The sequence below is a fragment of the Sphingomonas gellani genome, from assembly GCF_900110035.1.
Lineage (GTDB): Bacteria > Pseudomonadota > Alphaproteobacteria > Sphingomonadales > Sphingomonadaceae > Sphingomonas > Sphingomonas gellani.
The window spans coordinates 57,672-109,365 of the sequence record NZ_FOCF01000010.1 but is presented as its reverse complement, the minus strand read 5'-3'; the positions used below and the strand labels follow the sequence as shown (position 1 = coordinate 109,365).

The 51,694-nt window shown below is 64.8% G+C and carries 46 protein-coding genes and 1 pseudogene (1 of these 47 running past the window's edge); 25 read left to right on the top strand and 22 right to left on the bottom strand.

All coding sequences use genetic code 11. The features are described 5' to 3' along the window. The 4 genes from BMX37_RS16465 to BMX37_RS16450 all read left to right on the top strand — a co-directional run. Positions 1–307: Rossmann-fold NAD(P)-binding domain-containing protein (locus tag BMX37_RS16465; protein WP_093666868.1), on the top strand; the 307-nt coding region annotated here is incomplete at its 5' end. Positions 308–533: 226 nt separating this feature from the next. Further along, positions 534–1,187, top strand: coding sequence for a lysozyme inhibitor LprI family protein (locus tag BMX37_RS19470; protein ID WP_093666867.1), 654 nt, complete (start codon positions 534–536; stop codon positions 1,185–1,187). 267 nt (positions 1,188–1,454) lie between these two features. After that, entirely contained in the window at positions 1,455–1,781 is a 327-nt protein-coding gene (locus tag BMX37_RS16455) for a type II toxin-antitoxin system PrlF family antitoxin (RefSeq protein ID WP_093666866.1), read from the top strand. A 3-nt stretch (positions 1,782–1,784) separates the two neighbouring features. Further along, positions 1,785–2,321 (top strand): type II toxin-antitoxin system YhaV family toxin, encoded by a 537-nt coding sequence (locus tag BMX37_RS16450; RefSeq protein ID WP_093666865.1) that lies wholly within the window; start codon positions 1,785–1,787, stop codon positions 2,319–2,321. 353 nt (positions 2,322–2,674) lie between these two features. Here BMX37_RS16450 and BMX37_RS16445 read toward each other — a convergent pair whose 3' ends face one another. After that, positions 2,675–3,415, bottom strand: a complete 741-nt coding sequence (locus BMX37_RS16445) for a toll/interleukin-1 receptor domain-containing protein (RefSeq protein WP_093666864.1) — start codon at positions 3,413–3,415, stop codon at positions 2,675–2,677. 389 nt (positions 3,416–3,804) lie between these two features. On the opposite strand from BMX37_RS16445, the gene BMX37_RS16440 reads away from it, so the two are divergent. After that, positions 3,805–4,650: a toll/interleukin-1 receptor domain-containing protein gene (locus tag BMX37_RS16440; protein ID WP_093666863.1), complete on the top strand. Its 846-nt coding sequence runs from the start codon at positions 3,805–3,807 to the stop codon at positions 4,648–4,650. A gap of 21 nt (positions 4,651–4,671) precedes the next feature. On the opposite strand, the gene BMX37_RS16435 is transcribed toward BMX37_RS16440, so the two are convergent. From BMX37_RS16435 to BMX37_RS16425, 3 genes are read right to left on the bottom strand one after another with little or no spacing between them, the layout of a single operon-like run. After that, positions 4,672–5,733 carry a BsuBI/PstI family type II restriction endonuclease gene (locus BMX37_RS16435; protein WP_093666862.1) on the bottom strand — a complete coding sequence of 354 codons (1,062 nt, stop codon included), beginning with the start codon at positions 5,731–5,733 and terminating at the stop codon, positions 4,672–4,674. Continuing rightward, entirely contained in the window at positions 5,730–7,511 is a 1,782-nt protein-coding gene (locus tag BMX37_RS16430; protein ID WP_093666861.1) for an Eco57I restriction-modification methylase domain-containing protein, read from the bottom strand. Before BMX37_RS16430 ends, BMX37_RS16435 begins: the two co-directional genes overlap by 4 nt. Then, the gene (locus tag BMX37_RS16425) at positions 7,508–8,254 is read right to left on the bottom strand and encodes a recombinase family protein (protein ID WP_244501650.1); all 747 of its coding nucleotides are present in this window, start codon (positions 8,252–8,254) and stop codon (positions 7,508–7,510) included. The genes BMX37_RS16430 and BMX37_RS16425 overlap by 4 nt, the downstream gene beginning before the upstream one ends. 37 nt (positions 8,255–8,291) lie before the next feature. On the opposite strand from BMX37_RS16425, the gene BMX37_RS16420 reads away from it, so the two are divergent. The 3 genes from BMX37_RS16420 (at position 8,292) to BMX37_RS16410 (ending at position 9,833) form a co-directional block, all read left to right on the top strand. Then, positions 8,292–8,696 carry a hypothetical protein gene (locus BMX37_RS16420; protein WP_093666859.1) on the top strand — a complete coding sequence of 135 codons (405 nt, stop codon included), beginning with the start codon at positions 8,292–8,294 and terminating at the stop codon, positions 8,694–8,696. Next, entirely contained in the window at positions 8,693–8,896 is a 204-nt protein-coding gene (locus BMX37_RS16415) for a helix-turn-helix transcriptional regulator (RefSeq protein WP_093666858.1), read from the top strand. Before BMX37_RS16420 ends, BMX37_RS16415 begins: the two co-directional genes overlap by 4 nt. 109 nt (positions 8,897–9,005) lie before the next feature. Beyond that, complete coding sequence (locus tag BMX37_RS16410) at positions 9,006–9,833, top strand: alpha/beta fold hydrolase (RefSeq protein WP_244501649.1); 828 nt, start codon at positions 9,006–9,008, stop codon at positions 9,831–9,833. Positions 9,834–9,962: 129 nt separating this feature from the next. Here the strand turns inward: BMX37_RS16410 and BMX37_RS16405 are convergent, their stop codons facing one another. Then, complete coding sequence (locus BMX37_RS16405; protein ID WP_093666857.1) at positions 9,963–10,934, bottom strand: hypothetical protein; 972 nt, start codon at positions 10,932–10,934, stop codon at positions 9,963–9,965. A 65-nt stretch (positions 10,935–10,999) separates the two neighbouring features. Here BMX37_RS16405 and BMX37_RS16400 point away from each other — a divergent pair, with 65 nt between their 5' ends. Genes BMX37_RS16400 through BMX37_RS16390 form a run of 3 tightly spaced genes read left to right on the top strand, consistent with a single transcriptional unit; the run spans position 11,000 to position 13,191 of the window. Further along, positions 11,000–12,382: a hypothetical protein gene (locus BMX37_RS16400; RefSeq protein WP_212611477.1), complete on the top strand. Its 1,383-nt coding sequence runs from the start codon at positions 11,000–11,002 to the stop codon at positions 12,380–12,382. Between the two features lie 9 nt (positions 12,383–12,391). Next, positions 12,392–12,778 (top strand): hypothetical protein, encoded by a 387-nt coding sequence (locus tag BMX37_RS16395; protein ID WP_093666856.1) that lies wholly within the window; start codon positions 12,392–12,394, stop codon positions 12,776–12,778. Beyond that, positions 12,775–13,191 (top strand): hypothetical protein, encoded by a 417-nt coding sequence (locus BMX37_RS16390; protein WP_093666855.1) that lies wholly within the window; start codon positions 12,775–12,777, stop codon positions 13,189–13,191. The genes BMX37_RS16395 and BMX37_RS16390 overlap by 4 nt, the downstream gene beginning before the upstream one ends. 190 nt (positions 13,192–13,381) lie before the next feature. On the opposite strand, the gene BMX37_RS19345 is transcribed toward BMX37_RS16390, so the two are convergent. Both BMX37_RS19345 and BMX37_RS16385 read right to left on the bottom strand, forming a co-directional pair. Then, positions 13,382–13,507 (bottom strand): hypothetical protein, encoded by a 126-nt coding sequence (locus BMX37_RS19345; protein ID WP_280139267.1) that lies wholly within the window; start codon positions 13,505–13,507, stop codon positions 13,382–13,384. Positions 13,508–13,611: 104 nt separating this feature from the next. Next, positions 13,612–13,971, bottom strand: coding sequence for a hypothetical protein (locus BMX37_RS16385; RefSeq protein WP_093666854.1), 360 nt, complete (start codon positions 13,969–13,971; stop codon positions 13,612–13,614). Positions 13,972–14,223: 252 nt separating this feature from the next. Between BMX37_RS16385 and BMX37_RS16375 the strand changes: the two genes are divergently transcribed. Beyond that, positions 14,224–15,264 (top strand): hypothetical protein, encoded by a 1,041-nt coding sequence (locus tag BMX37_RS16375; protein ID WP_139198132.1) that lies wholly within the window; start codon positions 14,224–14,226, stop codon positions 15,262–15,264. Then, positions 15,240–15,908, top strand: coding sequence for a DUF805 domain-containing protein (locus BMX37_RS16370; protein ID WP_342027880.1), 669 nt, complete (start codon positions 15,240–15,242; stop codon positions 15,906–15,908). Before BMX37_RS16375 ends, BMX37_RS16370 begins: the two co-directional genes overlap by 25 nt. 16 nt (positions 15,909–15,924) lie before the next feature. On the opposite strand, the gene BMX37_RS16365 is transcribed toward BMX37_RS16370, so the two are convergent. Both BMX37_RS16365 and BMX37_RS16360 read right to left on the bottom strand, forming a co-directional pair. Continuing rightward, the gene (locus tag BMX37_RS16365) at positions 15,925–16,740 is read right to left on the bottom strand and encodes an SHOCT domain-containing protein (RefSeq protein WP_139198131.1); all 816 of its coding nucleotides are present in this window, start codon (positions 16,738–16,740) and stop codon (positions 15,925–15,927) included. Between the two features lie 34 nt (positions 16,741–16,774). After that, the gene (locus BMX37_RS16360; protein ID WP_093666849.1) at positions 16,775–17,200 is read right to left on the bottom strand and encodes a hypothetical protein; all 426 of its coding nucleotides are present in this window, start codon (positions 17,198–17,200) and stop codon (positions 16,775–16,777) included. An 85-nt stretch (positions 17,201–17,285) separates the two neighbouring features. On the opposite strand from BMX37_RS16360, the gene BMX37_RS16355 reads away from it, so the two are divergent. Continuing rightward, positions 17,286–17,618, top strand: a complete 333-nt coding sequence (locus tag BMX37_RS16355; RefSeq protein WP_139198129.1) for a hypothetical protein — start codon at positions 17,286–17,288, stop codon at positions 17,616–17,618. Positions 17,619–17,665: 47 nt separating this feature from the next. On the opposite strand, the gene BMX37_RS16350 is transcribed toward BMX37_RS16355, so the two are convergent. Continuing rightward, entirely contained in the window at positions 17,666–19,783 is a 2,118-nt protein-coding gene (locus BMX37_RS16350) for a TonB-dependent siderophore receptor (protein WP_093666847.1), read from the bottom strand. Between the two features lie 421 nt (positions 19,784–20,204). Here BMX37_RS16350 and BMX37_RS16340 point away from each other — a divergent pair, with 421 nt between their 5' ends. After that, positions 20,205–20,669: a hypothetical protein gene (locus tag BMX37_RS16340; RefSeq protein WP_093666846.1), complete on the top strand. Its 465-nt coding sequence runs from the start codon at positions 20,205–20,207 to the stop codon at positions 20,667–20,669. Between the two features lie 12 nt (positions 20,670–20,681). Then, a complete protein-coding gene (locus BMX37_RS16335; protein WP_139198128.1) occupies positions 20,682–21,089 on the top strand; it encodes a hypothetical protein in 408 nt (135 codons plus the stop codon). 496 nt (positions 21,090–21,585) lie between these two features. On the opposite strand, the gene BMX37_RS16330 is transcribed toward BMX37_RS16335, so the two are convergent. The 3 genes from BMX37_RS16330 to BMX37_RS16320 are packed head-to-tail and all read right to left on the bottom strand — an operon-like array spanning position 21,586 to position 24,892. Next, complete coding sequence (locus BMX37_RS16330) at positions 21,586–22,557, bottom strand: ExeA family protein (RefSeq protein WP_093666878.1); 972 nt, start codon at positions 22,555–22,557, stop codon at positions 21,586–21,588. Continuing rightward, a complete protein-coding gene (locus BMX37_RS16325) occupies positions 22,557–24,218 on the bottom strand; it encodes an IS481 family transposase (RefSeq protein WP_093666844.1) in 1,662 nt (553 codons plus the stop codon). Before BMX37_RS16325 ends, BMX37_RS16330 begins: the two co-directional genes overlap by 1 nt. After that, entirely contained in the window at positions 24,218–24,892 is a 675-nt protein-coding gene (locus tag BMX37_RS16320; protein WP_244501648.1) for a recombinase family protein, read from the bottom strand. Before BMX37_RS16320 ends, BMX37_RS16325 begins: the two co-directional genes overlap by 1 nt. A gap of 1,272 nt (positions 24,893–26,164) precedes the next feature. Here BMX37_RS16320 and BMX37_RS16315 point away from each other — a divergent pair. Further along, a complete protein-coding gene (locus BMX37_RS16315; protein WP_342027878.1) occupies positions 26,165–26,758 on the top strand; it encodes a paraquat-inducible protein A in 594 nt (197 codons plus the stop codon). Then, the gene (locus tag BMX37_RS16310; protein WP_093666842.1) at positions 26,740–26,889 is read left to right on the top strand and encodes a paraquat-inducible protein A; all 150 of its coding nucleotides are present in this window, start codon (positions 26,740–26,742) and stop codon (positions 26,887–26,889) included. The genes BMX37_RS16315 and BMX37_RS16310 overlap by 19 nt, the downstream gene beginning before the upstream one ends. Positions 26,890–26,975: 86 nt before the next feature. On the opposite strand, the pseudogene BMX37_RS16305 reads toward BMX37_RS16310, so the two are convergent. Together BMX37_RS16305 and BMX37_RS16300 are read right to left on the bottom strand one after the other, a co-directional pair. Beyond that, positions 26,976–28,001: pseudogene (locus BMX37_RS16305) on the bottom strand (IS110 family RNA-guided transposase). Positions 28,002–28,225: 224 nt separating this feature from the next. Beyond that, positions 28,226–30,313, bottom strand: coding sequence for an alpha-glucuronidase family glycosyl hydrolase (locus tag BMX37_RS16300; RefSeq protein WP_425288469.1), 2,088 nt, complete (start codon positions 30,311–30,313; stop codon positions 28,226–28,228). Between the two features lie 549 nt (positions 30,314–30,862). Between BMX37_RS16300 and manD the strand changes: the two genes are divergently transcribed. From manD to BMX37_RS16280, 4 genes are read left to right on the top strand one after another with little or no spacing between them, the layout of a single operon-like run. Beyond that, positions 30,863–32,074 (top strand): D-mannonate dehydratase ManD, encoded by a 1,212-nt coding sequence (manD, locus tag BMX37_RS16295; protein ID WP_093666840.1) that lies wholly within the window; start codon positions 30,863–30,865, stop codon positions 32,072–32,074. Position 32,075: 1 nt separating this feature from the next. Next, positions 32,076–33,386 carry an MFS transporter gene (locus tag BMX37_RS16290; protein ID WP_244501647.1) on the top strand — a complete coding sequence of 437 codons (1,311 nt, stop codon included), beginning with the start codon at positions 32,076–32,078 and terminating at the stop codon, positions 33,384–33,386. Then, complete coding sequence (gene uxaC, locus BMX37_RS16285) at positions 33,383–34,798, top strand: glucuronate isomerase (RefSeq protein ID WP_093666839.1); 1,416 nt, start codon at positions 33,383–33,385, stop codon at positions 34,796–34,798. Before BMX37_RS16290 ends, uxaC begins: the two co-directional genes overlap by 4 nt. Then, a complete protein-coding gene (locus BMX37_RS16280) occupies positions 34,795–36,255 on the top strand; it encodes a mannitol dehydrogenase family protein (RefSeq protein ID WP_093666838.1) in 1,461 nt (486 codons plus the stop codon). The genes uxaC and BMX37_RS16280 overlap by 4 nt, the downstream gene beginning before the upstream one ends. A 79-nt stretch (positions 36,256–36,334) precedes the next feature. Here BMX37_RS16280 and BMX37_RS16275 read toward each other — a convergent pair whose 3' ends face one another. Beyond that, entirely contained in the window at positions 36,335–37,573 is a 1,239-nt protein-coding gene (locus tag BMX37_RS16275; protein ID WP_093666837.1) for an SGNH/GDSL hydrolase family protein, read from the bottom strand. A 311-nt stretch (positions 37,574–37,884) separates the two neighbouring features. Between BMX37_RS16275 and BMX37_RS16270 the strand changes: the two genes are divergently transcribed. Beyond that, complete coding sequence (locus tag BMX37_RS16270) at positions 37,885–40,482, top strand: glycosyl hydrolase 115 family protein (RefSeq protein WP_244501646.1); 2,598 nt, start codon at positions 37,885–37,887, stop codon at positions 40,480–40,482. A gap of 119 nt (positions 40,483–40,601) precedes the next feature. Here BMX37_RS16270 and BMX37_RS16265 read toward each other — a convergent pair whose 3' ends face one another. Then, entirely contained in the window at positions 40,602–43,850 is a 3,249-nt protein-coding gene (locus BMX37_RS16265) for a TonB-dependent receptor (protein WP_244501645.1), read from the bottom strand. Positions 43,851–44,059: 209 nt separating this feature from the next. On the opposite strand from BMX37_RS16265, the gene BMX37_RS16260 reads away from it, so the two are divergent. Both BMX37_RS16260 and BMX37_RS16255 read left to right on the top strand, forming a co-directional pair. Continuing rightward, on the top strand, positions 44,060–45,130 hold the full coding sequence (locus BMX37_RS16260; protein ID WP_093666835.1) for a LacI family DNA-binding transcriptional regulator: 1,071 nt from the start codon (positions 44,060–44,062) through the stop codon (positions 45,128–45,130). 183 nt (positions 45,131–45,313) lie between these two features. Continuing rightward, positions 45,314–46,348 carry an IS110 family RNA-guided transposase gene (locus BMX37_RS16255; protein WP_093666834.1) on the top strand — a complete coding sequence of 345 codons (1,035 nt, stop codon included), beginning with the start codon at positions 45,314–45,316 and terminating at the stop codon, positions 46,346–46,348. Between the two features lie 477 nt (positions 46,349–46,825). Here BMX37_RS16255 and BMX37_RS16250 read toward each other — a convergent pair whose 3' ends face one another. The 5 genes in view from BMX37_RS16250 to BMX37_RS16230 are tightly spaced (at most 5 nt apart) and all read right to left on the bottom strand, a layout consistent with a single transcriptional unit that may run on beyond the window. Then, on the bottom strand, positions 46,826–48,406 hold the full coding sequence (locus BMX37_RS16250) for a PepSY-associated TM helix domain-containing protein (RefSeq protein WP_093666833.1): 1,581 nt from the start codon (positions 48,404–48,406) through the stop codon (positions 46,826–46,828). A gap of 5 nt (positions 48,407–48,411) precedes the next feature. Further along, entirely contained in the window at positions 48,412–48,696 is a 285-nt protein-coding gene (locus BMX37_RS16245; RefSeq protein WP_093666832.1) for a hypothetical protein, read from the bottom strand. A 2-nt stretch (positions 48,697–48,698) separates the two neighbouring features. Continuing rightward, on the bottom strand, positions 48,699–48,974 hold the full coding sequence (locus BMX37_RS16240) for a hypothetical protein (RefSeq protein ID WP_093666831.1): 276 nt from the start codon (positions 48,972–48,974) through the stop codon (positions 48,699–48,701). Beyond that, a complete protein-coding gene (locus BMX37_RS16235) occupies positions 48,971–49,786 on the bottom strand; it encodes an alpha/beta hydrolase (protein ID WP_170842037.1) in 816 nt (271 codons plus the stop codon). Before BMX37_RS16235 ends, BMX37_RS16240 begins: the two co-directional genes overlap by 4 nt. Beyond that, a protein-coding gene (locus BMX37_RS16230; protein WP_093666829.1) for a TonB-dependent siderophore receptor crosses the window boundary here: on the bottom strand, positions 49,783–51,694 show its 3' portion. Its footprint extends 362 nt past the window's final position; 1,912 of the gene's 2,274 nt are visible here — the last part of the coding sequence; its start codon lies beyond the right edge, outside the window; it ends in the stop codon at positions 49,783–49,785. The genes BMX37_RS16235 and BMX37_RS16230 overlap by 4 nt, the downstream gene beginning before the upstream one ends.

The following is a 51,694-nucleotide window of genomic DNA, read 5'->3' as shown; positions in this document are numbered from 1 at the left end:
CAAGCTCCCGATCGAGACGATCAACCTGGTCGGCCCCGATACGCTGACCGGCGCTGACGTGGCAGCGATCTGGTCCGACGTGCTGGGGCGCCCGGTCGTCTATGGCGGCGACGATCCCAGCGGCTTCGAGGCCAACATGGCGACGTTCATGCCACGCTGGACGGCATACGAGATGCGACTGATGGCCGAACGCTATGTCAGCGACGGCATGATCCCCGAGGACGGCGACCGCGAACGCCTGGTCGGCATCCTGGGCCGCCCGCTGCACGGCTATAGCGAAACGGCCCGCGCGCTCGCCGCTGCCTGAACGCCACCCAGACATTCACCAATGAGGCAGGCGCCGACGGACACCCCGTCGGCGCCCATGTTGTCGCACAATCCCCGAGTTTCGGACGTCGCTTATTTGGTCCCTTTTGCGACAACGGAAAGCAGATATTGCGCACAGGTGTGTATTCGCGCCCGTTATAGCATACTCGGTCGGTGACCTGACTTCGCCTAACGGCGGCTCGGTTTAGTGCGGAGGGAACGTCGACATGGTCTTGTATCGCTTGGAGGCGCAATCGTGGCGCGGGTCTGGTGCGCTGGTCCTCGGCACCATGGTTAGGCTCTCAACGGCCTTTTTCGCCATCGCCGCCACGGCGCAGGAGCCGCCGCCTCCGTCCGGTCCAGGCCCATCAGACGTTCCGTCACATGTCTCCGCCTCCCGGCCTGCGTCGCATGTCCCGGCTTCACCTGCGAACTACCGGTCGTCGTTAAGCGAGGTTCCTGCCGGCGAGCTAGCAGCGTACCTGAAGGCAAACGACGTCCAGCGGGTACCCTTCGACAGCACGCTCGCGACCATTCGAACCTGCCTGCGCCGGTCAGAAGACGCCATCCAGCCGTGTTTAGAGTCGCGTGACCAGGCCTGTGAGACGGACACCTCGCAATGCACCCACGCGGCCGAGGACGCGTGGCAGCTGTATATCGCCCGTTACCTTCGGCTGCTCCATACCGCACTTCCAGCCGAGACGTCCGCAGCGAGCCAGAAAGCTTGGACAGCCTATGTCGACGCCGAATGTGAGTTCGAAACGGCGCCGTACCCGGACGATCCCCCGATGCGTCACAATGTTGATTCCAGCTGCCGAGCCGGGAAGGCGCAAGACCGAGCACTCGAACTGCGCGCTATTCTCATCGATGCGGAAAGCTGAAAGGCGCGGTCACAGTCATCCCGTATCATTTGAGCAGCCGACATTCCATGTCCGCTTGTGGGCGATCGCAAATCAGCCGCCTTCAGGCGTAAAGGTGATCGTGTCGCGCAAATGCTAAATTTCGCGACAGGCCGATCGGCAGCCTTCTGCCCCGTGACGGGACGTCACAAAAGTCGATCTCAAAAGCCAAGCCCGCAGCTCGGCCACTCATACTCCTTGTTGATAAGGTAAGGATTGTTCCTTACATCCAGTGGCACGGAGGATGTGATGGCGACCATCGTTCAAGAACGCAGCAGGATCACGGCCAAGGGACAGACCACCGTACCAAAGGCCGTGCGCCAAGCACTTGGGGTCAGCTATGGCGGCGAGATCGCCTTTGTGGTCGATGAAAACGGCGTCAGCGTCCGGCGTGTCGAGAACGAGGAAGCCGATCCGGTGATCGGGACGTTCCTCGGCTTCCTGGAACAGGACATGCTGCGCAATCCGCAGAATGTCATCGCCTTCCCGCCTAGCCTGGCCGACCGCATGGCAGCTCTGACCGAGCAGGTCCGGATCGATCCGGATGAGGTAATCGACGGACCGGTCGCGCTCTGACCCATGATCGTCATCAACGGTTGGACCATCTATGCGCACCCGCTGCTGCTCGATCAGCTTGAGAAGCTGACCGCGGCCGTCGAGAAGGCGAAGGCAAAAGACCCGCAGGGCTGGACCCGGGCTGCTAACGCCAAGGTCCTAGCCGCGGTGCACTCCCTGATGTTCAAGACGGTTCCCAGCGACCCCACCCGATCCGAGTATCGGCAGGGCAGCACGCTCGGCGCCAGCCGCAAGCACTGGTTCCGGGCGAAGTTCGGTAAGGGGCGTTTTCGCCTGTTCTTCCGCTTCGACAGCCGCTCCAAGATCATCATCTTTGTCTGGGTGAACGACGAGACGACGCTGCGAACCTACGGCTCCAAGAGCGACGCCTATGCCGTGTTCAAGGGGATGCTCGACAAGGGCGTTCCTCCTGACAATTGGGCTGCTCTGCTCCAAGCTTCATCTCCCGATGCGGCTCGACGGGATGCCCTTCAGCGGATGGCGGACCTAGATCAGGAAGCCGGCATCTTCGACAATCACGCCCCCCTCGATCGTTCCTGATGCTGGGATGCTCGCCTAATCCACCACCGCTATAGCCTTCGTGACAGGGGTCAGAGGCTTAGATGGACCGGACCCAACGACTACTTTCCACACGAGGATAAGGAGGCCAATAATATCTCCAAAGAACGCAGCGCTAGCGGCCTTGACCACAAACTCTGGAAATGCATTATTAAAATAGAATATGTAGCAACAAACAGCCATTACTACACAGAGAAGCGCGACAGATATTGAGCATATTACTAGTCTAAGTGTAAACCATTTGGCGTCCTGAGATTTTTGCTGGTTAAATGCCTCCGCCTCCTGTCTTATTTGCTCTTGACCTCGGGCGAAGGCGATCGGGTCATACTCGCCGCTCACGCCGAACGGTCCTTTTGCGCAGCATCTTTATCCGGAGCCTTGGTTGAGCGAGATGCCCAGCCCAGCGCAAATCCGACGATTGCCGTAATGGCTGGTGCAATAAAGCTAAGTCCGAAAGGTAGGCGTAGATGATCTATCTCTGCTGCTAGCGGAACTATGGAGATCAAAGCAGCAGTGAGCCCACCTGCAAACGCAAAGCCAATCGACTTCTGATTTCCTGATTTGGTGGCCTCCCACTCGAGCTTTGCAGCCTGCAGCGCCTGTGATTGTGCTCGCATAGTCATTTCTTTGGCGGCTTGCTGGACTGAATCAGGAGAACTTTGCCGATCCAAAAGGACTGCTCTTCCGAGCGCTTCCACACCGGCCGCGAATTTTTCCGGTGTTCGTATATCGACGTATAGTCGATCAGAGATTAACTGGGGAACAGCACCGTTTCCGGTGACGACAGGAAGTAGTTTAAAATTTGGGTCTTTTTGCGCCTTAGCTAATGCGAAAGCCATCTCAGCCTGGAGCCATAATCCCTGGGGATTGCTCGGCAGAACCAATAGGACTCCTTGACTGTTGAAAATCCTTGTAGCGACGCTTTCGGATATGCTCTCGCCGGCCTCTAGAAACTGCTCATCAAGAACGTAGTCGACAGCGTCGCCTGTCCTCGCACGTAGTGCTTCCACCAGCCGCTCAACCAAGGGCTTGTCGTCGTATGCATAGCTGACGAAGATGGAGATGCGGCCAGCCATATGCGCAAATAGGCGTCAATTTTCTTTAAGTTGCAAGGCACGGCGTGCCGGCGGGGTGGCGGTGCAGGAAGCAAACCTTGGTAGTCCCGGACCGCATGTGGTCGTCGGTGCCTTGGTTAAGGATGTCGGCAGCTATGCTCGCAAGCTATCCTGGGCGCCTCCCCCCCCCCCTCGTGATAGCGAGCCGCAAAAGCTGATTGCACAGAGTGGCTCGCGTCCCTGTAAGCGCCAACGGTCGATCTTGCGTACTTGGACCCACAGTTCTACTTATGTTCACATAGTGCAATTCCGCAGCACGGAGAAGCCTCAATGTCCCTGAGCACTGACCGTTAACGGTTGCCCGTATTCAAAAGGACATCAATGATCTCCAGCGCAAGCAAGCTGATGAAATGAAGAAGGTCGCCACGGCCACTAAGAACATGAACTCCGCCATGTCATCGGCAAACAGGGCCAGCAGTCCGTCTTCCGCAAAGAGCTACCTAAGCACTGCAGAGCGCGAGTCCAAAAACATAGATTCCGCTCAAGACAAGTCAGCTCGTTACAGTGCGGATATAGCGAGCAAGATGTCCGATCTTAGTAGGGCGCAGGAACATGTGCTCAAAGGAGAAGAGGACGAACGTAAAAAGACTAGCGACCTTTACGAGAAACAGCGCAAGGCTGACGAAGCTGCCCGTAAGCGCCTCACAGACGACAATCGGGCCTTGTCCAAGGACCTCGCCAGTCTGCGGGCGCAGCTGACAGCCGCTATTTCTACGCAGGCGTCCAGCACACAGCCTTTCGTGGTCGAGAACGCCGAGGGTCGCGAGACACCTTATGATTTTTTCATCTCACATGCTTGGAAGGACAAGGAAGATTTCGTCAACGGTCTTGTGTCAGCCGCGAAGGAGGCCGGGCTTGACGTTTGGGATGACCAGAGCGCCATCGTTTGGGGAGACTCAATTCGGCAGAAGATAGATGATGGCCTGCGGCGCTCATTCTTTGGCGTCGTCGTGTTGTCACCCAACTTCTTTGAACGGCCCTGGACACAGTACGAGCTGGACGGCATCGTGCAGCGGGACCTTTCGGGAGCGGGGCGCCTCCTGCCCATCTGGCACCGTCTCACACAGGATGATGTGGCCGCGAAAGCTCCTTCGCTAGCGGGGCGGCTCGCATTGCCTACCTCGACCTACTCGACGGCACAGATCGTAGATGAACTATTAGAGATGCGCGACCGGTTCAAAGCCGTGGCGAGATAAGCCGCAAAGCCCTCAATCTGCTTACGGTCGGCCGTTTAAGCCACGGTGCGCCTCGCTAAACACAACCAGCCGCTCCGGCTCGGCCGCGAACCAGGCGTAGCTGCCCCATGCAAGGCTATCGACCGTTTTCTTGAACGGCCCGGCGCTGCGATCGAGGTAGGCAGTCACGAAGGCCACGTGCTCGGCCGGGAAACCCGCCTCGGCGACCAGTTCCTCCAGCGCCTCCTTGCGGCGCTGGCTGATCGGGCCATCGGTCGCGACCACTTCCACGAACACGAGCAGCGGGTGCGCCGGCCCAAGGTCGACCAGGATCGTATCGGGGAGGTTCTTGTCCGCCTGGATGGCGAGCCCGATCGACCGCGCCAACTCGTCGTCGCGCGCCACGACCTTGTTCCCGCTCTCGCTGAGGAACACCACCGCCGGATCGGTGAGGAAGGTGGGCGCGAACACCTCCATCACCGCCCTGGTGATCTCCGAGCTGGGGCCGGGCTTCATCCGGCGTGTCTCGCCGTTCGGGAAGGTGACGAGCACCTGGTCGGTGCTGACGCCGGCACCGCGGCGCACGATTGCCAAGCGGGCGAGCGCGCCCTTGTTCAACGCTTCTGCCTGCCACGCCGTGATGCGGGCCTGCAGCGCTTCACCCGTGAGGGCAGGGTCAAACAAGGCGGCGAAGCTCGCCTTCAATGCATAGCGCGGTTTGCTCGACGTGGTGGCTAGGTCGGTGCGCTCAGTCACGGCGCCGATCGCCACCAGCCCCTCGCGCAACGTCTCGTCACGGATCGGCTCGCGGGTATTGTCCTGATACCAGCGCCGCCCCTCGATCTGGGTGCCGGTGCGCAGCACGCCGGCCGAGTAGGCGGCACGGCTCGCGTCATCGATCTGCGCCGCCTGCTCGTTGGTCATGCGGTAGACGTGCTTGGGCCCGAGATACGTGCCGTTGCCCTCGATCGCGTCGATGTAGAGGGCGACGAACACCGTGCTCGCTGCCAGCATGCGGGTCAGATAGGCCCGATTGGGCGAGCCATCGGGAAAGATGACCTGCAGCCGGGCATGGACCTCCTCGCGGGTGAGCAGCGCCATCATGCCACGGCCTGCCCATAGAGCCGCCCCAGCTCGCTTTCGATCTCGGCGCTGCAGGCTCCTCGCACAACTAAAGCTTCCACCTCCCGCATCGCATCGGGCGAGGGGAGGGGAAGCGCCTCCATCTCGAAGGCCGACACCGCGACGCTGCCGTTGATGCAGCGAAAGAGCTGGTCGACGATCCGGCTGTTCAGCACTGCAGCGACCGTCGCCGGCGACACCGCCGGCCGGGCAGTCGGCCGCACCATGTTCAAGTGGTTCTCGACGACCACCCCGCCATGCTGGGCGATGAAATCGGCCGGCAGCTCGGCCGCGATCAGCCGGCGTGCCTGCTCCTTGGCAGTGGTGCGCTGGACGAGGACGCACGCTTCCCCGACCAGCAGCCAGGCGTCGCCGCGCTCGATCTTGAAATAAGGCGCGTGGTTGCGCTTCTCGGCCCGGAACGCGAAGCGGCCACCAGCCGACACCGCCTCCGCCCATATGAGCGGATGCACACCGCGGGCAGGGCGAAGGCGCATCTGATCCTTGTAGCGGTTCCACACCAAGGGACCCGTCGACACGCTGTAACCCCAATCGGCAAGTCTCGCCGGCATCGCCTCTGCCGCAGCGATTAAGAGGCTGTGGCGCGGCTCGCGGGGTGCCAGCCATGGCTGCGAGGCAGGGGAGGGCAGGCCGATCGTGCCGTTGCGGATGACGCGCGCCTCACGCTCGTTTGCCACCTCCACATAATGGACCTGGGCGCGGCCGGCCTTGGCGCCGCGCTTGTAGGCGGCGAGCAGCGTCTCCTGCAGCACGTCCTCGAATACGCCACGGCGCGCATGCACAAAGTCGATCGCGACCGGGGGCGCCTCCTTGGCGATCAGCTCGCGCAAAGCGGAGTAATAGTGGCCGGAGAGGAAGCTGGTCGGGGTTAGGTAGGCGATGGTGCCGCCCTTCTTGGCCCAGCGAACGGCAATATCGGTGAACACCCCATAAAGGTTGGCATGGCCGTAGAGGCTGCGTGCAAACCGCTGGCGCTGCTCGGGGGTGAGGGTGACGCGGCCATAGGGCGGATTACCGATCACCAGATCAAAGCGGGCTGCAGGTGCCTCCCCCAGCGTGTCGGCGACGCGCACGACAACGGGAGCCGACCGACCTGCAGCCGCGGTTACGTCCGCTAGCAGCAGCTCCACTGCGTTCTGGCCGAACCCGGCCGCGTAGGGATCCAGCTCCAGCCCGACCAGGCGCGTGCCGATCTGCCGGAGCACGATCGCCGGCTCGGCCGCGGGAAGAGCCGCGATCATCCGTTCGGCTGCCGGCAGCAAAAACGCACCTCCACCGCTCGCCGGGTCAAGCACGCGGGCGCGGGTCCAATTGATCCCCTGCTCCTCGGCCATGTCGAGCAGCCGGTTCGCGAGCGCCGGCGGGGTATAGAAGGCGCCAAGCGCCCCGCGCTCGCGCGCGTGAAGCAAGGTCGTGTAAAGACCGGTCAGGAAGTAAGCCGCCTCGGCGACCGGCAGCGGTGCCGCTTCCCGACCTACCACCTGCGCCAGCTCAGCAACGGCGCGATCGAGGCGGCCATAGGGCTTCGCGAATGGCGCGCTGAGCTTGGCGTGGGGCCGGGCCTCCACTTGGTAGGTGTCGATCGCGATGCGTGTAAATAGCGCCGCCATGTCGCGACGCCGTGGCTCGGGCAGCGTTTCCGCCCGTGCACGCGCGAGCTGGCGCGCCCGGGCCAGCTCATAGCGCTGTGCCTCAAGGTCTGCGGGCAGGGCGTGCGGAAGCGCGGGAGCGAGGCTCATGCGGCAGCCGAACGGTTGCGATGCTCGCGAAGGACACGCTGCACGGTCGAGCGCGACACACGGAACAGGCTGGCGAGCTGCGAAGGCGATCCCTGGCCAGATTCCGCCTTGGTGATGATCTCGGCGCGCTGCTGACCGGTGAGGCTCGGCCGTCGCCCCAAGTGGCGACCAGCTTTGCGGGCATGCGCCAGCCCGTTCATCGTCCGCTCGCGGATCATAGCCCGCTCGAACTCGGCGAAGGCGCCCAAGGTCTGCGTCATCAACCGACCTGCAGCCGTCGTGGTATCAACCGCCTCAGTCAGCGACCGGAAGCCGGCGCCGGCTGCGGTAACCGCCTCCAGGGTGAACAGGAGGTCACGCAGCGAACGCGACAGCCGATCGAGCTTCCACACCACCAGCACGTCGCCCGGCTGCAGGCTCTTGATCGCTTTCGTCAGCTCGGGCCGATCAGCCTGGCCGCCCGAGGCCTCCTCCTGAAACACCGGATCGCACCCGGCTGCGGTGAGCGCTGCGAGCTGGGCAGCTAGGTCCTGATGATCACCGCGGGACACCCGCGCATAGCCGATTTGCATGCCCTCGTTCTGACACGGGATTCTGACACACGCAAACCCTTGGAAAACCGTGACTGGGTCTGCAGCGTCAAAACCGACCGGTTTTGACGCTGCGCACATGTTTGATTGTGGTGAACGCTCGATACGCTTCCAGCCATGGAAAGCAGACTTGACGTAAAACATACTTTCCATGTAAAGCCTCCTTCACATTGATTCGAAGGAGGTCGCCATGCCCAAGTCCCCCGCCATGTGCCGCTACAGCCGTCGCGTGCTAATGTTGTCGATCGTCTACGTCGTGTTTTTGTTGCCGGCGGTATACCTACTCAGTCGCCACCTCGTCGCGGGGCCGCTGGCCTATGCGGTGGGAGTGCTGCCGGCGCTGCCCGTGGCCGGGTTCTTCGTCGCGATCGGCGCGTATCTAGTCGAGGAGCGCGACGAGTATCTGCGGATGCTGGCGACGCGCCAGTCGCTGATCGCCACTGGTGCCGCGATGGTGGCGGCGACGGTCTGGGGCTTCCTGGAAGGCTTCGAGCTGCTGCCGCACATGGTCGGCTATGCCTGGCCGATCGTGTGGTTCGCCGGCCTTGGCCTGGGCACCTGCGTCAACGTACTGATCGAGCGGAGGGCGGCATGAACAACCACCTACGTGATCTGCGAGCCACGCGGGGATGGAGCCAGCAGGACTTGGCGACGCGGTTGGAGGTCAGCCGCCAGAGTGTCAACGCCATCGAGACCGGCCGCTACGACCCCTCGCTCCCCCTCGCCTTCAAGATTGCCGAACTGTTCGAGCTTTCGATCGAAGCCGTCTTCGTCAGCCCTTCTAGGGACAAGTGACATGCGCCGTCCTACGATTCACCGCCTCGCCGCCATCGCGCTCGCCTGCGGCCTGTTTAGCCCGTCCGCCCTTGCACAGACCACCGCGATGCCGAAGGCGAAGGCGTCGATGCCCGATACCGTGCAGATGGAGCATATCTCCATTCGGACGATCGGCCGCGGCGCGCCCGTCATCCTGATCCCCGGCCTGTCGAGCCCGCGTGCGGCGTGGGATGATGTCGCCCCCGAGCTTGCCAAGGAACACAGCGTACTGCTTGTTCAGGTCAACGGCTTCGGCGGTGGCGATCCGCGCGGCAATCTCGCTCCTGGCGTGCTCGATGGCATTGTCGCGGACCTTCATGCGACCATCGTGCAGCGCCGCCTGAATCAGCCGGCGATCATCGGCCACTCCATGGGCGGTCTGGTCGGCCTGATGCTCGCCGCGCGCCATCCGACGGAGGTGGGCAAGCTGATGATGGTCGACTCGCTGCCGTTCTTTGCCGCGACTATGGCGCCCCCGGGCGTGGCCATCACCGTGGCGATGGTCGAGCCGCGCGCGGCGCAGATGCGTGATGCGGTTGCCGCCAGTTACGGCAAAGCGCCCGACCCGGCCGCTGCCGCCGCACAGGTCGCTGGCATGACCCTCAACGCCAGCTATCGCCCTCGGCTGACGGAATGGGCCATGAGGTCCGATCCGCGGGTGGCCGCTCGCGCGATGTACGAGGATCTGACAACCGACATTCGGCCTGAGCTTCCGAAGGTCCGCGCTCCGGTCACTGTCGTCTATGCCTGGAACGACACCTATCCCCGGAAAGAGCCCGCGGAGGCGTTTTTCCGCCAGCAGTTTGCCGGCACTGCGACGATCGACTTCAAGGGCATCGGGCCCTCGGCCCACTTCGTCATGTTCGACCAGTCAGCCCAATTCCAGCAGGTGGCTGGTGAGTTTCTGGCCCGATGACCGCTGACCGGGCGCTTGCTTAGCAAGCGTCCGGTCGTGAACGTGAGCGGGAGTTTGCGAATCAGCGTCAGAACCGTCCGGTTATGACACCGGTGAAGATCAGATGCGCTGGAAGACGATCGGGGTCCATCACGGCGTCCGGTCGCCCGCCTCCAACCGGTCGGCCTCCTCGTCCTCGGGCGTGCGGGCAACGTCCTTCGGCGATCGTGTCTCATAGGCCTCAGCGAACTCCACGTCGCTCCACTGCCCATCGCCGTAATCGAGCGTGTCATAGAAGGAGAGGCCATTCTTGAACGAAATCGCGACGTTTGGACCGACAAAGGGGCAGCTCGGTAGGTAGAAGGCGCGAATGAACGGGTTCTCCTCCCATTCCTTTTTTATGAAGATTAAGCCGCGCGTGCCGTCGATGAACCAAGGGCGCAAGCCAAACGCAGTAAATTGCTGGTCGATGATCTCGCGAACGTGCAGCACGGCCGCCAGCGCGTCGTCACGTAGGATGGCGTAGGTGGACGCGTTGAAGTGGACGGACCGGTGCCGCAGCGACATGAGCGCGCGGAACTCCTCGATTGCGCGTGGTAGCAGCACACCCCAGGCTTCCAGCGTCCCGATCGCCCGGCTCCAGTCGGCGAACGAGCCCTTACCCGCCACCGCCTTGTGCTCCGGAGTGTGCCGAAAGTCGTCTCTAAGATCGAGGATTAGATGGTTGAGGATGCGCTCGCCCAGCGCGCAGGCTCCGAGGAGGGCGGGGTAGTAGGAGCCTACAACGAAAGAGCGCCGGACCTGGTCGAAGAAGGAGTTGTGGTAGCGCACCACTGAGAAGGGCTTAGAGCCAATCGCCACGAAGTCGGCGATCTTCGCGTCCAAGCAGTACTCGCCGAACTCTCGGGCTAGACCGGCGCGCACGCGCTCTCGGTTCTCCAAATGCAGGCGTCGCGGCTCCTCATCCCAGCCCTCTCCCGGCTCGTCGAAGACGTAGGCGCGGGTGTCAAAATCCGAGGTGTAGCTCATGTGGCGTCGCTTGCCGCGGTCGGCCACCAGTGACTTCCACTCGGCGACCGGCCGCGACTGGTCGATCTGGTCTATCGTTAGGCGTTCAGGCATGCATCCACCTCAACGGGCCAGGGGCTGCCTAGGATCGCCTCGATGCTCAAGGAAAGTCGACCTGCATGATGCTCGAGACCGCTCTCATCCGACCACGGCTGACCGATTATCATGGCGTCACACTGGCGCAAGAAGACGCCGATTTCGCCATTCCCTTCTTCAACGAAGATATTCCGCTCTACGTCGATCCGTTCCTAATGTGGCGCTCCCCCTCTCAGCAGGACATGGCGCTGCATGGCATGTTGATGAGCGCCTTCAACCATCTGGGCCAGCTCGCTCTCAATGGGAAGCAGGACGAAGCCATCGCTGCACTGATCATCGCTTCGGAATGCGACGAGGTCGGACTGGGCGCCTCCGCCAAACGGAAGGGAAAGCGTATCGGCTGCGACAAGGCTGCCGAGATTCTTAGCATCTTTCGTCGTATTCCCCACTACGCCACCTACGGACTCAGCCATATCGAAGAGGTACAATTCTTCGTCGAGGGCATCTCGAAGGACCGGATCAGCGACTTCGCGTGCAGCTTCCTCAAATCCTTTCTCATCGACTTCACGATCGACCAGTGCGCGAAACTGGGTATCGCGACCGTCGCCAAAACCGTGCCGAATGTCTGGGACGTCCGCGCCAGACGGTTTACCGACGTCGCTACCAGCCTCCCCATCGACCCGACCGATGACCGTCCTTTACTCCTAGTGCCCAAACGCTGGCTTCGCTTCATGCCGTGGATCAGCTATGAGGATTATTTCGAAAAGTATTGCCCGCAAGACGATATTTCGCACACGGCAGAACTGCTGACCCGCGTTGAAGTGCTGAACTACAACCGCGACAATTATGGCGTGGTCGCGGCCTACATCGCGGCGAAGGAGCGGTCACGCGACGACGCAAAGAACGACCCGCTGTTCTCGCAGATTCTGGTCCGCTCGGCACGCAGCAAGCTCGCGCAGATCAAGAAGCTGCCAACCGGCAAAACGGATGGCGCCGACCTTAAATATGAAACGGCGGTTGGTCAGCTGCTGCCCTCCCTACTTTATCCCAATCTCGATTTCGCCCAAGCTCAAGCCCGCACCGACAGCGGTGTCAGCATCCGCGATCTCATCTTCTACAACACGCGGCGGGCACCGTTCCTGAAAGAAGTTTTTGACGATTATGGATCGCGCCAGATCACGTTCGAACTGAAGAACGTCGCCGAGATCGAGCGGACGCATGTCGATCAGCTGAACCGCTACCTCACTGACGAGCTTGGAAAGTTCGGCATTTTCGTCACGCGGATCGCACCCAAAAAGGCGATTTTTCGGCGCACGATTGATCTGTGGTCTGGGCAACGGAAAGCGATTATTACGCTGACCGATATCGACCTTGAGCAGATGGTCGAGGTATTCGACAGTCGACAGCGCGATCCGCTCGACGTGATCGTCAAAAATTACGCCGAGTTCAGGCGCAGTTGTCCCTAGGAGAATGAATTGAAAGATCGGCAGGAGATGGAGCAGTTTGAGAAGCTCATGGGTCAGCTTCGCGGTCTGTACGACGAAATTAGTCTGCTAGCTCGAAAGTCGTCCAATGATGGGGTCAACGCTTTTAAGCTCCGGCTTATTAACAAAGTGCTGGCCACCGCTAATTGTATCCTAGGGCCATCGCACCTGCCTTTCGACGATTTTAAGCAATTCGATGCGGACGATGTCCCGTCCAATAGCGATGTCACAATGGTCCTTGCGCAGTATCTTGAGGAAGCCGAGCGCCATCGCGCAAACTTCGTTACCGAGCTTTTCGGTAATAAATGGGTCTATGTCATTGATGGCGGTATCACCGATATCCCCGCCGGCGCGCCGAGGAAGGTTACGAGGAAATGAGCGAATTCGATCCGGCAACAACCGAGGCTGCTGTCGCCACCTACCAGTCGGCGATTGGCGTATTCACCCCTCTGCTCCATGAAGTGCGAGAGCTATCGAAGAAGAAGCCTGATGCCACACTGAGTGCAAGTAAAGTCAAACTCGTCAATAATGTGCTCGACGACCTGCTCGCGATTGTAAAAAGTGAGCCAGAAGGGAAATACCTTGAGCGCCTTGAGGACGACGATCTGCCGCAGGTGAGCGATGCATTGATGATGATGGCGCAGTTCAACGCAGCACTCGACGCCTTCAACAAGCGATATCATCGCTACGTGAAGGTGCGCTTCGAGCGTCAGCATCGATGGATCACCGTGGAACAGGTGGCCGAGTGGGAAGCAGAGAATCAATCGACCGATGGCGAAGAAGTCGACTGACGTGATCCAGCCAGATGGGTTATTTGGGCTGACCTTATTGCAGCGGCTAATTATGCTATTTGAGCTCGTAAACGATTGTTGCGGCACCTGAGTGCCGCAACCCTGACACGATGGACCTGAGCGGTTACTGGAGAAGTTCGAAACTCGGCAGGAAGAATATCATATGGGAACGTCGTTTTTTACCGATAAATTAATGCCGGCGGCCTATCCGCATGGCGGGCGTAGGCGACAGGTCGAGATCTATCGCCCTAGCGGCGAGCAGCATCTGGAACTTCGGATCGGCGAGCTGGATGAAGAGCACCAAGGCCGCGGTCATGCGGTCGAACTCAATGAGGAGGACGCACGCGAGCTTCTGTCAGGCCTTCTCTCGGCGATGCACTATCTCGGCTACAGGACAGACCACTTAGCGTAGCCACCGCATCACGGCACCTGGAAGTATGTCCGGCTGCCGATCGGCTCCGCGTCCTTTTCGAAGCGTCCGGAGGTCCACTTTTCGGGCCGCTCCATGAACACCTGCCACACCATCAGCCCGAAACATCGTGCCGCGGCCTCCTCGCTGTAGCGTGCTGCCTTCTCATAGATCGGTTGGAAAGGAGTGTCGGTCCAATCCTTTCCCGGCATCCACCCCGCTGTCTGTATCTCGGTTCCGTCGATCAGCTCATCCAAGCGGGCCTTCGCCGCAGAAATCTCGGCGGGCGTCATCCGGCTCATGAACTGGGCATAATCCTGCGCGTAGGGCACGCGCATGATCCGCGCCCCGCTCATCATATCTACCAACATGCCTCACCCCTCCCGTTGTGCATCGACGGCGCTCTTCCGTGCCCCAGCTTAGCCGCAGTTCACACGGCCATCTTCAAATCCAGCTTGATCGTGTCGGCTGGGAGGACGGTCAGGGAGGCGGCCTTCTCTCGCGCAAAGGTAAGCCCGTCGACCACGGCCCCTTGAATGAAGTAGAGCGCGAAGTAGTCAACAATTCTTGATCTAACGCAAGCGATACCACCTTTAGCTTCGAAGAGCATAGCGGAGGCATAAATGGCGTTTCGTGAGGTACCGTGGAAGCGGAACTACCGTAAGGTTCCTGGCTCCGTTCAAGAGGCTTTGGCGGCCATTCAATCCGAAATGGTTTTAATCGCCGCAACGAAGAAGATCACGGTACGGGACATTGCTTCAGGGCTATACGAGCACGTTGGCCTGCGATCTGACAATGGCGCGATCGTTTCGGATGGACCGGTCCTGCCGCCTCATGACGCGGGCAAATGGTCGGAGCGGAACGCCCTTGGGTGGGACCGAAAGCGCACCGACTTGCCAATGATCACCAAGACCTACACCTTCGAGTCACCCAACTTCGGCGACGCTGCCCGGTACGGCACTCACATGCACGTTCAAGAACGAGAAGTGTACCAGCACCAAATCTTCGAGCCGCAAGGCATGCGGATAGAGGCGGAGGTGCTTGAGGCACGTGGGGGCGAGCACGTTATCGTGAAGTTCGGGCTCTTACCGTTGCTGAGCAAGGGGCAACCGGAGTTCGACCTGATGCTGCTTTGGTCGCTCAACGTCCTTCAGGAGAACACCGGAGCGACCGGCGTGTTCGCCAGCGAGGCGACCCGCGAGGAGTTCATCGGGACCATCCAGCTCGATTGGGAGGTTTTCCCTCCCGGGACGATTGACGAAGTTGTGGAACGCCTCGCTCGGCGTCCCGCTCGGCCCAGCAACGCGCCCGACTTCGACAGACACGTGAGGGATCGGGTCACACTATTTCAGCGGCTCAACCCGACTGCGTACCTCCGCGGCCAAGGTGGCTTCGGCTCATACTTCGGCGCTCAATTCGCGGACGATCTCGTTGTGTTCGAGAACCTCAAGTACGGCAACGCCATCTACGTGCTGTACGAGAACTGGGATACCATCTCTCAGCGATCACGGCTCGACCTTCTCCGCGATCAGGACGCGAGCTTTGACCGTGTCATTCACACCGACGATTGGCAGGAAAGACTGAAAGCGCTGCTGCGGTATCAATTGAAGAAGCGTCGCCCGCGAGGTGGGCGTGATCTATTCCGGCGCGGCCGGGGCGGGTAACTGCCTCGCTGGAGCTAGCGTCAAAACCGAGCGGTTGTGACACGATCCCGCTCGGCAGCGTACACTCGCCAGCCGCGGAGCTGGCTGCTATCTGGTCACCAATCGAACCCGCCAGGCCTCTGCCGTCACGGGCATGCACACTTGGCGGGTCTTGCCCTCCTAGCTGCTATCCGGGCAATGACGACACTATCCTGACCCAGCTGCTCACCCCGCTCCGACTCTACGCCCGCTTCGAAGGGCGCGCCTCCCGGATGCAGTTCTGGCCGTTCTCGCTCGCCGCTTGGGTGGTGGAAGCGGTGGTGATGATGGTCGTCCCTCCGCTCGGCGGGCTAGTGATACTGGCGTTGATGCCTCCCTTACTAGGCGTCCTCGTCCGCCGGCTCCACGACACCAACCGCCGGGCCTGGTGGCTGCTACCTCCACCCCTGCTCATGCCGCCGCTCGCACTCCTGTTCGCCTGCACTCAGTTCACGCTCGGCGACGAAGCAGGCCGCAAAATCTTCACGGGCATCGGCGTGATCCTCGCCATCCTACTGGTCTACGCGATCTGCATGATCGTGGTGCTGGCGCGGCGGGGCACGGCTGGCCCCAACCGGTTCGGACCCGATCCGCTCGCCGCAGAGCATCCAGCATCAGGCGCCTGATTCCTTGAAGTGATCGTCAGCGAGGAGCCGTGCCAGGTTTGCCGTGGTGGTTGGCGAGAAGCTGCCGGCGCCAGACGGGCGGCCATGGCAGCCCCACACGACGCCTGATCGTTCGCCAGCGATCGTCCCTGAACACCTGCAAGGCCACCCAGAACGGCGCCGTTGCCCCATAGGCCGTTCGGATCAGCACCCGGCCCGAACCTTCGATAAGGGCGTCCAGCGCCTGATCGAGATCACCGGGCATGCCCTTATCGGGTCGGCCGATATCGACACCCTCAAGCTCCCACCCTTCACCCCAACAGTGGATCGTGCCCTTCTCCAGCGCCAGCGTGAACTCCAGCGAGAGGCGCGGCTGCACAGGGTAGGTGCAGACCACCTCGAACGGCACATCGTCCCGCCAGCGCACCTTCAATTCATGCCGCCGGGCCAGGTCCGTGAACGCCGCCCGCGTCGCCGGCTGGTAACTCGCCCATGTGCGCCGACCATCCGCCCACACGCGCTGCGGGCTAAGCGCAGGCGGGATCGGCGAGGATAGCGGCCAAGCCAGAAGCTGCGCCTTGCCTTGAGTGAACTCGTCGTCGCTGATGATGCCACGCTGGCGCATCTCCTCCAGGGAGTAAATCTCGTCGGCGATCGACCGCATCGAGGCAGATTCGGGCGCAACCGGCGCTTTGCCGGGCCTGCGTGACGGCACATAGAGGATCAGCATCACCGCGATCGGTCCGGCAATCAGGCCAAGGCCTGCCCAGATGTAGGTCGAGCGCTGCTTGTACTCGGCGATGGCGCCGCTGATGCACGCGCTGAGCAGCGCCGAGTAGAACAGCACGCTCATGCTCCGGCGGCCTTCACTGCCGCGGCGCGAGCCGTCAGCGGAACGTATGCCGGGAAAAGCGACAGAACGTGCGCGGCAAGGGGCACTTCCCAAGATTGGCCGAGAACGTCAACGGTGAGCCTCGGAACCTCAGGTCCAGATTGACGGTGCCGGTAGCCTGTCGCACGTCCACAGAAGCGATGTTGGGGAAGGGCCGGCGTCGCTCGCGTATGACGCGGATGCGGACCGCATCGCGCTCGATCACCAGCAGCGGCTTGGCGTTGTTGGTCGCCACTGCGTACCACCAGGGCAGACCGCGAACGCCCGTAAAGGTGGCAAGCACCCGGATGGTCGCGGCGCCCGCGCCATCCACCACGATGTTCGCGACGGTCGCACGGTCATATTTCGAGCGCATCAGTCGGCGCGACAGGTAAGCCGAGCCTGCGATCATCCCGTAGACCACGCCGACGAACGCCATCATCTGAAGAACGCCGATGGCGATGTAAGCTATGATGATCCGCCCTTCCCAGCCTGGACGCTGCGCTACCCCCATGCGATCAGCACCGATGGATCAAGCCACTCCCCCTGCCAAGCCAGCGCATGCTCGACGCGGAAGGCTGTCTCCGATCGTCCTTACCTTCCTGGGCATGGTGCTCCTGAACCTCCTGTTGGCGCACTTCGCCTTCGGCGGATACGCGCCCTCAAAGGGCGGCGACGCCGCCGGCAACGGCATGAGCGCTGCCTTCGACGAGCTTTTCATGGACGCGGCGCTGGGGTTGGTGGGGCTGCTCTCAGTCCTGTTCCTGCTGATCCGCAAGCAAGGGTTCCGCATCGCCATCATCGTCATGCTGGCGCTCAACAGCTTTCTGCTGCTGACGATCCTGTCGCTACAGTTTTGAAATTATTAGGCGGAAGCGGCAGAAAGGTAGACCTTTCTACCTCAGTCCTATGAGCCGAAGCGATATCCTAGCGATACCATCACATTGCGTGGGGCAGTGCTAAAGCAGTCGCCCCGCGCCAGGCATGATGCAAAGACGCGCTTGTCGAGCAGGTTGGTAGCATTGAGCGCCAGACGCCAGCGGTCGTGTTCAAGTTCGACCAGTGCATCGACCATGGTGCGATCGGGCGTCACGATCGTCCACGTTGCGCTGCTGGAAACCTGCTTGCCCAAGTAGCGGATACCGGCCCCCAGTCTCAGCGTGGCGTCGCGCCCGACAAACGTCTTGGTTCCCCACGCGGAAGCGACATGACGAGCAAGATAGCCGGTTGCGGCGCTGTCCCCCTTCACGTCATTGTAGCCGTAGGCGAGCGATATGTCGTACCGGCCCGGCAAGGTGCGGGTCGCCTCGACCTCGATCCCCTTGGTGGTCAATCCGCCAGCCTGGATTTGGCCGAGGGGGTTGGTCGGATCGGCGATGGGCCGGTTGAACTCCTTGATACGGAAGCCGGTAACGGTCAGCAGCGTCATAGAGTCAGGCTGCCATTTCGCGCCGGTCTCGTACTGATTGCCTGTCTGGGGACGAAAGGCGGTGCCGCTGGTGGTCTGACCGGCGATCGGCTGGAAGCTCTCCGTGTAGCTGAAAAAGGGAGAGATACCTGCGCCTACATCGCCGATGATGCCCGCACGATACGTAGTTGCGGTGTCGGTCGTCCTGCTCGTATCCCCCGAGGTGGTGTCGAGACTTGCTCCCTTCACCCGATCATGCCGGGCACCCAGCACAACGGAAACCCGGTCCCACAGACGCACCTGATCCTGAACATAGAGGCCGAGTTGCTTCTGGGAATCACGCGTGAACGGAGCGATGAGGGCAGGCTCTAAGATCGATCCATAATCGATGTTATAGAGGTCGATCTCCTGAAAATCATAGTTGTCGCTTTTACGGACCCTGTTCCAGCTATAATCTACACCGGCCAGCAGACGATGCTCGATAGCTGATCCCATATTGAACCGAAACTGCACGTTGTTGTCGGTCGTGAAAACGTTGAGACGTGCGACGGACGACCCGGCGTACAAGCCGATCCGGCGCCCGTTACTTTCGGGAGTGTAGGGGTTGGTCGGGTTGCTATAGCTGTTGGTGTAGTGGCTGAAGTAGTCGAGATCGCTGTCGATGTACCGTGCCTTGAGGCTCAGCTTGATATCATCGCTGAAGCGATGGGTGACGATTCCCGTACCCTGCAACAGACGGCCATCATACCGGTCATAGCCGGGCTTGCCGACGAACAGATAACGCGGCAGCCTGGGATTGCCCGGATTGTCTTGCAGCGTACCGACGATCGGCAGGAAATTGGCCGTCGATCCGGTATCATCCTCCTGGTACAGACCCAGCAATGTCACATCGGTCTTGGATGACGGCCGCCAGGTTACCGAAGGCGCGACCATGACCCGATCATCAGGCACGTTCGCCACATAGGTGCCGGCGTCGCGGACCCGGGCCACGATGCGTCCTGCCAGCGTGCTGCCGGCAACGCCGTTCAGATCGGCCAGCACTTCCTTGCGATCGTAGCTGCCGTACGTCACGCCGATCTCACCGGCATTGGCGAAAACCGGCGTCTTGGAAACCAGATTGACGATCCCGCCGATCGATCCCTGACCGAACAGCACCGACGCTGGGCCACGAACGATCTCCACCCGTGAGAAGTTGTACGGATCCGACGTGATGCTCGCATAGTAGCTGAAGATGTCGCGCATACCGTTGCGGAACTGTAGTGCATCAACGCCGCGGATCGTGAAACTATCGACGCGGGTGTCTCGGCCATAGGCATCCGAGTTTATCCCAGCTGCATAGCGTACAGTATCCGAGATATTGATCGCACCCTGCGCTCGAAAAACGTCTTCGGTGATGACGGTCAGCGGCTGCGGAACCTGGATCAGCGGCGTCTCAGTTTTGGTGCCCGCAAACGCTTCGTCGCGTCGTCCCTGCACCAGAATGTCGCCGTCACCTTCCGTCGATCGACTTGCAACTTCCTCATGCGGGCGTGCTTCCTGATCCAGCTGCTGCGCCTGAACCTGAAATGAGAATACCGTCGCCATTGCGACGCCCGCGAACTTAAATCCTTTGTGCATGCAGCCCCCTCCGTTGTCTCGCCGTTATGGCTATTGCGACTTGTTATCAAGTGCTTTATGCAGTCTCCTCGCTTGGACGCGAGGCAGATGACCGGAAACCTATCCACCAAAGAGAAATCGACAGCCGGGGCTTGGAAGCTGCGAGGGACGCGGCTCTCCGATTTCTCGCGGCCATGCCACTTGACTATTGTGTGACGAGCCTATGGGCGATGGCGCTGGCCCGGTTTCTGCCGATGACCCCCGTAAGCGCTACGGTCATCGCGACACTCCTTGCCTTCGCCATTTCCGCCGCGGCCGTAATGTGGGCCTATGCCACGCGCAGCGGCTGGCAGGCGCTATGGACCCTGCTGGTCGCAGGCACGGTCGCCGGGATGAAGCCAGGGGCGCGGGACGCAAAGAAACCTCTACTGAGGAGATAGCCATGGCATTCATGGAACGCATCATCGCTCCCGCCACCGATGGCGAACGAGCCGTGGTCCGCCTATTGCGGCACTATTGCACGATGCGTGACCGGGAGGGCGACGGCACGGCTTTGTCACGCCTCGTCATGCTCGGCCAGAGTCTGCACTTGCCGCCGGCCGGCAGTGTAGCACTGGCCAGCGTCTTCCAGTTGACCGAAGCGGTGCTTGGCCGCCGTCTTGTCGCCGAATGCTGTTGTGCCCGCGGCATGAGCAACGACGAACGTGCAATCGTCCGTCTGCTCGGCAACGCGATGCCGAGCCTGCCCGACACGGCCACCCCGAACATCCCTCACGGCCTGCCCGGCGCACTGGCGTGGGCAATCCTCAGCGTCCGCCGACTGTGCGGCGACATCGTTACGCCTTGGTCGCGAACAGTCACGGCAGAGGCGAATGGTTGTCCGTTCATGCCCAGCGTGACGAACTGACTGGCAATGGTCATGCTCTACGATTACCTTGATCGACGTGTAAGCGAGCTGGATGACGACGATATCTTTGTCCTGTCTGCGGTCAGGACCTGGGTCTTTGCCGCCCGCAATGGTTTTTGCGTGCAGGCGAGACTACGAAGTGGCTTCACCAAGCGGCATATTGCAGAAACGCTGCTCCCGTTTCTGTGCGCCATGGCCCTGCTCGATCGCCATGGCTACGGCACGATGCGGTTCGCGGAGGTCTGCTATCCGAATTTGAGCGACGACGAGGCACGCGTGCTAAACCTGTTCGCCGCCGCAAGAATCGATAACCCACGGCTAATCCGCATCGCAGTCGGCCTCGTCAGCGACGACATGGCAGTTCAGCTGGCTGACGCCACTGCCGAAGTCGGGCGTGCCCTGTGCCTCCGATCCAGCTAAGACAGAGCGCCTCGTATTCCCGAAAGTTATAGGCTCCATTCTGGTTTGAGGAAGCTAGACCTTTCTACCCGATCATCGTTTGATCGGCGCCTTCCGAATGCGCGGCTTAGTCGGCCTCATTGAGGAGCCGGCACCCGCCCTTCCTGATGCACTGGTTTTGGCAAGCGCAGGTTTGGGCTTGTGCTTCGTTGCCGCCCGAGTTGCGACAGACTTTTCGGTCAGCTCGCGCCGAACCGTTTTGATCACCTCACCGATGCCCTGGGCAACGTTGACGTAGGCGGCATCGGTACTCGACCAGCCCTCAGGCGGGATCCCGTCCTTAGGTGTAGCGGCCTGCAATGATGATCGGCGGGACGCGCAATCATCGCTCTTTTCCGACGCACAATACGTGAGACTGGCGGGGCGGTCGGACGCACGCTGATTGAGACACAACCCACGCTCGCTGCGACGGACGCAAGATACGGAGTAGCCCGCGCACGATCGGCTCGCCCTTGGGTCAGAGCGGCAGCCCAGCGGCCCGCATCTCGTCGGTGAGTTCTCGGGTACGGGCCGGGTCGAGCCCGCCCCGGAGCAGCCTGCGGATCTCCAGCGGACGCACGTCGAACTGCTCGGCCAGGCTCTTGGCGTCGTAGCCGTGGCGGGTGAGTTGCGGCTCCAGGTCGTCGATCTGGCGGGACAGCACACCGTCGACGGTCGCGGCATCGACCGGCTTTACGCTGGCGCCGAACCCGGCCTCGAAGGCGCGGACGAGGTGCCGCCCGATCTGCAGCGGGGTCTTGAGCCTGGCGGCGAGCAGTACCGCGGCATCCTCGGTCAGCACGTCCTCCGGCTCGACGCCGGGCGAGAGGGCTGCGCGCAGCGCCCAATCGATGTAGTCGCGCTGCCGGTCGCGAAGGCCGCCGAATTCGAACACGGTGGTGCGGTCGCCGATCTCCTCCATCTGCGGGCGCTTGAGGTCGTTGCGGAGCTTGGGGTGGCCGACCAGGATGACGGCGAGCTGGCCGCCACCCTCCGTCACCAGCTCGACCAGGCGCTTCAGGGCGGTCAGCGTCTTGGGGTGGAGATCGTGCGCGTCGTCGACGAACAGCGCGACCGGCCGCTTGGCCTTGCGGAACAGCTCCTGGAGGTCGCGCTCGCGCCGCTCCGACTGGCTCGGGATGGAGACGGTCTTCTCGGTCGACAGGTCGTAGAACAGGGCGGCGACGAGCAGCGGCACGGAAATCTTGGCCTTCTCCAGGCTGAGCGCGCGCGACACGATGACGCGCCCGTCGCGCTCCAGCTCCTCGCGCAGGCGCCGGGTCAGCACCGTCTTGCCCGAGCCGATGGTGGCGGTGAGCGCGATCAGCCGGCCGCCCAAGATCGCCGCCTTGAGGTCGTGCGCGAGCTGGGCATGGTGCTCGGTTTCGAAGTAGCCGAGGTCGACCGGCGGCCGGGCCAGGCCATAGTAGCGCATCACCTCGGTCTGCATCATCCGCTCCGTTTGTGTCCGGGCGGGAACCGCCGCCGTATCTCGTCCATGATCTCGGGCTTGGAGAGGGTGCGGGCGAGCAGCGCGTCGATGAAGGCGCGGTCCTCGGCCGGCAGGCCGCCCAGCGGCAGCCGCAGCTCCTCCGAGATGGCGAACCGTGCTTTCAGCGGCGTCGCGAACGCCAGCTCCGCGAACGGATCGGGGTCCGCGAAGGGCCGTGCGGGCGCGGCCGCTGCCGCCCCTGCCGGCCTGGCGCCGACCACCACCACATCGTCCTCGCCGGACAGCGCCGAGCGCGGAATGCCGATGCGGGGCGCGAGCGCGTCGACCCGCTCGGCGCGAACCTCGCGGCGGCTCTTCCGGTGCTTGCGGTAGCGGTGCAGCGGGACGGGACCGCCGACCGGGTGGAACGGCCCGAACCGCTCCTCGCCGCGCTCGACCCACAGCTCCTGATCGAACAGGCCCCACCAGACCACCACCGTCTCGCCCGCCACCTCCGGGTCGACCTCGTAGGTGACGCCGGCCACGGTGAGCCGGCAGTCGATGCCGACGGTGCGCCGCTCGGGCTCGCGCGCGAAGGCGCAGAAACGCTCCCACGAACACATGGCGCGGATGCCGCCTTCGGGCAGGTGGGCGAGCCAGTCGTCGAGGCGCGAGTGGGGAAGCTGGCGGTGGTCGCCGGCATTGTAGGTGGCGAGATAGCGGGCCAGCCAGCGGTTCGCCTCCTCCTCGCTCGCCGGCTCATGGAAGTGGTAGAGCGTCTCGTGCGCTTCCTTGACGGTGCGGAACGGGCGCTCGACCTTGCCCTTCGCGCGCGCTGTGGTGCGGCGTCCGTCCGAGCCTGCCGGCATGTGCGGGAGCGGCGCCACGCCCAGGCACTCCATCACCCGCTTGAACACGGCCGACTTGCCGACGGGACCGCCGTCGAGTTGGATGACCTCGGGGATGCCGCCGAACGGGTCGCCGTCCTTAGGTGCCATGGCGCGGAACAGGAAGCGCAGCGCCGCTTCGACATCCTCGCCGTAGACCAGGGCATATTCCTGGTAGGCGACGCCCGAGCGGTCATCCACGACCGAGAACAGCATCAGCGTAGGCGCGCCCTGCCGGTCGGGGTCGACCCATGCCGGCGCCTTGAGCTGCTTCAGGTCGGACGGGCTCATGTCGAAGTGCCACAGCGCGTTCGACCGCTCGGCCTGGAACCGCACCGCCGGCGGCTCGCGGGTCATCCGCCCCACGTCGAAACCAAGCCGCTGCATGTGCCGGTTGAGCGTCGATGCCGTGAGCCGGCCCGGCGCCAGCTTGACCAGGCCACGGTCGGGCGTCTCGACGCCGTGCTCGGTCACGATCTCTAGGATGCGCCGGGTCGACAGGCGCCGGCCCTGCTTGTTGGTAGTGCGGCTCTTGATGGCGGCGACCACCTCGCACCACCACTCGCTTTCCTCGGGCGGCATGATGCGGGGCACGCCGCGATCGGCACGATGAGCGTCGCGGGGCCGGCGCGGCTCACGCAGCAGGCGGTAGAGCGTGGCCCGGCTCACCCCGTACAGCTCGGCGGTCGATGCCATAAGCGGGCGCCGCTCGGGATGCCGGGCAGGCAAGGACGCCAGGTTGCGCCGGAGCGTCGCGATCGCCTCGGCGGGGACCGCGACGCCCGCGCTCATCACGCGGCCTGCGTTTGCGGTTGCCGGACGGGCTTGCCGTCGAGCAGCGCCTGTCCCGGCGCCTTCGGGCTGCCGTCCCCGTTCACGTAGGTGTAGAGCGTGGTGGTGGTGATACCGAGCCGCCGGGCGACGTCGGCCGCGACCGCGCCCCGATCCGACATGGCGGCCATCGCCATCGACAGCGTCGCCCGGTCCATCTTGCGGGGCCGGCCACCCAGCCGCCCCCTGGCCCGGGCGGCCGCGAGCCCCGCCTGGGTGCGTTCGGCGATCAGCTCGCGCTCGAACTCCGCGAAGGCGGCGAAGATGCCGAAGGCGAGCCGCCCGTTCGCGGACGCGGTGTCGATCTGCGCGCCGGCACCGGCCAGCACTTTGAGCCCAATGCCGCGTGAGCGCAGCTCCTCGGCCGTGGTGACGAGGTGGCGCAGGTCACGGCCGAGCCGATCGAGCTTCCAGATAACGAGCGTGTTGCCGGGCTGGAGCGCCTTCAGGCACGCGGTAAGCCCCGGCCGGGCATCGTGGCGGCCAGAGGCGAGGTCTTCGTAGATGCGGTCCGGGTCGACGCCGGCAGCGAGCAGCGCGTCACGCTGCGGCGCCAGCGTCTGCGTGCCGTCCGACTTCGAAACCCGCACGTACCCGATCAGCACCGACGCCCCGCCAGAAAAGAACACCGGCATCCTGGAACCTGCCACTGGTTTCCGCAACGGGTTTTCTCATAGTGGGATCACCCACCGGAACCCTTTCCGTCCACCGCCAGAAAACCGAACGTATTCCTGGCGGCAGCTCGCGCCCACGATTGGACGTTCGGGGTTGGTCCGCTCGCACTCGGTAGCGGACATAAACACCTGTTTGTGTCCGCCTTTCCGATGGATCAGGCAACAGTCGCCATCGGCATCTGCCCGCCGGAGCCGGACGGACCACTTTCATATCGCTGTGTCCAAATGTCAGTTCGGTCGTTGTCTGCTACCGTTTTAGGTATATCGGACCAAAAGGCGAAGCCGCACCAATCCTAAGCATCGCTTCATTGTATGCGTAGATGTAATCTTCTGTAGCCTTGGCGCAGGCTGCTGCGCTGTCAGGGGGGCGGCCCATTGACGCAGTCACGAAACCCCAAGGATCGCCCCATATTTCTCCTTTAGGCGAAACTTTAACGTAAATTCGTCGGTGTAGATGTTCAACTCCTACCCGTGCATCGACATAAAGGGGAGGGGGGGCAGGCCCGCCCCCGCCCTTATCGCTGACGTCAAGGACAGGAACATAAAACCGCGAACCCTCTTGGTAGATCTCGTACGTTCCCAGCAATCTTCGATCGCCTAAATCTGCGCTTCTTACAGCGTCGTGCTTCCCCACCGTCGCATTCAAAGTCCGAGCACATGCTGAAAGTCTGCGCTCTGCTAATACCCAGTCATGTTTTAGTTGAGTCTGCTCCTGCTGCCATCGCCTTGCTCGATCCCGCATTACAAGAGCAACGTTAACGCCAGCTATGCACACCGCGATGGCGACCGGCAGAACCGGTAACAGCCAGCGGCTGAATCTTTGCGAGGTGTGTGGCCGATCATGCGCACCCCAGTGCGCACCTGCGGCAACGGGAAGGAGCCAATACGCGGCAAGTCCGGCCGTTGAAAGCAATCCATGGCTGTCCCCTCGAGAGAACAACACGAGCATGACTATAAGGACAGCCAATCCCGGTGCGGCAATCAGGGCGACGGCCGCAACCCGCAACCCTCTATTCGTAATCCGCACTGCGTAGCTGGCTAGGAGCGAAGCGGCTCCTATACTCAGTCCGAGGAGGAGCGTTTCGCCAAGCACCAAACGTTTGTATCAGTTTCGCTGGCGTGAGCAACGGCTGCAATTCGACCTAGACAATCGAGAAGCGGAAGGGCTGTTGTCCACCAACTCTCGCCATTCCCGCGTCGCCTATCATTGATTGCAGGTCCGTCGCATCGAACGTGGGTTGCGTCTCAATCAGCGTGCGTCCGGCCGCTCCCCCAGTGTCACGCAATGTGTGTCGGAAATGGCCCTTGATTGCGCGTCCGGCTGATCATCATTGCAGGTCATTACATCTAACTACCCGGGCGCTGGGCATCTCTCGCCACAGCGTGGTGGCGTCGGCCGCCACCGCCATGCTGAAGGACGGTTGGCCGTTCCTTGCGCTCGCGGTGTTTCTGTTCGCCGTCGCCTTTCCGCTGATCCGCTTCGGGCTGCTCACCGCCGTGCTGTTCGAGGTGCGGCGTGGCCATCGGCGACCCTGGCTCGGCCGCGCCTTCCGCTGGGCGACCGACCTCGAGACCTGGGCGATGCCCGACGTCTACATACTCGGGCTGGCGGTCGCTTACTTTCGCCTCGCCGCCGCAATCAACGTCAGCCTGGGGCCGGGGGCAATCTGCTACATACTCGCCGGCACGCTCTCGATGTTCGTCCGCGCGACGCTCGACAAGGCGGAGGTCTGGCGGCGTATCGCACCCGACAACGAACTTGCCGGCGGTCAGTCGACCCGTTCGTCATCGGCTGCTTCGTGCCCGTCATGCACTACAACTCGCTGATCTACGGCCGCGCCGAACCTGCGGCGTCGCCGTTCACAGCCGTGGTGATCCTGACCATCATCAGCGCCAAGACCTTCGACCCCCGTCTGATGTGGGAGGTCGTCCGCTCGCGTAGAAAGACCTATCCATGACCGACAATCGCGCGATGGAAGAACAGGAGGACGGTCGATGGCCAGCCGCGCGTAGTGCGCGGCGGCGACGCCTCAAGCCTTGGCGGCTATGCCGCTGCGGCCGGAGCTCTGTACGATCCGCCGTGCGCCATCAGCGCCCAGACAGTCCTCGCCATTTTGTTCGCGAGCGCGACGGTGATCAGCATGCGCGGCTTGCGAGCCAGCATGCCGGCTAACCATGCGCCGGCTTTGTCCGGATTGCGCGCCGCAACCTTCGTCACCGAACTCGCGCCGATGATCAGCAGCCGTCGCAAGCTACGCTCGCCCATCTTCGTTGTTCGCCCGAGCCGCTCTTAACCGCCGCTGGAGTGCTGCCGCGGCACGAGACCGAGCCAGGCGGCAAAGTCGCGCCCACGACGGAAGGTGCTGGCAGCGGGCGCCAGCGCCACCAGCGCGGTCGCGATCACCGGTCCGACGCCAGGGATCGTCATCAACCGCTTCGCCACGGGGTCAGCTTTCGCACGCCTCGCAATCTCGCGGTCGAGCAGGGCGATCTGCGCCTGCAGCGCTTCCAGCCCTTGCGCGATCACGACCAGCACGGGTCGCGCTTGAGCCGGGATGTCGGAGGTGGGGTCGCTGACCATCTCGATGAGCTTGCCGACGTGCCCGACCCCCTGACGCACGGTGTAGCCGAACTCGGTGAGGTGGCCGCGCAGGGCGTTGATCAGTTGGGTACGTTGACGCACGAGCAGGTCGCGGGTCCGGAACACCACCGCCGATGCCTGCGCCTCCGCGCTCTTGCCTTGGACAAAGCGCATCGTCGGGCGCTGTGCTGCCTCGCAGATCGCCTCCGCATCAGCCATGTCGTTCTTCTGCCGTTTGACGAACGGCTTCACGTACGCCGGTGGGATCAGCTTCGTGTCATGCCCAAACGCGGCGATCTCGCGAGCCCAATGATGAGCGCTCGCACATGCCTCCATCGCCACCACGCATCGCGGTAACGTCGAGAAGAACGCCAGGACCTGGTCCCGCCGCAATTTCTTACGGAACACGACCGCTCCGCTCGCATCTGCGCCGTGAACCTGGAAAACCGACTTGGCCAGATCGATACCGACTGTGCTAACCTCTTCCACGGACGCCTCCTGCAGTGGTGCTTCAACACCTCCACTCTGGCACATCGATGCCGTCAGGGGGCGTCCACCCCAACGTAACTGGGTCGTCGCGGCCGTTCCCCCACGAGGCTTGCCGTTGGGCGGACTACCGTTTGACGCGTAGCGCTCCAATGAAGTCGCGCTTTCCGAGGTTCACGCCCTGCGCTCGCAACCCCATCCGGGACGGGGTTGACTGCCCAGACATGTTAACCTGGATTGCCGGGCGCGTACGGGACGTGACGGGCCTGGAACCATGCCAGGTCTTGCGCGGGGGGCGTCACGCCGACGGGCAGGGGCAGGCCGTTGATCGACATCCAATAGGCGAGGCTGGCATCCCGCCACCATTGCGCTTCCCGCTGCTGAATCTGGAGGAATGTCGCCGTCTTCTGCCAGCGTTCGGCATCCACCACCGGCTTCAGCGTGTCCCATTCGCGCGCCATGACGGCGACGGCGGCGACACCGGCATCGTAGCGGTGCACCATCTCGTCCCACAGCGTCCGCCCGGTGGACAGCGCATAGGTCCAGGGAAGGTGGTGGAACCACAGCAGCTCATCCAGCGGCGTGGTTTGGGGGTCGGCATAGCGACGGGCGAGCGACGGGGCATATTGCGCGATCGCATCGCTGCCCGATGCGGTGCGGTCGAACCCGATGCCCTGACGGTCGGCACGGTGGTAATAGACCGGGTTCCATTCGGGCCGTTGCAGGTCGCTGACCCAGGGGGCGGGGCCGTAATGCGCGCTGGTGCCCATCAGATGCGCCAGGCCGAGCGGACCGGTATAGTCCACCACCGCCTCGCGCGAGGGCATCATCATCGCCACCACCGTGTCGGCGGCGCGGGCATCGAACGTCTGCAGCGCCCATTCGCGCGCGATGTCCCTGGCGGACAGGCCCGGGTCCCATGCCAGCCGGCCAAAGGCGTACCAGTTCGCCTGATTGAAGGTCGATCCCGACCAGTCGCGATCGCGACCGATATTGGCGACACCGGCCATGCCGGACAGCGCGTGGTGGTCGGCGCGGCCGTCGATCACGTCGGCCACCGTCTGGTCGGGCCTGCGCCCCGTCTGCGCGTCCAGCACCTCGGTGAACAAGGGGCCGAGATAGGCGAGGTGCGTGGCGAAGCCGAGATATTCCCTGGTGATCTGGAATTCCGGCATCAACGGTGTCTTGGGCATCGCGCCGAACAGCGGGTGGAACGGCTCACGCGGCTGGAAATCGATCGGCCCGTTCTTGACCTGCACCAGGACGTTGTCGTCGAAGCTGCCGTCCAGCGGCCTAAATTCGGTATAGGCCTGTTTGGCGCGATCCTCGGGATCGGTGTCGGCGTACACAAAGGCGCGCCACATCACCACGCCGCCATGCGGCGCGACCGCGCGGGCCAGCATGTTGGCGCCATCGGCATGGGTGGCGTTGTAATCGCGGGGGCCCGGCTGCCCCTCGCTGTTCGCCTTCACCAGGAAACCGCCGAAATCCGGAATGGCGCGGTAGATCTCGTCGGCCTTGCTCCGCCACCAGGCGGCGACCGCCGGGTCGCGGGGGTCCGCTGTCTTCAGCCCGCCCAGCTCGATCGGCGCGGAAAAGCGAGCGGACAGATAGACCTTGATCCCCCATGGCCGGAACACGTCCGCCAGTGTCGCCGCCTTGGCGATGTATGGGGCGGTCAGGCTGTCCGCCTTGGCGTTGACGTTGTTCAGGACGGTGCCGTTGATGCCGATGGACGCATTGGCGCGCGCATAGTCGGTGTAGCGCGGGTCGCGAAAATCGGGCAGCGTCCACCAATCCCACAAGGACGCGCCGGCATAGCCGCGCTCCACGCTGCCATCCAGATTGTCCCAATGGTCCAGGACGCGCAGCTTGACGCGGGGGGTCGAGGACAGGGCGATGCCGCTTGCCGCCCCACCGGTCGCCAGATGCCGCAACAGGGCGAAACTGCCGTACAGAATGGCGCGGTCGCTGTGCCCGGTGACAAGGATCGTGGCGGCACCGTCCAGCGTGACGGTGCGGACCAGATACCCTTCGTCCCCCAATGATCGGGTCGGCAGGCGAAGATGGACGACGCGCGGATCGTCCGACCGGGCCAGCGTAACGGAAGCGACCGTGGCCGGCAGCGCGCGGGCCAGTTCTGCGCGGGCAAGCGCCAGCTTGGGGGACGGGGCGGTGACGGCAATGCGATCGGGGGCGGGCACAGGCGCCTGTTGCCGCAGCCACAGGCGATAGCCGTCCTCGGCAAATGCGGGACCCGTCGCGGCCGCCACCATCGCCAGTCCTGCCAAGGCGGTGGCCATCACGCGTATCATCCTGGACGCCATCGGCATCGCTCCCCTCTTTATCACCCGCCGGTCCGTGTCGTGCGGCATTGACAGTCCGGCCGGCCGTCCCTCATGTTACCGTTATCACGCTGGATAACAAGCCGCAGCAAGACGGCCAACGGAGAGAGTAGGTCCACCCATGGCAGCAGCCCCGATCGCGCGTGGCGATCTGCTTCGCCGAAGCGTCGGCGTGTCGCTGCGTCCTGCGGCGCGCCCACCTTCCGTCCCGAATGCGGACCGTTCGGCCCCGGTCGGCCGGAGTGCCCGCGACCGGACGGCGCGGGGCGATCGGCGCGCCTGTGGCCTGACGGGGCGGTGGGAATCGGCGCGGATCGTGCGCCCGTCCGATCGCCGGGCTGCAACCGCGACCAGCGCCGGATCGCCGCGAAGCGAACGCATCACGCCGGGGCCGGCCGCATGCCGACCCTGCAACCGCGACATGGCACAGGTGGCATATCGCCGCCCGCCCGCCATCCCGACCGGCTCCGCCCGCTGCGGCACCCGAACCCTTGTTCCTGTTAGCGCCTGAGGATCACCATGCCCAAGATCACCCGTGCCCGCGTCATCGTCACCTGCCCTGGGCGCAATTTCGTCACGCTGAAGATCGAGTGCGACGACGGCACCACGGGTGTCGGCGACGCGACGCTGAACGGCCGCGAACTGGCGGTGGCGAGCTACCTGTCGGAGCATGTCATCCCCTGCCTGATCGGGCGCGACGCGCACCGGATCGAGGATGTGTGGCAGTACCTCTACAAGGGCGCCTATTGGCGGCGCGGGCCGGTGACCATGACCGCGATCGCGGCGGTCGACATGGCGCTGTGGGATATCAAGGGCAAGCTGGCGGGACTGCCGGTGTACCAGCTGCTCGGCGGGGCGAGCCGCGAAGGCGTGATGGTCTATGGCCATGCCAACGGCGCCACCATCGACGACACGATCGCCGCGGCGAAGGACTATCAGGCGCAGGGGTACAAGGCGATCCGCCTGCAATGCGGCGTGCCTGGCATGGCATCGACCTATGGCGTGTCCAAGGACCGTTATTTCTACGAGCCGGCCGATGCCGATCTGCCCACCGAAAACGTCTGGTCGACGTCGAAATACCTGCGCGTCGTGCCGGAGCTGTTCCGCACGGCGCGTGAGGCGCTGGGGTGGGACGTGCACCTGTTGCACGACATCCACCACCGGCTGACCCCGATCGAGGCCGGCCGGCTGGGCCGCGACCTGGAGCCCTACCGGCCGTTCTGGCTGGAGGATGCGACGCCCGCCGAGAACCAGGAGGCGTTTCGCCTGATCCGCCAGCACACCACCGCCCCGCTGGCGGTGGGTGAGGTGTTCAGCTCGATCTGGGACGCCAAGGACCTGATCCAGAACCAGCTGATCGATTATATCCGCGCCACGGTGGTCCATGCCGGCGGCATCACGCACCTGCGCCGGATCGCCGCGCTGGCCGACCTGTATCAGGTCCGCACCGGCTGCCACGGCGCGACCGACCTGTCGCCGGTGGCGATGGCCGCGGCGCTGCATTTCGACCTGTCGGTGCCCAATTTCGGCATCCAGGAATATATGCGCCACACCGACGAAACGGACGCCGTGTTCCCCCATGCCTATTCTTTCGCGGACGGCATGATGCATCCGGGCGACGCGCCGGGGCTGGGCGTCGACATCGACGAGGATCGGGCGGCGCGCCACGAATACAGCCGCGCGTTCCTGCCGGTGAACCGGCTGGAGGACGGCACGCTGTGGAGCTGGTGAGGTGAGCGACCTGTCCGCCACCGCCCGCGAGGCGCCGGAAACGGTCGCCCATGCCGTGCCCAAGCCGCGCGGGCGGGTGCGCTGGCTGATCTGCGCGTTGCTGTTCGCGGCGGTGGTGCTCAGCTATATCGACCGGCTGGTGCTGGGGGTGCTGAAGCCGCAGCTGGAGGTGCTCTACGGCTGGACCAACATCGGCTATGGCGACATCACCGGTTACTTCCAGATCTGCTACGGCATCGGGTTCCTGCTGTTCGGCTGGCTGATCGACCGGATCGGGCCCAAGGCGGGTTACATGCTGGCGATGGGCAGCTGGACGCTGGGCCATTTCGCCCAAACGCTGGTGACGTCCACCACCGGCTTCGTGATCGCGCGCATCCCCCTGGCCTTCGGAGAGGCGGGTACCTATCCGTCCGCGCTGGCCGCGGCGTCGCAATGGTTCCCCCGCAAGGAACGCGCGCTGGCGATCGGCATCTTCAACGCCGGCGCCAATGTCGGTGCGGTGGTGACGCCGCTGCTGATCTCGTTCCTGGTCGCCGGGCTGCTGCTCGACTGGCGGTGGGCGTTTATCGTCACCGGCCTGTTCAACCTGGTCTGGCTGGCGGCGTGGTGGCGGCTGTATCACAGGCCGGCCGATCACCCGCGCATCACCGCCGAAGAACGCGGCTGGATCGATGCGGAGCCTGCGCTCGACACGGGGCGCGCCGGGTTCCTGCGGGTCCTGCGCCACCGGGAGGCATGGGCCTATATGGCGGGCCGGTTCCTGATCGACCCGGTGTGGTGGACGTTCCTGTTCTGGCTGCCGGATTTCTTTCACAGCCGCTACGGATACGACCTGAAGAGCTTCGGACCGCCGCTGGTGGTGATCTACATCCTCGCCGACCTGGGCGCGATCGCGGGCGGATGGTATTCGTCGCACCTGCTGAAGCGTGGGGTCGCGGCGGGACGGGCGCGCAAGCAGGCGATGTTCGTGTGCGCCCTGTTCGCGCTGCCGGTGATGTTCGCCGCCGACGCGGGCAACATCTGGTGGGCGGTGGCCGCGATTGGGCTGGCCTGTGCCGCGCATCAGGGGTTCTCGACCAACCTGTTCGCGCTGCCCGGCGACCAGTTCCCGCGCTTCGGCCAGGGCACACTGATCGGGCTGGGCGGGTTCGCCGGCGCGGTGGGCGGCTTTCTTGCGTCGAAATCGCTGGGGCTGCTGCTTGACAGGGTGGGCAGCTATGGCCCGTTCTTTATCGCGTGCGGGGTCGCCTATCTGGTGGCGCTGGCGGTGTTTCACGCGATCAATCCCCGTTATCGGAACGTGACGTTATGACCCGGCCGTTGTTGCTTCATCCCGACCGGCTGTTCCCGGCCGACCCGAAGACGCGGGGCGTCGCGCGCGCGCTGTATGCGCAGGTCCGCGACTTGCCGATCATCAGCCCGCACGGGCACACCGACCCGGCCTGGTTCGCCGGCAACGCTCGCTTCACCGATCCCGCCAGCCTGTTGATCGTGCCCGACCATTACGTGTTCCGCATGCTTTATTCACAGGGCGTGGCGCTGGACCGGCTGGGCGTGCCGACCGTGGACGGCAGCGCGACGGAGAGCGACCCGCGCGCGATCTGGCGGCTATTCGCGGATCATTACCACCTGTTCCGCGGCACGCCGTCGCGCCTGTGGCTGGACTGGGTATTCGCGGAGGTGTTCGGGCTGGACGTGGTGCTGGAGAGTGGCACGGCCGACCGCTATTACGACACGATCGACGCGGCGCTGGCCACCGATGCGTTCCGCCCGCGCGCCCTGTTCGAGCGGTTCGGGATCGAGGTGATCGCGACCACCGAAAGCCCGCTCGACCCGCTCGATCACCATCGCGCGATCCGGGACAGCGGTTGGGGCGGGAGGGTCATCACCGCCTATCGCCCCGACCCGGTGGTGGACCCCGACACGCCCGGTTTCGCCGACAATCTCCATCGCTTCTGCGCGATGGCGGGGGAGGATGCGACCAGCTGGCCGGGCTATCTGGCGGCGCATCGCTTTCACCGGGCGCGGTTCCGTGCGGCCGGGGCGACCTCCACCGACCATGGCCACCCGTCCGCCACCACTGCCGACCTGCCGCCGCAGGCCGCGGCCGCGCTCTATGCCCGCGTGCGCCAGGGCGGTGCCGACGCTGCGGATGTCGAGCTGTTCCGCGCGCAGATGCTGACCGAAATGGCGGGAATGAGCGTCGCGGACGGCATGGTGATGCAGTTGCACCCGGCCGTGCATCGCAGCCACAATGCCGCCGTGCTGGCGCGGTTCGGGCGCGACAAGGGCGGCGACATCCCCTTGCCAGGCGAGTTCGTCGCGGGGCTGAAGCCGTTGCTCGACCGTCACGGCAACGACCCGCGCCTGACGCTGGTCCTGTTCACGCTGGACGAGGACACCTATGCGCGTGAGCTGGCGCCGCTGGCCGGGCATTGGCCGGCGCTGCGCCTCGGCCCGCCATGGTGGTTCCATGACAGTCCGGAGGGGATGCGCCGCTTTCGCCAGCGCACCACGGAAACGGCCGGCTTCTACAACACCGTCGGGTTCAACGACGACACGCGGGCGTTTCTGTCGATCCCGGCGCGGCACGACGTCGCCCGGCGGATGGATTGCGCCTGGCTGGCCCAGCTGGTCGCGGAACACCGCCTGCCGGAGGATGAGGCGCATGAGCTGGCGCGGGCGCTGGCCTATGACCTGGTGAAAAAGGCTTATCGGCTGTGACAGATCCGCGATTGTCGGCGCGGACGCTGGCGCGGGTGTCCACATCGGTCGCGCGGCCGGCCTATGACCGGGCGGCGGTCCGGCGCGGCGTGGTGCATCTGGGGATCGGCGCGTTTCACCGCGCGCATGGGGCGGCGGTGTTCGAGGCCGCGCTGAATAACGGCGACCTGCGCTGGGGCATCACCGCCGTGTCGCTGCGCTCGGCGGGCGTGCGCGACCAGATGATGCCGCAGGACGCCCTGTATTCGGTGCTGGTCCGCGACGGCACGTCCCAGCACGTGCGGGTCGTCGGCGCGGTGGCGGAGGTTCTGGTCGCACCGGAGAACCCGGCGGCGGTGGTCGCGGCGCTGGCCCATCCCGACACGCGCATCGTGACGCTGACGATCACCGAAAAGGGGTATCGGCTGGACCGCGCATCGGGTGGGCTGATGGTCGGCGATGCGGATGTGGCCGCCGATCTCGCCGACCTGACGGCGCCGCGCACCGCCGCGGGTTTCCTGGTCGCCGGACTGGCGGCGCGGAGGGCGGCGGACTTGGCCCCTTTCACCGTCATCTCCTGCGACAATCTGAGCGACAACGGCGCGTTGCTGCGCAGGTCGGTGGTGGAGATTGCGCGCGCGCACGATGCCGCGCTGGCCGACTGGATCGCGCGCCACGGTGCGTTCCCCGACACCATGGTCGACCGCATCGTGCCGGCGACCACGGACGACGACATCGCGGCCTCGTCCGAACGGATCGGCGTGGAGGACCGCGCCATGGTCAAGACGGAGCCGTTCAGCCAATGGGTGATCGAGGATCGCTTTGCCGGCGCACGTCCCGACTTCGCCGCTCTGGGCGTACAGCTGACGCAGGCCGTGGCGCCGTGGGAAGCAACCAAGCTGCGGCTGCTTAACGGCGCGCATTCGGGGATCGCCTATCTGGGCGGGCTGGCCGGCGATGCCTTTGTTCACCAGTTCGTCGCGCGGCCGGCGGGACGGCGGTTCGTGGAGATGCTGTGGGACGAGGCGCAGGCGACGCTGGACCCGCCGTCCGGTCTCGACATCGCGGCCTATCGCGCGGCGCTGATGACGCGATTCGCCAACGCGGCGCTCGAACATCGCACGCACCAGATCGCGAGCGACGGGTCGCAGAAGCTGCCGCAGCGATTGATCGAGCCGATCCGCGCCCGCCGTGCCGCTGGACAGCCGATCGAGGCGCTCGCGCTCGCGGTGGCGGCGTGGATGCGCTGGCAGGACGGATCGGACGATGCCGGCGGCCGCTTCGTGGTGGATGATCCGCTGGCCGATCGGCTGGCGGCTGCGCGGCGATCAACGGCAGGGGGCGTGGACGCGCTGCTCGATGCGATCGGCGCGGATTTGGATGCGGAGGCCCGCGCGGTGATCGCGCGTCAGTTGCGCGTGCTGACCGATGGCGGCGCGCTTCCCGCGATCCGGCGCCTGACCGGGACGGGCGCGTAACCGGCCCACCGCCGCCGCTCGATCAGCGGGCGATGTGCGGCTCCCACCGCTTGCCGAAGCGCTGATCGCCCGCGCCGCTTTAGAAGCGGCGATGACGGCCCGGCGCCGATGCGGGCGCCAGCTGATCGAGTGGAAAGGCGGCGCCGATCGCGGCATAGCCCGCGGCGGAGGGGTGAAGATGATCGCCCGAATCGTAGCGGGGGAGCAGGCGGTCCGGATGCGCCGGGTCACGCGTCACCGCGTCCAGGTCGACCACATGATCGAACGCGCCGCCTGTGCGGATCCAGCGGTTCACCGCCTGGCGATCGGCTTCGCTGGCGGCGTCGGGGTGGTAATAGTCGGAACCGACATACGGCGTCACGGTGCATCCGATCACGCGGACGCCCTGGGCATGGGCACGGTCGGCGATCTGGCGATAGGCCGCGATCATCGCCGCGACGAGCTGTTGGTGCTGCTCCGGCGTGCGCACCTCCGCAAGGCTCAGCATGCCGAGGTCATTGACCCCCTCGAACACGACAAGCGTCCTGACCCCCGGTCTGGCGAACACGTCGCGATCCAGCCGGGCAAGCACGTTCGGCCCCAGCCCGTCGGTCAGCAGGTGGTTGCCGCCGATCCCCATGTTGACGACCGACACGTCGCGCTTCGCCGCGTGGAGCCGACCGGCCAGCACGTCGGGCCAGCGATCGTCACCGTTCGTCGTCGCGCCGCGACCGTCCGTGATCGAATTGCCGAGCGCCACCACCGTCGCCGGCGCAGCACCCGTCTCCACCTCCACCCCGGTCAGCTGGTACCAGTGCTCGACGGGCTTCGCACCCGGCAGGTCGGCGTCCGACAGGTGATCGCCGTGGAGCAGATAGGATGTGGCCCGCGATCCCGGATGTCCGGTCTGCCCGGCGGGAGGGGCATCGAACGCCATCGTCACCGCGATGCTGGACAGCGCCGGCGCGGACAGGGTGACGGGGTCCGAAAGGAAGTCCGCGCCCGGCGGGATCGTCACCCCGCGCGCGCCGGAAAAGGTCACAACCGTGTCGGTGCCGGGGACGATCCTGGCCGTTGCCTTGTCGGCGGAACGCGCGACATGCGCTCCCGCGATGCGCAGGGCCTCACGACCGAACGCGTTGGAGACGCGCACGCGCAGGCGGGTGCCGCCGACCGACAGGCGCACGACCTGGCGCAGCGTGGCGTTGCGAAGATCGGCGTCGGGCAGGGTGTTGCGATCTTCCGGGATCTGCTGGGCGGACCCCCAGCTCGCGATCCATGTCCGCTGGGCATTTGCAGTGTGGATAAGGGCGGCCTGGGCAGGGGCGGGTTGGGCCATGGCCGGCTGGGCAGGGGCGGGTTGGGCGATCGTCGCCCATGCGCAAAGCCAGAAAACGGGCCAGAGAAGGTGCTTGGGCAATCCTGTCATTCGTTCCTCCCCACCGCTGGTGACGCCAACCGTGCCGGTCGGTCCCGTTCCGGATGTGTCGCAGCCCGTTCAGCTGGCCAGCTGAGGGGTGGTACCCGTCATGCCGGCCGACTCCCATGCTTGCATCCCTGTGGGGAATAGCGAATGTTATCGGTCACATAAAGCAAAACGAGAGTGGATGCATGACAGGACGATGGAACCGGGTCAGCCGCAGGTCCCTGATGAGCAGCGCCGCTGCGGTCGGGGCGGCCTTTTGCATGCCGCCGGTCCGCGCGGCCCGGCCGAGTGCACGGCCCGCCGGCCGCCATGGGTCCTTCGGACTGATCGTCAACGGCAAGCCGGCCGGCGTGCTTGTGGATGCCGGCGCGGGCAGCGCGGTGCGGCACGTCGCGACCAGCTTCGCCGCCGATCTCCAGCGTGTCAGCGGCACGGCTCCGGCGCGGCCGGTCGGCCCCGATGCGGCACAGGGGCCGATGGTCATCATCGGCGTGCTGGGTCAAAGCCCGATCATCGACCGGCTGGCCGCGCAGGGGCGCCTCGACGTCGCCGATCTGGCGGGGGAGTGGGAGGCGTACCGGCAGACGGTGGTGGACCGCCCGTTTCCCGGCGTGCCGCGCGCGCTGGTCATCACCGGGTCCGACCGGCGCGGCGCCGTGTTCGGCACCTATGACGTGTCGGAGCGGATCGGGGTGTCGCCATGGCACTGGTTCGCCGACGTGCCGGTCGCGCGCCGCACCAGCGTGTTCCTGCCTGCCGATCCCCGGCGCGACCAGCCCAGGGTCCGCTATCGCGGCTTCTTCATCAACGACGAGGCGCCCGCATTCAGCAACTGGGCGATCGAGAAGTTCGGCGGCGCCAACCACAGGATGTATGCCCATGTGTTCGAGCTGCTGCTGCGGCTGAAGGGCAATTACCTGTGGCCGGCGATGTGGGCGCCGCGGGCGTTCAATGCCGACGATCCGCAGAACACGGTGCTGGCCGATGCCATGGGCGTGGTGATGGGCACGTCGCATCACGAACCGCTCACCCGCGCGCAGGACGAATGGCACCGCAACACCGATGGCGGCGTCACCGGCGGCACATGGGACTACACCACCAACCGCGACAATCTGCGCCGGTTCTGGCGTGGCGGCGTCGAACGGATGATGTCCAAGGGCGACGGGCGCGGATATGAAAGCCTGTTGACGGTCGGCATGCGCGGCGACGGCGACGAGGCCATGGCCGAAGGCACCGCGACCGAACTGCTGGAAACCATTGTCGCGGACCAGCGTCGGATCATCGCCGACGTCACCGGCCGACCGGCCGAACAGACGCCGCAGATGTGGGCGCTCTACAAGGAGGTGCAGGATTATTACGACCATGGCATGAAAGTGCCGGACGACGTGACCCTGCTGTTTTCCGACGACAATTGGGGGCAGATCCGGCGCCTGCCGCCCCCGGACGCCGCGCCGCGCAAGGGCGGTTACGGTGTCTATTATCACTTCGACTATGTGGGCGGACCGCGCAACTACAAGTGGATCAACACCAACCAGATCGAAAAGGTCTGGCAGCAGATGGACCTCGCCTACAGCCGGGGTGCGCGGAACATCTGGATCGTGAATGTCGGCGACATCAAGCCGATGGAATTCCCCTTGAGCTTCTTCATGCGCCAGGCCTGGAATCCGGAGGCGATGACCCCGGCCGCGCTGGCGGCGTATCCGGACAATTGGGCGCAAGCGGTATTCGGGCCGGATCAGGCCGGCCGCATCGGCGACATGCTGGCGACCTACGGCCGCTATGCCGCGCGCCGCAAGCCCGAGCTGATCGACCAGGACAGCTTTCCGCTGGGCGCGAAGACCGGTCCCGGCCCGCTCGACGGCGGGGAATTCGGCGCCATGGTGGCGCAATGGGACGCGCTGGAGGGCCGCATGCTCGACGTGCGCGCGCGGCTTCGCCCCGAACAGCGGGACGCCTATTTCCAGCTGGTCGAACATCCGATCTCGGCGTTCGCCAACCTGTACCGGCTTTACTACGCGGCGGCCTGGAACAAGCGGCTGGCCGCCGCCAACGATCCACGGGCGAACGCCTTTGCCGACCAGGTGGAGGTGTTGTTCCGGCGCGACCAGGAACTCACCGACCGCTACCACCAGATCGCCGGGGGCAAGTGGAACCACATGATGTCCCAGGTTCACATGAGCTATGTGATCTGGAACGACCCGGTGCGCCAGACGATGCCCAGCGTCACGCGGGTCGGCGGCGACGTGCCGGAGGAGGAGCGCCGTCGCCCGCCGAACTTCGCCCGGCGAAACGCCGCGCCCGACGGCGTGATCGCGATCGACGCGACCGCGTTCAGCAGGAAACGGGACGCGAAGGGTCTGGCCTGGACACCGATCGCGAACCTCGGCCGCACGGGGGGTGCGCTGGTCGCCCTGCCGCAGGGGAGGCCCGCGACAACGGCGACGGACGCGGTGCGCGTCGATTACGACATCGCCGTGCAGGTGCCGGGCGCGGCGCGCCTGGGCGTTTACCTGGTGCCGACGCTCGACACGACCGCGCACGGCGCCATGCGGATCGGGGTGTCCGTCGACGGTGGGCCGATGCAGGTGCTCGCCTTTGATCTGGAGGCGACGGGCGGCGATCAGGACGCGCCGACCAAGGCCCGCTGGGCCGAGGCCGTCAGCAACAACGCCATCCATCTCGAAGCGGAGCTGGGCCAGCTTGCGCGCGGCAGGCATGTCCTCACCCTGTGGCGGCTGGACGACAATGTGGTGCCGCAAAAGCTGGTCGTCAGCACAGTGCCGGTGCCGCAATCCTATCTGGGCCCGGTCGCGCCGGCATAGCCCCGGCGTTTTCCCGGCGTCGGCCAGCCCGGCGCCGGCCTACAGGGCGGGCGCGAGACAAAAAAGGGGCGACCGGTCGGACCGGCCGCCCCCGAGGGGAGGGAACATAGAGCCGGCGCCTAGAATCGGCCGCGCAGACCGATCAGCACCTGGCGACCCGGATTGAACTCGCTGAAATTCGCGTTCTCGAACTGGAAGTAGGAGTGCAGCTTCGACTTGGTGACGTTGATCACGTTGACCACCAGCGTCGGCAGCGCATCGTTGTCGAAGATCTTCGACAAGTCCACGTTACCGGCGAAATCGAGCTGGCCGTAGCTGTCGGTGAAGTACGCGCCCGACGGGATGCTGTACTGGTTGAGGCTCGACGTCTGCGACCCTTCGTTCCAGGTATAAGCCAGCCGTGCCGAGATGCCGTTGCCCTCGTAATAGCCGGTGGCGACATAGGTGGTCGGCGACACGCCCAGCGCGATGGCCGGGGCGCCGGCGCCCTGACCCTTCTGGTCGATGATCGTCAGGTTGCCCTGAAAGCCGAAGCCCCTCACGCCGATATACTGCGTCAGGAAGTCGAGCGGCTGAACGATCTGGAACTCCAGGCCGTTGACCAGCAGCTTGCCGTCGGAATTGACCTCCTGCTGCACGCCGACGGTTGCCCCATCTGGACCACCGCGCGAGTTGATCGCGTCCTTCTGCGCCTGGGTCAGCGTGTCGTAGATCACGCCATATTGCGCCAGTGACGAGAAGGGCACCGTGGTGACCTGCGGAACCGTGAAGCCGGTGATCGACTTGCGGAACGCCGCCACGCCGATCAGCCCCTCGCCGCCCGTATAATATTCGAAGCCCAAGTCGATGTTGCTCGAGATGTACGGGTCAAGCTGCTGGTTGCCGAGAATGGCGGTATCGGCCGATTGCGAGCTGAAGCTCAGTCCGGGGACCAGCGAATTGGGGCTGGGCCGGGTCATCGTCCGCGACAGCGAGGCACGCGCCACCGCATGGCGGCCGATCTCGAACGCGGCGCTGCCCGACGGCAGCCAGTTGCTGTACTTGGTGGTGCTGGTCGAGAAGTTGACCACGTTGGGATAGCAGGATCCGTCCAGCGACCGGTCGGGCAGGGGGCAGACGCCCGCGGCCGTGTTGTTGCGCGGATCGGTCAGCGACGTGCGGGCGCCGATCATCTGCTCGGTCTGCACATAGCGGACGCCGCCGTTCAGCCGCAGCGTGTTGTCGCCCAGATAGATGTTGCCGTTCAGCTCGGCGAACGTGCCCGTCACCTTTTCACGGATCAGGCCGCCATTGGCACCGGTGCTGGCCGAGCCGGTTTCCGTCGCGCCGGCGAGATACTGGTCGTACTGGCTGGCATCGCGGAACTTGCTCCAGTCCACGGTGATGAAGCCGCCACGGCCCGGAACCAGGAAACCGGCAAGCTGCGACTGCGGGATCAGCGAGCCGGCATAGGTGAGCGGCGGCTGGCCCGCGGTGTAGCCGGTGCCATAGGCCGGATAGGTCGGAAAGCCCGCGGGCGGCGTTGCGCCCGGCTGGTTCAGGCCGGTGCATGGCGGGGCCGTGTTCGGGCTGGGCAGCGAGGCGCTGGGCCCGTTGCCGCACACCGCGTTCTGCCAGGGCAGCGTGTTGTCGAACGGCGAGATGCGCCGCTGCGTGTCGTCATATGCCGCGCCGACGCGGGCGTTGAAATCGCTCTTGCCGAACAGAAGGCTGCCGCGAATGCCCTTGGTTTCGGTCTTGCGTTCCTCGCCGTTCAGGTTGAGCCGGCCGCCGGCCCAGACGTAGTTGGCCGGGTTGTTCAGGTCGACGCTGGACGTGATGTTCGGAATGCCGCCGCCATTGTTGTCGTACGTCACCGTCAGGCCGCTATTGACCGCCGTGTTGACCAGCACCGTCGGGTTCTCGCGGCGAAAGTTGCTCTTGGTGTAGTTCGCCTGGATGTCGCCCTTGATCCAGTCGTTGACGACGAAATCCAGGCCGGGATTGACGCCGTAGAACTCGGTATCCTCCTTGTACGGCCGGTATTCGAGGAAGAACTGCGAATTGGCGTAGGTGCCGCTGTTGACGACGCAACCCGCCGAACAGTCCGACCGATCATATGTGGTGTTGAGGGGGATGATCCCGCTGTTGCGGACGATCCAGTCCAGGTCGACGCGATCGAAATTGTTCTTCTTGCGGCCATACAGACCGTCCACATAGAAATGCAACGCGTCGCTGGGCCGCCATTCGGCGGAGGCGATGAAATTGTAGCGGTCGCGATGCCCTTCCTCATAGGCAGGGCGGCCGAGACGCGGCAGCAGGCCGTTGTCGATCTGGTCGATGGTGGCGCCGGGATTGTTCCTCAACAGGAACGCCTGGTCGATGACGGCGCCCGGCGTCAGCCCGTTGCCGGCATTGACCGGCACCGTTCCGGGGATGGTCCAGTTGCCACCGCCGGTCGGGTTGCGGGTGCCGCCGGTGCGCTGCGCCGCCGTCAGGTTCGGATTGGTCAACCCGATCGTTTCATAGCCGTTGACGGCGAACGGGTTGCGGACGCCGGCAGCCCCGACAAGGATGCCCAGCGTGTCGCCGAACGTGGCGCTGGCCAGCGCATATCCGCGGTAGCCCCAGTCGTTGGCGTTGGATCCCTTTGTCGCCTGCGCGCCGTAGCTCAGATATTTGCCGGTCCGGTCGAACGGGCGGGCAGAGCGCAGGTTCACGGTGCCGGCGGCGCCGCCCTCGATCTGGGCGGCGGTGGGCGACTTGCTGACGGTCAGCTGGGTGAACAGCTCCGTCGGCAGCAGGTCCAGGTCGACCTCGCGGTTGGTGTTCTGCGCGTCGGTGCCGCCGGACGAGGCGATCGCGACGGGCGCACCGTTCAGCAGCACGCGGGTGAAGTTGGTGCCAAGCCCGCGGATCGACACCTGAAGCCCTTCGCCGGTGATGTCGCGGTTGATGGTGACGCCGGGAATGCGGTTCAGCGCTTCGGCGATGTTGGTGTCGGGCGACTTGCCGATATCCTCGGCAAAGATCGAATCGGTGAAGCCGACCGAGTTCTTCTTGGCGTTGGCCTGGCTCTGCAGCGAGGCGCGCAGGCCGGTGACGACGATGTCCTGGTTGCCGGACGCGGACGGGTCGGCGGCGGCGGCATCGGCGCCGTCCACCTGCGTCGGCTGGGTCTGGCCTGCGCCCTGTTCCTGCGGCGCCTGGCCGGTCGCCGTGGTGCTGGTGTCCGAAGAGGACGTGGCCGGTCCCGCGGGCGGCGGCGGCGCCTGCGGCGCGGTCTGGGCCGTCGCCATGCCGGGCAGCCAGACGGTGCTGGTGATCAGGGTCGCTGCAAGCAGCCTGTGCCGAAGCACAGCACGCGCGTGTACTGACGTCTCAGTCATTGATCCTCCCCTTGGCCGCCATTGTGCGAGCCGCGTCGGTCGATTTGTGACCGGTCACATTGAAAGCTAAAGCGCCTTTTCCGACCCGTCAATGCGCAATTGTTCACGTTAACATGCCGGGACGGCACGGCCGGAGGACCTGCGCCAAAAGCAGGGTTTTGCTGCAAAGCGAAGACGATCTACTTTGCCGATTCAACGGTGGGGCGGCGATGCTGACTGACAACGAAACACGGGCCGGGCCTGCAACGATCCGCGACGTGGCCGCGCGCGCGGGAGTGTCGCACATGACGGTGTCGCGCGTCATGAACGGCGATGCCAGGGTCCGCCCCGAAACCCGCGCGGCGGTGCAGTCCGCGATCCGGGAACTGCGCTACACGCCCAACAGCGTGGCCCGCGCGCTGTCCAAGGGCGTCCATCACCGCCTGGCCTTGCTGCACCGCTTTCCCAATCTGGGGACGCAGGGTGAGTTCCTGGTCCACCTGCTCGCCGCGGCGCGGGACCATCACGTCGATCTGGCCGTGTTGCGCGTGTCGAGCGCGCTTGAGGACGGGGCGGTGGTGAATGAGCTTAGGGACACCAACGTCCGGGCCGTGATCCTCGCCGCCCCGCTCGCGCACGACACCGAACTGGTCAGCATGCTTCGCGAACAGGGGATCGCACTGGTCGCGGTCGGCGCGGCTCGGGCGGAGATGACGATCGCATCCGTCCGGATCGACGATCAGGCGGCGGCGGCCTCCGCCACCCGCCACCTCATCGCCTTGGGGCATCGCCGCATCGGCTTCATCAAGGGGGATCCGGCGCACGCATCCACCATGCTCCGCCTGAACGGCTATCGGGAGGCGCTGGAGGAGGCCAGGCTGCCCTTCGATCCCGACCTGATCGCGTCCGGCGCTTATACCTATCGGTCGGGACTAGATGCTGCCGAACAGCTGCTCGGCCTACCTGGCCGGCCCAGCGCCATTTTCGCCAGCAACGACGACATGGCGGCCGCCACCATGGCGGTCGCCCATCGTCAGGGCCTGGTGGTGCCGTCCCAGCTGTCGGTCTGCGGCTTCGACGATACCGAGATCGCGACAACGATCTGGCCGGCCCTGACCACGGTCCGGCAACCCATTCAGCAGATCACCGCCGCCGCCATCGACCTGGCCGTGCGGCAACTCGCCGGCGACGCATCGGCGGGCGCCATCCAGCAGGTCTTTGAACACAGCGTCGTAAGCCGGGAATCTGACGGCCCGCCGGCATCAGGTAATGGAGACGATAGCGAAGCGGGTCGCGGCTGAAAACGCGCGAGTTTAGATAGTCGGCTATCGCCCAATTATAAGCCTTCCAGCCATTTTTGGAGCGATCTGTACGCGGCCGTCTATTCAGGTGAACGAATGGGGTGGATGGCTCCCGCTCACGGCATCGAGGTGCCAAGATGTGAAGGCTATCCGGCATTCACGAGCATATGGGAGCCACCCGACATGGAGATTAGCACGATCGGCCTCGATCTGGCCAAGAACATCTTCCAGGTGCACGGCGTAAGCCTGGAGGGCAACGTGGTTGTCCGCAGGGCGCTGCGACGAGCGCAGGTTCTGCCATTCTTCACGAAGCTACCGCCTTGTCTTGTCGGCATGGAGGCGTGCGGCACGGCGCATCATTGGGCTCGCGAGCTGATCAGGTTGGGCCACGATGTGCGGATGATGCCGCCGGCCTACGTCAAGCCGTATGTGAAGCGCGGCAAGACCGACGCCAACGACGCCGAGGCGATCTGCGAGGCTGTGACGCGTCCGACGATGCGGTTCGTGCCGGTGAAGTCGCCTGAGCAGCAAGCGGCTCTGTCGATGCATCGGGCGCGCGATCTGTTGGTCAAGCAGCGCACGCAACTGGTCAACATGATGCGGGGGCTGCTGGCCGAGTTCGGCATCGATATCCCGCAAGGGGTCCACCGCGCGTTGGAGGTGGCGCGGGCGATCGTCGACGGCGAGGCACCAAGCTTGCCACCCGAGGCCGCGAAGATCATCGGACGCTTGTCGCAGCAGGCTCTCGATACCCACGCGCAGTGCCGAGAGATCGATCTCGATCTGCTCGCCTGGCAAAGGACCAACGATACGGCTCGTCGCCTCATGTCGATCCCCGGCATTGGCCCGATGGGAGCAACAGCGCTTGCTGCGTCGGTCACCGATCCCAACCACTTCCGCTCAGGACGAGAGTTCGCCGCCTGGTTGGGCCTGACACCACGCCAGCATTCAAGCGGCGGCAAGGAGCGACTGGGGCGCATCACCAAGATGGGCGACAAGTACCTGCGCACACTCCTGGTCGTCGGCATGACGTCGTTGATCAAGGGCGTGAAGCGTAAGCCGGAGAGCGCTGACCCGCGGCTCGTAGCACTGCTCGCGCGCAAGCCGGTCCGCGTGGCAACCGTTGCCATGGCCAACAGGACTGCGCGGGTGGTCTGGGCGATCATGGTGCGCGGGGAAACATATCAAGCCAGGCACCAGCCCAGGCTCGCCGCATAGCAATTTAGCTGAGCATCCACCGAGGCAAAGGAGACCAGTTTCACGAGGTTGCGAGAGCGATGCGATGTGATGGCGAACCGGTCAGACCGGGAGCAGGGACAACCCAACGGACGCTCAAGGCATCATAGCCTGTTGAACGAGATGGGACCCAGCTCGCGGACTCCATCAGGGCCAGCAGCCCTTCACCGGCTGCACCAACAGGCCGAACAGAGAGCTGCACCCGACCATACGTCAGATCATCAAATTACCCTTGCAACGCGGGAGCCATCCACAGAAAGCGTCCGAAGGTGGGAACCGGGTTCAGGGCGGTAAATGTCCGGCAATGGGTCCCAACTGCCGTGCAGTAGGGTAGAAGGTAGATCGTGTTCAGATCGTCTGAAGTATGTCCCTTCATTGGGCCGTTCGCCAGCCCGATCGCCGACATTGAACAGTCAAAGACGTCACTTACCGGGTCAAGCCGAACAATGCCGGCTAAGCTTAAGTGGACCACACGCTATCGCGCGGTGCGCCTGCGGCGCGTCGCTGCGCACTCCGCGCGGTGAGCGCCAGCGCCAAGGCGGCGAATATGGCGATTACCTCTACCGGGCTGAAGACGGCGGCAGGGTGCCAGCCCCGTCGGAGCAGTGTAGACACCAGACTGGTCGCGGGAATCAGCAGGGCTGTGCCAGCGGCAAACCACAGCAGCACAGGCCCCGCGCGGGCGGGGCCGCGGACCAACGCCCACACGATCGCGCCGACAAACACCAGATAGTATATGCGGCTATGCCAGGCAGCGAGAGCGGGTAGATCAGGAGACAACCACTTGGCGGCGGCGATCGTCACGGAGATGCCGGCAACGCAGCCGAGGGGCACTCCTGTGGTAAGGGCGCCCAGCACCCTAGTTGCACGCGTCTGTTCGACCGCGCCATTCTTCCGCTCACGCTTTCGGCGGCTTTCGATCCACAGGAGATTGCCCGTGTAGAAGAGGAACGCGCCGGCCAGGCCCAGGAGGAAATATCCCCAGCGCACGGCGACGCCGCCGAAGCTGCCAAAATGAAGGGCGAAGAAGCTGGTGACCGTGGCGAACCAGGCACCTTGCCGTCCCGGCAGGTAATCTGACTTGCGGATCGCGCCGGTACGCGTGTCGATCTCCCCCATGCCGTAGGTCGGCGCGCGCAGCCCGTAGCGTGGGTCAACGCCGGCAATCTGTCCGTGCGGCCCTTCTTTCTCGTCATAATCGTAGCGTATCGTCCGCAGCTCAAAGCCGGGCAGCGATCGCGACAGCCTTTGTTGCAGTTCGGCAGGCGGTAGCGTGCCTGTGACCGCATCCAGCGGGGGCGGCGGCTTGGGGCCGTCCGGCGGTGGGCTGCGCGCCTCAACTGCCGCCGTCCCAATCCGCTGAACCGCACCTTGCGCCGTGTAGATCTGGTCGTGGAAGGCAAAAACCACCGCCGTCAGTGCCATGACGATGTGGAACGGCAGGCTGAACAGTCCGAGCACGTTGTGCAGGTCTAGCCACATCCGCTTCACATTCCTGCCGAACCTGAGAGCGAACAGGTCCTTCACCAGGCTGGGTAGCAGGACGATGATGCCGGAAATGATCGCGACGGCGTAGAGCAGCGATATCACCCCCATGATCGGCATGGCTACGGCGTGAGGCAAGGGGAGGCCGACCTGCTGGTGTAGGACGTCGATGAACTGCGCGACGGGTGAGGGCTGCTGCTTCACGACCTGAAGCGATCCGTCGGCGGAGAGCGCGGCGAGGAACGTCGAACCGGGCGCGCGCCGCGTGCCCGTGGTCCAGCTGACCCGTGCGGGCATGTCGGGGCCGGTCGTCAGATTGACGGTGTAGGCGGCGCGCGCCTCCGGGTGCGTGCGGAGGACCTTGTCGATCAGCTCGGGCGTGCGGGCGAGCGAAACCGGCGGTGCGATCCGCGTCGGCGCGGCGGCCCAGCGGTTGAGCGGTTCCTCGAACATGGTGATCGCGCCGGCGTAGAAGGCGATGAACAGCGCCAGCCCCGCGATGATGCCGACCCAGCTGTGTACGTCCTTGTACATCTTGACGATGTCGGTTCGCATCGCGGTCAATTCGCAACAAGGCGGGTGGCGGCATAGAGCGTCCAGGCTGCCAGATTCGCGAGTGCCAGCCATCCCCATGCCAGCGCGCCGCTGCGGAACAGGAAGCAGAAGCCGAGCAGCGCGCACCAGATCGGGGCGACAAGCCACATCGCGACCTGCCCCTGCGCGGTGAAGTAGCCATCGCCATGCCAAAAGGCTGCCGCGAAGGTGCAGGTGAGCGCAAGCGCCAGCGTGAAGCCGAGGGTCGTCGCGGCGGAAACCTTGCCGAACCAGTCGCGGCTGGTGAGCATTGTCACGGCCGTTCCCCCCGATAGTGCCACCAGCGTGCGACGACGGGCACCACCGTCCATACCAGCATCACGCCCGTCATCCAGGTGAACACCGCGGTCGCGGAGCCTTGCACGGTCAGCAGCAGAACGAGGGCAAGCGTCAGCGCCGCGCCGCCGGCCCGGCGCCATGCGCGCCGATGCGTGACGTGGCCCGTCGTCAGCGCCTGATGGGGCGCGGCGAGATACACCGCGACGGCACCGGCCAGCGTTGTACCTGCGGCAAGCCACGCGACGATCATTGCGCCGAATTGCCGAAGGCGAAGGTGACCGCCGGCGCCATCGCGGCCAACATCGTCGTCCCATGCGATTGCCCCGGCAGCGCGAGGAAGCGTGCGCCCGCCATCCGCGTTGCCAGCGCCGCGGCCGCATCCCCGCCGTCACCCTCGGCGATCAGCGCCGCCGCTCGGCTCGGTGCTGCGGTGGCCTCGCGTGTGAGCAGATCGTCGCCGAACCATGTCGACGGGCTCACCGCCACCACATGGTCAAACAGGGCGGGGCGTGTCAGCGCGGCATGCAACGCCAAGACTGCGCCGAAGCTGTGACCGAGCAACGTATCGCGAGTCGCATCCACTCGCCAACGGGCGCGGATCGCCGGTTGCACCCGCGTGGCGATCAGGTCGAGGAACGCTTCCCCGCCACCGGTCGCAAGCCCGCTTGCGGGGCGTCCCGCCGGGATCGTCCAGCCGGGCGTCGCGGGGGTGTAGTCGCGCACGCGGCGCGCGAGCGGGCCGGCATCGATGCCGACCACCACGCCCGCCTCCACCCCACTGCGAGCGCCTGCGTGGGCGAGGCGCCGCGCCGTGACTGCCGCGATCGCGAAATTGTCTTCTCCGTCGAGGACGTACAGCACCGGCCAGCCCGCCGCCGGCGGCGCGCCATCGGGCCACGCCACCGAGATGGTGTAGGACTCCGCCGCCGCGCTGTTTATCACGAACACCGCGCTGTTCGGCAACGTGTAGGGGGCTGGTGACACCGCACGCTCCTGCGCCGGTAAGGCCGGCGCCGCGCCGGCGGCCAGCAGCAACGCGGGCAGGACGACGCGAGCGCTCACCACCGGTACTGCAGCCGCGCGATCAGGCTGCGGCCCTGACCGTAATAGCATGCTGCGGTCCCTGTGCAGGTGGCAACGAAGCGCTTGTCGGCGATGTTGCGGCCGTTTATTGACAGCGTCAGCCCCTCCAGCGCCGGATCGGCGACGCCCAAATCGTACCGCACGAACAGGTCGAACAGGGTGTAATCCGGGATGCGCAGGGTGTTGTTGGTGTCGCCCCAGCTCTTGCCGGTGTAGCGCACGCCGCCGCCGAAGCCGACGCCGGCGAGTGCTCCCGAACGGATGCGCTCATCGAGGAAAAGCGAGGCGAGCCAGGACGGAACCTGCGGCAGGTCATTGCCCTGCTGCCGCAGCGTGCCGGTGACACCGGGCACGGTGTAGGTCGTGTTCGACTCGGTGACCTCGCTCCACTGGCGCGATCCGGCGGCGATCACCGCCATGCCCCATGGCAGGTTCGCCTTGGCCTCCAGCTCCAGACCGCGGATCCGCCCCTCGCCGGTCTGCACCTGGCAGGTGGTCGTGCCGCACAGCGTGCCCGCGGGATCGGGGGTGACGATGTTTTGCTGCGTGATCTGATAGCCGCCCAGCGTCACATAGATGCCGCGGCCGCCCTGGTAACGCAGCCCCGCTTCCCATTGTTGCCCGGTGGTCGGCGCGAAAGCGACACCGTTCAGGCTGGTCGATGGATCGGTCACCTGCGGCAGGAAGCTGGTCGCGTAGCTGACATAGGGCGCGAGGCCCGAGGGGTGGAGGTACACAGCGCCGGCGCGCCAGGTGAACTTCTCGTTGTTGTTGATGAACCGGCGGCGGTTCACGGGATTGTAGGTGTTGTCCTTTGCCCAGTCATATCGTCCGCCGACCGTGACGCGCAGGTTGCCCCAGCTCAGCTGATCCTGAAGGTAACTTCCCTTTTGCGAGCTGACCGTCTCCGTATAGATTTGCGGCGTCAGCGAGGTCGCATAGCCCGCCGCCCCGCGCGATACCGGGTTCAGGACATCCAGCACGGGCAGCACCCGCGCGCTGTTCACCAGGTCGCGATAATGCTCCCACTCGGTGTGGAAATAATCAAAGCCGCCAAGCAGGACGTGCTCCACCGGACCAGTGGCGACGCGCGCTTCCAGTTGCGTGTCGGTCGCCCAGCCATCCGATTCACCCACCCCCTGAACGGCACGACGGTTGATCGTCTGATTGGGAATGCAGCCGCGCAGCGTCGCCGGGCATGTCGTCAACGTGTCGCCGGCGAGCACCACCACACGATACAGCGTGTCGAGATGAGTGTAGCGGGTGTTGTTGCGCAGCGCGAAACGGCCATCGCCGAACTTCTGCTCGAAAAAGCTGGCGCCGAGATACTGGTTGCGGTTGAACGTGTTCCAGTCCGCCTCGCCAAGATTGTCGTTCTTGTCGATATAGCCGCCGTTCGCGGGAACCAGCGTGCCGATCCGTGGCAGGAACTGGAACGTCGCGCCACCCTCGTCGCGCTGGTACTGGCCGAGCAGCGTCCAGGTCGTGTTCGCGCCCGGGTGCCAGGTGACACTGGGCGAGATGTACTGCCGCGCGATCTTAACCCCGTCGATCTGCGTTTCGCCGTAGCGCGCCAGCCCGACGACCCGTGCCGCCAGCGTGTCGGTAAGTGGCCCCGTCACATCAGCCCCGCCCTGATAGGTCCATTTTTCCAGGTCGGTAAATCCTGCCCCCTGCAGCAGCACCTCGCCATGCGGCGTGAAGCTCGGGCGCTTGCTGACGATGTTGACGATGCCCCCCGGCGCCGACTGGCCGTAGAGCGCGCCCGATGGCCCTTTCAGTACTTCGATCTGCTGTAGCGCGAAGGTATCGAAGCCCGGACGTGTCCATTGACCGCCGGTCGGCAGGCGCAGCCCATCCACGAAATTGTTGTTCGACGAAAAGCCG

Excerpts from the sequence above, each read along its gene's own strand:
- BMX37_RS19470 (WP_093666867.1), top strand. The coding sequence starts at position 534 with ATGGTCTTGTATCGCTTGGAGGCGCAATCGTGGCGCGGGTCTGGTGCG.
- BMX37_RS16455 (WP_093666866.1), top strand. The coding sequence starts at position 1,455 with ATGGCGACCATCGTTCAAGAACGCAGCAGGATCACGGCCAAGGGACAG.
- BMX37_RS16450 (WP_093666865.1), top strand. The coding sequence starts at position 1,785 with ATGATCGTCATCAACGGTTGGACCATCTATGCGCACCCGCTGCTGCTC.
- BMX37_RS16445 (WP_093666864.1), bottom strand. The coding sequence starts at position 3,415 with ATGGCTGGCCGCATCTCCATCTTCGTCAGCTATGCATACGACGACAAG.
- BMX37_RS16440 (WP_093666863.1), top strand. The coding sequence starts at position 3,805 with ATGAAGAAGGTCGCCACGGCCACTAAGAACATGAACTCCGCCATGTCA.
- BMX37_RS16435 (WP_093666862.1), bottom strand. The coding sequence starts at position 5,733 with ATGATGGCGCTGCTCACCCGCGAGGAGGTCCATGCCCGGCTGCAGGTC.
- BMX37_RS16430 (WP_093666861.1), bottom strand. The coding sequence starts at position 7,511 with ATGAGCCTCGCTCCCGCGCTTCCGCACGCCCTGCCCGCAGACCTTGAG.
- BMX37_RS16425 (WP_244501650.1), bottom strand. The coding sequence starts at position 8,254 with ATGGAAAGTATGTTTTACGTCAAGTCTGCTTTCCATGGCTGGAAGCGT.
- BMX37_RS16420 (WP_093666859.1), top strand. The coding sequence starts at position 8,292 with ATGCCCAAGTCCCCCGCCATGTGCCGCTACAGCCGTCGCGTGCTAATG.
- BMX37_RS16415 (WP_093666858.1), top strand. The coding sequence starts at position 8,693 with ATGAACAACCACCTACGTGATCTGCGAGCCACGCGGGGATGGAGCCAG.
- BMX37_RS16410 (WP_244501649.1), top strand. The coding sequence starts at position 9,006 with ATGCCCGATACCGTGCAGATGGAGCATATCTCCATTCGGACGATCGGC.
- BMX37_RS16405 (WP_093666857.1), bottom strand. The coding sequence starts at position 10,934 with ATGCCTGAACGCCTAACGATAGACCAGATCGACCAGTCGCGGCCGGTC.
- BMX37_RS16400 (WP_212611477.1), top strand. The coding sequence starts at position 11,000 with ATGATGCTCGAGACCGCTCTCATCCGACCACGGCTGACCGATTATCAT.
- BMX37_RS16390 (WP_093666855.1), top strand. The coding sequence starts at position 12,775 with ATGAGCGAATTCGATCCGGCAACAACCGAGGCTGCTGTCGCCACCTAC.
- BMX37_RS19345 (WP_280139267.1), bottom strand. The coding sequence starts at position 13,507 with ATGACCGCGGCCTTGGTGCTCTTCATCCAGCTCGCCGATCCGAAGTTC.
- BMX37_RS16385 (WP_093666854.1), bottom strand. The coding sequence starts at position 13,971 with ATGTTGGTAGATATGATGAGCGGGGCGCGGATCATGCGCGTGCCCTAC.
- BMX37_RS16375 (WP_139198132.1), top strand. The coding sequence starts at position 14,224 with ATGGCGTTTCGTGAGGTACCGTGGAAGCGGAACTACCGTAAGGTTCCT.
- BMX37_RS16365 (WP_139198131.1), bottom strand. The coding sequence starts at position 16,740 with ATGAGCGTGCTGTTCTACTCGGCGCTGCTCAGCGCGTGCATCAGCGGC.
- BMX37_RS16360 (WP_093666849.1), bottom strand. The coding sequence starts at position 17,200 with ATGATGGCGTTCGTCGGCGTGGTCTACGGGATGATCGCAGGCTCGGCT.
- BMX37_RS16355 (WP_139198129.1), top strand. The coding sequence starts at position 17,286 with ATGGATCAAGCCACTCCCCCTGCCAAGCCAGCGCATGCTCGACGCGGA.
- BMX37_RS16350 (WP_093666847.1), bottom strand. The coding sequence starts at position 19,783 with ATGCACAAAGGATTTAAGTTCGCGGGCGTCGCAATGGCGACGGTATTC.
- BMX37_RS16340 (WP_093666846.1), top strand. The coding sequence starts at position 20,205 with ATGGCATTCATGGAACGCATCATCGCTCCCGCCACCGATGGCGAACGA.
- BMX37_RS16335 (WP_139198128.1), top strand. The coding sequence starts at position 20,682 with ATGCTCTACGATTACCTTGATCGACGTGTAAGCGAGCTGGATGACGAC.
- BMX37_RS16330 (WP_093666878.1), bottom strand. The coding sequence starts at position 22,557 with ATGCAGACCGAGGTGATGCGCTACTATGGCCTGGCCCGGCCGCCGGTC.
- BMX37_RS16325 (WP_093666844.1), bottom strand. The coding sequence starts at position 24,218 with ATGAGCGCGGGCGTCGCGGTCCCCGCCGAGGCGATCGCGACGCTCCGG.
- BMX37_RS16320 (WP_244501648.1), bottom strand. The coding sequence starts at position 24,892 with ATGCCGGTGTTCTTTTCTGGCGGGGCGTCGGTGCTGATCGGGTACGTG.
- BMX37_RS16310 (WP_093666842.1), top strand. The coding sequence starts at position 26,740 with ATGCACTACAACTCGCTGATCTACGGCCGCGCCGAACCTGCGGCGTCG.
- BMX37_RS16300 (WP_425288469.1), bottom strand. The coding sequence starts at position 30,313 with ATGATACGCGTGATGGCCACCGCCTTGGCAGGACTGGCGATGGTGGCG.
- manD (WP_093666840.1), top strand. The coding sequence starts at position 30,863 with ATGCCCAAGATCACCCGTGCCCGCGTCATCGTCACCTGCCCTGGGCGC.
- uxaC (WP_093666839.1), top strand. The coding sequence starts at position 33,383 with ATGACCCGGCCGTTGTTGCTTCATCCCGACCGGCTGTTCCCGGCCGAC.
- BMX37_RS16275 (WP_093666837.1), bottom strand. The coding sequence starts at position 37,573 with ATGGCCCAACCCGCCCCTGCCCAGGCCGCCCTTATCCACACTGCAAAT.
- BMX37_RS16270 (WP_244501646.1), top strand. The coding sequence starts at position 37,885 with ATGAGCAGCGCCGCTGCGGTCGGGGCGGCCTTTTGCATGCCGCCGGTC.
- BMX37_RS16265 (WP_244501645.1), bottom strand. The coding sequence starts at position 43,850 with ATGACTGAGACGTCAGTACACGCGCGTGCTGTGCTTCGGCACAGGCTG.
- BMX37_RS16260 (WP_093666835.1), top strand. The coding sequence starts at position 44,060 with ATGCTGACTGACAACGAAACACGGGCCGGGCCTGCAACGATCCGCGAC.
- BMX37_RS16255 (WP_093666834.1), top strand. The coding sequence starts at position 45,314 with ATGGAGATTAGCACGATCGGCCTCGATCTGGCCAAGAACATCTTCCAG.
- BMX37_RS16250 (WP_093666833.1), bottom strand. The coding sequence starts at position 48,406 with ATGCGAACCGACATCGTCAAGATGTACAAGGACGTACACAGCTGGGTC.
- BMX37_RS16245 (WP_093666832.1), bottom strand. The coding sequence starts at position 48,696 with ATGCTCACCAGCCGCGACTGGTTCGGCAAGGTTTCCGCCGCGACGACC.
- BMX37_RS16240 (WP_093666831.1), bottom strand. The coding sequence starts at position 48,974 with ATGATCGTCGCGTGGCTTGCCGCAGGTACAACGCTGGCCGGTGCCGTC.